The sequence below is a fragment of the Natrinema altunense genome (assembly GCF_000731985.1).
GTDB classification, from domain to species: Archaea; Halobacteriota; Halobacteria; order Halobacteriales; family Natrialbaceae; genus Natrinema; species Natrinema altunense.
Genome location: NZ_JNCS01000001.1, coordinates 551243 through 606400 on the forward strand (window position 1 = coordinate 551243; position 55158 = coordinate 606400).

The window sequence follows — 55158 nt, forward strand, 5'->3', positions numbered from 1 at the left end:
ATTCAGGAGTCGACTCAAACCAGCGACCGTCACTGTACCTCGGCTCTTGACCACCACCTGTAAACTCGGATAACGTAGTCAGATCTAGAACATCCTCGATCGTAAAGTCACCCTCAAAGATCGGGTGGACCTCTAACTCCACATTCGCTTTTGACGGCTCCGGACGTCCATCTCTCCCAGATAAATTTTCCAAGTACGACTGAATAGCCTCAACTACCTTCTCCCAGCTCCGGGAACCCGGAGAACCGCTGAACTGCTTAGTAGTCCCACTCTCACTCAAATACCGGACATCGTACGAGGCGTAGTATTGGTCAAATTTCGGCACATCGATCTCGACCTCGTATCTCATTACCACAGATTCGCCACCTTCTCCTTCATCTTCCCTGCTGCAGATTTCACAGACTCCTTCACGTCACCGACAGCACTCCGAGCCTTGTCGAAGATCGACCGTTCCTCCAGACGTCGGAAGTCTCGTCGAAGCTCACGGACCTCCTTCAGCAACTCCTCCTGGCGCTGTCCCTGCATCCTGTTCTTCTGCCGATTCGACTTCACCTCTTCCAGGACGTACCGGTCATTCGTCTCCAGCTGAGACGCGACATCGTCTAAACGGTCCGCAACCTGCACCAATTTCTCCGACTGCAACCTGTTCACTTTAGAGTTCGACCGGACAGCACTGGCCAACGCCTGATCATCCCTCTGTAGCCGTCCGACCTCGTCTTCCAGCTCACGGCGAGTCGAATCCACACGTTCCACGACATCCCGGATCCGCTCATCCTGCTCATCCAAACGCCGAGAAACCCGCTCCTGGAACTCATCCACCTTTTCATCCAGGCTCTGCCGCTGCTCAGCAGCATCCAACGCTACCGACTCAATCCTCCCTTCCAGCTGCCGGACCTGGTCCTCGAGCTCCTCAGCGTCGAACTCAACCACCTTCTCCAACTCATCCCGGTTCTCCCGAGTCCACATCGCCGCCGAGAAATCCTGAGGCTTCACACCCAAAGTAGCCATCCACTTCACAGCCTGCTTCAAATTAGTGATATGCTCCGCACCAAACTGACTATGCGGAAACTCACCCTCAGCCAAATCATTACCCAGGCCGTCCGTCGGAGACGTATCGATGTGGAAGACCCGTTCACCCCGGTCGTTCTTCACCTCGAACAAGGAGTTCGGACTGTCGTCCTGGAACTCCGGGTTCTCCTGGATCCACTCAGCAAACTCATTCCTGACATCACCCCACTCCTGCGTACTCAACGGCATCGAAACATCAACCGGCTTCGACCGCACCAAGACCGGAAACTCCGACTGAACCCAATCCACAATCTCATTCCGAGTACTCCACCAATCATCCAAGACCCCAAAAATAGAATCAGCCTGAACCGGACGATCATACCGCACCAAAATAGTATCCTCAAACAAGATCACATTCCAGCCATTATACTGAATCAACTCACCTCGCTCCGACTGCTCCCTCCCCGGGACCTCCTTATCATACACCTCGAACGGAATCTCCTTCTCCATCAACACCGTACGACGATCACCCCACGACAAACCATTCCCAGTCTCACCCCCCGGCTTCCGCTTAATCTCCTCACGCCACCAACACTTATGCGGCCGAATCCGGCCATCACCCTCCACCCTTTCCAAACCAAGTTCCTCCAGAGAATCACTCAGACTGTCACCACCACTGGTTAACACTCTAAGATTTGGGACAGTGTCTAAGGATCCGAGAAGAGCTCGACCGTCCTGAGTGACATCGTAATTGATCGAGTTATCGGGATGGTATTCGACTTCCTTCAGGTACCGCTCACTGCAATAGTATTTCTTCGGGACATTCTTTTTCTGGCCGCACAGCCCCTTGATAATGTTTCTAACCGTGTCTTCGCTGTAATCGTCTTCCGCGTATTCGGTGAGAAGACTGGATATTTCCTTGACCGAGATCTGATTCACTACTGCTTGAAGAACCCATACCTGGAGACCGGTCAACGGGTGGTCCTCCTGGTGGGGTGTCGAAGATCGGACTCTAAGATTCGAGACGACGCACCACCCTACCGGTGAAAGCCGTTGACGTTAACGGTATCAGGGTTTTCAAGCCCTCTGGATGGATTTTGTACTGGTTCTGACCACTCGTCTTGAGACATAGAAATTCTATACCTGACATCGTTTTTAAGTTTTGTCTACACCGAACTCGAAGTTCGAGTCAAACCAACAACCCGGTCACAGGAAACAGTACCTCGGCTTCAGTTAGACTCTCTGATGGCGTTCAATGCTTCCACCAGGTCCTCGCGGTCAACCGCACGCCAGAAAGAACCCGATTCGACTTCGTCCCAAGAATAGCTGCTACTGTAACTATCGGATCTCTGTATCAATTCACCTTGTAGATCCTCAACTGCTTCCTCATCCACTTCCAACCCAGATCCTTGGAGTTCATCAGCGATGGAACCAGCCAAGACGACGGGAAAAACTTCATCGAACGCGAACAGGATATCCCGCACAAAACCGCCTTTCCGGGTAACCTGGTACCGGTTCCCGTCCTTAGAAATCAATCCAGATTCCTTGAAATCGTCCACATAGTTCTGAAGAGTGGATCGAGATACCTCCATCTCTTCCGAGATCTCCTTCGCCGACCAACCCCCACACAGGAATACATAGCACTCGATACGCTGCCCGCTATTCAACTTAGAGAAGATCTCTGCCAAACCCTCAGAAAAAGTAATGCCCTGGCCAGAAGAGGCCGAAGCGTCTCCATCAGACTCGTCCATTACGCGGCAGAACGCCCGCTGCTCTTAACACATTTACGCCAGACCATCTCCCGGAGAGACACCAAGGACAAGGCTGCTTAGACCCGCCAGAGCTCATCAGAAGCATAGTCTTCCTCAAGAATATCAATCTCCTTCACTTGGTCACCCTGAATCATATAGTCTCCATCATCCATCCGGATCACATCACCATCCCACATCGGCCGCTCAGGCTCACTCACCAACTCATCGATGTGGAACTGAGTCTTGTCCTGAACCTCAAACACATACTCAGGATCCGAAGCATTCCCCACCGCAATCTTCTCGTAAAGCGTTTCGAACCCGGACTCAGTCAAGTACTCGACCTCATCTTCAGCTGCAAGGAAAAACAAGTCCTCAGCCTCATCCTGGAACTCGAAATCCGGTTCATCGTAGTACCTCAGAAAATACAGTTCAAACTGCAACCCTAATCACCTGTTCTCCACCTTCTCCCAGTCACGGGACTCTATCCGGTTTTCCTGATCAGCAGCGAACTCCAGCAAAGCCTCGTAACTCTCATCCAGCAATTCAATCACCTTATCTCGATGCCAGGGAGCCAAGTACGGCTCCTCAATCTTGTACTGCGGACCACCACGCTCATACGTCACCTGGAAACCGAACGGAAGATCCTCCTCACTATCCAGGTACTCATCATCAGAGACATACTCCCCGTGAATATGGTGAGCGTCTCGATCAATCCAGTAGTTCCAGACTATATCATCTTGCAGTTGTTCCTCAAAGCTTCGACCGAACTCATCTACAAGCTCTCCGTGAGCGATCCCGTATCACCCGTATCCACACTTCTCTCGATTTTCTCAGCATCCCGAACCGGAGCCTCGTTGATAATATCCTCGTAGCTGCGGATCGCCTCCCGATACAAGTGCTCAGGAAAATACGGCCGCTCATCCCACAACGAAATCACGCCGTCCTCCAAACCTACGTACAGCTCTTCCGTGTTGTAGGCTTCCTCCCGGCGTTCCTCGTAGTCCTGAAGCAATTCCCGGTACTCACTCCGGTAATCATCCCCGTCCAGGACAAGACATCACCAGGAAACTTCTTCAGCTGCTTCCGCAAGCTGCTCCAGATTTTCATCGTAACCCGGAGGTAAACTGTAACCTCCATCAGTCTCAAACTGGCCGAGCCCAGCCTGTTCCGTGAAGGCTTCGACACCCTGCATCTCCTTATCCATCTTCTTAAACATATACAGAGTCGACTTCTCGTACCTGTCCTGCTGCTCCGGATTAGTGTCAGCAAGACGTTTGATCGCTGATTCCGCTTCCTCAACCGAAGTATAGAGACCGTCTGCGGCATCACCGTTAACACCGGCATCGTAGAGCAGGTTCCCGTTCTCAGTCATCCACGCGAAGAAGTACTTCCGGCCACCATCAGGCACCGGATCACCCTCACTGTATTCCTCTGGATCCTCTTCAGGCAGCAACTCACGGACCTCGATCTCCAGTTCATCAGCCACCTGCTCAATCCGCCTGTCGTAGAAGAAAACCAGGTGCTGCGCAGGATCCTCCAACTGCATCTTCATCTCGCCGTCGTACGGATTTCGAAGGTTCATCACGTAAGGCTCCATCTGAGCCCATTCAGCTACCTCATCACGCTCATTCCGCAGCTCAAACAGTTCCTCAAATCTTGATTCTGCTGCATCTTCGATTACCGCACCACCTCGACAAAACTCACAGAACAATATTCTCTAACAGAATTTAAAAGAGAGAAGGGTGGGATGAGTGTGAATCAAGCTTGGATCTCGTGGGCTTCCATAAGGTCGCGGAGATCCTCGCGTTCTCCCTCCCAGTACTCGTCGACGTCGTCACCGCCCTCAATCAATTCTCTGGACCGTCTCTTGACAGCATTCTCACCAAGGATATCAGGATGCGGAATGCCTTCACCGTACTCCAGAATCTGGGCAGCTTGCTCGTAGCCGTCGTCCAACTGGTACTGCGGCATATCCTTCGACAAGTGGGTCAAAGCGTATGTGGCGGCGTTGAACGTCTCATACAGCGACGGATTCTCCGGATCCTCCACCTCCTCGTGAAGCGCATTCAATGCGTCGGCTGTCGGATTCTCCAAATACTGGTCTATCCCGATATCGTGGAGAACCAACGCTGCTTCATCCATATTCCTCAATTCACGGTTCTGAGCCTCTTCCAACCGCTGTTCGACCTGGTCAACTCCTTCGACAGCTGAGTCAACTGCGTGGTAGGCAAACTGCTTCTGGAACGGCTCACTGTGTGTCTGCTCGTAGCTCTGGTCAGCGATGAACGCCATCATACCGTTACTACAGACCTGGCGGAGAGCTCCGATGTCGAACTTCAATCCGTGGTACCCTGAGTGTCCCGACCTGACCCGTAGATCAACGTCGATCTCGTCACCCGGGGCTGGCTCCACAGTCTGATCCAATCCGACCCGAGCCGTCATCTTGTGAGCAGAGGGAGAAACCTCGACATGGCCCTCCGGACTGATACTCTCGTCACGGGCTTCGATCGCCTGCCCAACTGATTCCAGGATATCACTGTACTGGATCACGTTGTACCAGTCATCACTTGCGGAGACCTCACCAGCCATCCGGGGATCTTCCTCATCAGTCCAGAGACTGTCACGCCACGGAACCTCCTGCCACTCATCCAAAGCCTCGTTATGAGCATAGACTTCGTGGCGCTCGACATCAGGAACTTCGTCTTCAGCGATTTGATAGAGACCGTCTAGATCCGAGAAATCGTATCGATCAGCATTTGCGATAACAAATCCACCTGTAGAACCACTCAACCAACCAATTTTAAAAGAATACGGGTAGGCAAGGGATAGAATATTGCGCAAAAAACCGAAGCTATCGTTCCTTCTCTCCCTCGGCCAGAACACAGAAATATCACTCCTCACCGCACCGCTTCTTGTAGAACAAATACTAATAAACGCAAAGCGACTATCGAAAGGCAGTACATGTCTCCCTTTAGCACACTATCTGATGTAATCTTAGGAGCAAAAACAGCAGTCTATCGTAGTGAGGGAGAGCTGAATGAAGCAGTGCGGACCCGGATTCCCGACAGCAGTGAACTCCGAACTATAGCAGAGATCGAAGCAACGGTCCGGACAAATGCGAAATACTCGCTCCTAAACGAATTTTTCAGCCGAGAAACGCTCATCACACTCGAAATAGAAACAGTTGATGACTCACCACCATACAGTCCGATTGATTTACAAAAACGGCTTCGGAGAACCGATATTCCTGTGATTCAAGTCTTCTCAAAACCCAGCCGTGACCCCAGCAACCTCCCTATAGACGAACATCTCATACTCACTCGACGCGATGAATCCAATTTTGTTGTCTTAATTAAAATCGAGAACAACTTCGGACAGATCGAGCAGTGGATTAGGGATCTCGATATTGCTCTGCTAAACCATCTGCGGAAGAGAAAATCAGAGGATGCTGGATCAACAGATGCAGAATACGATCCTGGAGAGAGGATTAAAACATCCATCACGGCTTACTTGAACCGCGCTTCGAAAGGAATGGGTTTCCGAGAGTCTCTGCTACAAGTTGAACAAGAAGTCGACAACATAGAACTGTACCGTCATCGTGCGCCAGAGTGGTATATGAAAAGGATTGGCAGTTCAGCAAAGGCAGGGGACGAAGTAATGAAAGTAAAACATTCAATCCGAATAGGAAAGGGAAAGAGCGGGACTCGGTGGGAGCGAAAGAGTTTCACCAAGACGGAAAACGCGATACAGTGGTTACGGGACTTCAACAAGGCCCCCGACCAATTCCCACACTGAACTCAAAGTCCGGGTTTCTCTTCTGGCTTGGAGAAGCTGATCCACGCTGGCTCAAACGGAGGCTCGAAATCGTTCATCTCCATCTCATCATAGTCCTCCACGATATCCTCGATAACCTCCTTGTCATCCGGCATAGTCCTTTCAACTTCCTTGACGTCGAAGCCGTGAGTCTGGTCAGGTAGCTCTACTGACTCCTGGTCCACGCCCTGTACCATGATCAGGTCGTGTTCTCGGCCACCGTAAATCAAGGTCTCAATCGCCTCCGCATCAGGATTAGCGTCTCCGATTTCCTCCAGCAGGTTTTCCAAGTCCTCATCATCACGTAATGGTTCTGCGATTCTCTGTGTAGACATCGTTCTATACACCTCTGAAATTCGGGGTGGCTGGATTCGAACCAGCGACACTCCGCTTACCGAGCCCCAAGAAGAGTCAGGGAGGGAAGAAAATGGTCTGCCACACAGAAACCAGTTAGACCTCTGCGTGTCGACTCAATTTCCTATGAACTCGTCTTGGAACTCTACAGGCGGATGCTCTACCGCTGAGCTACATCCCGTCCGAATATAGGAGTGACCGGATTCGAACCGGCGAACCCGCTAAGGGAGGAGATCTTGAGTCTCCTGCCTTTGACCACTTGGCTACACTCCTGAGTGAATTGGAGGCGGCAGGATTCGAACCTGCGACTTGGCGTTCACCCTGTTTTTCCGGTTCCCTGATGGTGACAGGATCTATCATTCCAGAGGTCATTCTTGGATTTCTGGTTAATCAAACCGGCAGGGTTTTTCGCCACCGTCTCAGGAAGCGTTGTCTCCTTGGCTTCCCTGATTGTGGCTAGCCCGCTCTGACCAAGCTGAGCTACGCCTCCATCGTGTTTTTCCCGCTATTCGGATTTGAGGGACGATTCGCCACGAGGATTCTATGTTGGTATTAGCCTTCCCAGTCGATTTTGCTGGGCGGGCTCTCGTGGTTACTTGCCCTCTCACCTTCCGCGGGGTCGGAGACGACCGGACTCGAACCGGTACAAATCGCCCAATTATGGGCGAATCCGCTACTCAGAAGTTCACAGCGCTCTACCAGATTGAGCTACGTCTCCAAAGTGCCCCAGAAGGACTCGATGATTAGTCCTGCTACCGCATCCGAAAGGGGATCCAGACCGCGGTAACAAAAAGGGGGCTGCCTATCGAAACCCTCTGGGACACAAGGTGGTTAACCTTTCTCAGGACAGATCTAGCCCTCCGGAGTCGAGAAACCCAAGCGGAAGGCACCACTCGAAAGAGACAGAGATCACTGAGGTACGACCCCTCCCCTCTGAACTTCTATCTCTTTCAAGCACTAATTGTCAAATGCCTTTTTTATGTGTTTGGTGAACGCCGAACCATTCGTCAGTTGAAATCAGAAAGACCGGACTGTTCACCCAGATCCTCAACGTCTTCTTCCTCATCAACCTGCGGAACCTTGACTTCGCCAAAATACCGCTCCTGCTCTGCCTCACCCAATTCATCAGCCCGTCTCTCCGGAAAATGCAGAACACCTGACTCAGCACTATTCTCATTTCGGTATACATCAGCCTCTCCGAATTCCCGGAACAAGTCCTCAGCACTGTACCCCGTTTGCTGTTCAACGAACCCGGTATCACTCGTCAACGCCCACGACGCAGTCCGCAGATTACCATACTCCTCAACGAACCATTCAGCATCGCTCCGATCCAAGGACTCTACCTCTTCAAGACGGTCAACGAAGTATTCCTCCGCCAATTCATCCACCTGGAACCGGCTGTACACCTCCTCACTACCCCGGTCAAGCACCAGGACTTCATCAACAATCCGTGTACCCGTCACCTCGTTACTCCCTCTCAGCTTCGGAGACAGCTGATACTTCTCCAAGGCATTCTCCGGAGCCAACTCAAGGAACTGCGGCCGGTAATCCACGAACACATCACCTTCCCCAGCCTGATCCTCGAGAACCTCAGCAGCCGTAGAAAACTGAGACCTGAACGGCAACACATACTCTCCACCGTCCAGCAACAGGCTTCCACCCAGACCAGAATTCAGCTCCGAAGCGAACTCTGGATCCGGAACTGACCGGTACTCGTGACTGACTATCTCTCCCTGTTCCTCCCAGGGCTGCTGATACTGGTACTCCTCCAGGACGTGCTTCGGATCCCCGTGATCCAGCCGCCACCGATCATCGACGTGAAGATCTCCGTCATCTCCTTCGCTGACTAAGACGACTTCAGCATATTCCGGTTCATAACGGTAGAAATGGTGGTGCCCGGCTTCCGTATCCGTACCCAGGAAACGGTACTCCTCCTCGTGGATCTCCAGAGTCTCAGGAACATCAGTTGCCAGCGGTAGACTTCCACCTCCTCTACAACGTGTTGCGTCGATCATTCTGAAAAAACCGAGTCCCGGAAACAGTCCTATGCCGCCCTCCGTCTCCGAACTCAAACGCCGCCTGGAACAACACGGACTCGAAGATAACAGGAAAGCACAGAAACTGCTGACCCAGGCCACCAACCCCTACCTTGATCGAGAACAACGATGGAGAGCCCGAATCGCCCTCAAGCAGCTCATCGAAGAAAGAAGGAGATATCCCTTCGATTCAGTTGTTCCCAAAAATTCGTACCTGGATGATCCCGTTCTCCTCGGCACTACCCAGAAACAGGGCAAATTGTACACCCTGAAAGAAGACGACCTCAATCAGCACACGCTCTTCATCGGACAAACCGGATCCGGGAAATCCACCGCCTTCCGAAACATAATGACCCAGATCTCCACACCCTACTGGGCCTTCGACCGAAAACAGGACTACCGCCACCTCATCCAAGAACACGACGACCTCCTCGTACTACCCTGGTCAGAACTCAAATTCAACCCGCTAAAACCGCCAGAAGGAGTCGCCCCGATGAAATGGGTACAAGTCTTCACTGAGATATTCAGCCACGCCACCTCCCTACTCTCCGGCTCGAAAAACTACCTACTATCCGCAGTCATCGAACTCTACAAAGAATACAACCTGTTCAAAGACAACACACACCCGTATCCTGCCCTCCAAGACCTACACCAATTGATCACCGGACAGGGCGTCAACTACACCCGGAAAAAGTCGAACTACCTGGATACCGTCGCCAACCGCCTCGAACCGCTCACACTCGTCACCGGCCACATCTTCAACTGCAGCAAAGGCTACCCCATCGAGGACCTGATGCAGCGAAAAGTCGTATTCGAATTCGACGGACTGAACCGTGACATCCAACGCTTCCTGCAGGAAATCCTGTTCGCCTACGTCTACGAATACCAATTCGCACAAGGCAACCGGAGCGGCGACCTCGAACTCCTGATCTTCGTCGACGAAGCCAAGCAAACATTCTCCGTCTACCTGGAACGCCAAGACGCCTCAGGCATACCAGAAATCGACGACCTGACCGCCAGGGCACGACAGTTCGGCATCGGTCTCGTCGCCGCCGACCAGGAAGCCACCAAGTTGACCGACTCACTGAAAGCCAACACGAAAACCAAAGTCCTGCTCCCCGTCGGCGACCAGAAACAGTTCAACGAAATCACCGAATCAATCGACCTCACCTCGCTTCAGGAGAAGTACGCACAGGACCTGGATACAGGAGAGGCCATCATCAAGCACGGCAACAAGGATCCGGTACCTGTCGACCTCCAGAACCACGAAACAGGAACCGTCACCGAAGAAGAGCTCATCGAACACCAACGCCAGAAATGGCAAAACCTCCCTTTCAAACACCGAAAAGACCCTTCTTTCAGCTCATCCGAAACAATAGATACGGACTCCCAAGTAGGCTCAGACCAGTTAGAAACCGGCGAATCAGCCGAATCAGTTCAAATAGAGATTTCAGACGAAGCCGAGTCGCTACTGGAGGATATAGCCGAAAACCCCCTGCGGTTCGTCACCGAACGCTACGAAGATCTCTCACTCAGCTACTACAAAGGGAATGAAGCCAAGAAAGAACTGGTCGACAAGGAACTGATCTCCGAGGAAACAGTCGGGTCCGGTCAGTCCCAAGGCACAATGTTCGATCTGACGGAGAAAGCCCGCCGCTACCTGGAAGAACAGGATGTGAATGTCCAGTGGAAAGGAAGGGGGTCAGTACGGCACCTGTACTGGCAAGATCAGATCAAGGAACTACTCGAGGAAACCGGATGGGACGCCTACATCGAGAAACTCAACGCCGATGTCTACGGAATCCAGGATGGAAACGAGATAGCGGTCGAAGTAGCACTCGGAGTCAACGACCGAGAAATCGACCACATCGAAGACCACCTGGAGACAGGATGGCGGACAGTCGTCGCCGCACGCAACCACTCAGTGAAGAAAGGACTGAAACGGAAACTCGGAGAGTCAAATGTCGATGAGTCCAAAATCCGCCTCACCACAGTACAGGACCTCGATCAAGAACATCTACGACCAGAATAGGAGCCGAACCTCTTCACATCTGACGTCTAAATCTGTGGCTCTGAGAGCGGATACGGAAGCTGTTCCAAGAACTCCTCATCAGATACGACGATACCTCCATAATCCCGGAGCCTACACTCCGCGTTATACCAGCCCCAAGCCTTGACCTGATAGATTTCCGGCTGTCCTGTGGTCTCCCCGTGACTTACAAACTCAACCTCCGCTGCCTCAATCTCCTCGGTCAGAGGCGTAAGCTCAGAAGTGATTTCCTGCGAGTTCGGTAAAGTCTCTGCATAAGGCATCACAGTCCATAGAGCATCTTCGTGATGATCGATTACAGGAACCAGCAGATGCTCTAACGGGTCAAAGTGCGATAAGATGACTTCATGCCAATTCGACATCCAGCCTTCAGTATACTCCACAGGATACAACGCGTCCTCAGCCCCGGAATTCCCTATTTCAGGAAGAGCAAACTTGACCACAAGAGAATCGTCTACTCCTGCGACACTGGACGGAACCTGGTATACAGCTCGGCTCTGCCCGTTCTCAAGATGATTGAAGTGCTCATCTAAGGTCTCGTGCGCCTTCTCAAAATCCTCCTCATCGTGGATAATCCGCGCCGCTTTATCGAAGAGCCGTCGAAAAGAATCATCAACTGACTCTGAAGGTTCCATATTAGAACACAGACAGACTTCTACTAAATATCCCAGCTCTCAGGTAGACTTTCTTTTTCCGCTACTCGTAGAAGAAACACGATAGCCTCCTGAGTATAGATATAGGCCAATTCAGCACGCTTAGCCGTTGCTTCCGGGGCCTCACTACCACCGTGAGAACCGACGTTTGAGCAGTAATTGTAAGGGAATTTCAGCGCCTGCCAGTCAATCGGCTCATCCCAGTCATTACCTTCAATAATTCCTGCTTGATCAAGATCAGCGAGAGCGCTACCGTAGTTCGTGTCGACAGTTAGATTCTCCAAAGCACGTCGACAATCGTGAATCGCGTTATCATAGTCACCTTCAGCCAGGAGATGGCTTGCCCGCTTTAATCTGGCCTGCGTCAAGAGCGGTGCAGCCTCCTCAATTAACGAACTGTGCTCGTCCTTGAGCTCTGAAACATCCTCGGGTGTCCTGGTTGCAAGCTCGTACCTTTCTCCATTATGTTGTAGAGTATACGGTGAACCGATCAAGATATCATCTATCTCGCCCGCAAGCGAGTCATTCCTTCCCAAATCCAGCTTTTCAATAAGTATGCTGAGAACTTCTCCTACTTCCCCCGAACGGTTAACATTCGCCAAGTAGCTGGCTAATCGGTCCTCTTTGCTCCAGCCTGCCTTATCATCGAGATCTTTTGTATTGGTTCGCTCAGCTGCACGGCATATCTGAGCACCTGTAATCGGAGACGCAATCTCTCTGGCAAGCTGATCGACTTGTTCGCCATGGAGGTCACCAATATCCATAATCGATCTATCCCTACAGTTAACAGCTACCCGTAATCAGAGTCCCGGACACTCGATAAAACACAAGCCGACGAGAACTCCCGTTCACCGGGCCGACAAGGGCTTTAAATACGGAAGTTTACAGTCCAAGTGAGGAAATGCCGGAGCGGAAAAATCAGCACTACGTACCTCAACACTACCTGCGTGCCTGGGCCAACAACGGCCAACTCGACATATTCCACCTTGGCTCTAAAGGAACATTCTCTGAGGGACAGGATTCCGTCTGCTCTCGCAACTACTTCTACGGCAACCCACCGGTAGTCGAGGAAGAACTCGCGGAGTTAGAAGGATACCACGCCCGCCCACTCAACGCTTTACGCGGCGGCGACGATCTCACCAATCTCTCCGACCAGTACATACAGCTGCTTCTCTCATTCGTCACCACACAGCGAACGAGAACCAAGGCGACAAAAGACGACATCAGGGATGGCGACGACTTCATCCGAGAGGCTGTCAGGGACGACATGGAGGCCGACAGGTACGAAGACCGGATAATGTGGACATCCGACCTAACCGAAGAAGAGAAAGAAGATACGCTGGTCGACGCCTCACTACTCGGCACCCATCACTATATGATGACCCTGGGGATCTTTGGGCACATCGGCATCGGCGATCTCGAAGGAGTGATGCTACGCAACACCACCGACCGAGAGTTCATCATCTCCGATGTACCCGTAGTCCACGACATCCCCCCATACAAACGCAAACACGGATTAGTACCCGCAGGACTGGCAAACCGAGGACTCCAAATCTTCTGTCCTATCGACCGCAACCGAATCCTCCTCCTGTACGACCCGGCAGTCTACCACTTCGACCACAACTCCAGAAAACAGGTCCTGATCAAATCATCTGACGTCGTTAACCAGCTGAATCTGCTACAGTTCCACAACGCCGAAAACATCGTGATGTACGACTCCAGCGACGAAGACTATATCACCACTCTCTACAGCCGAATCGACGAAGCAAGGAGAAGAGAAGAAATAACGGTTCCTCTGGAAACCGAATCCGGACTCACAGAACACATCGACAAGACTCCAGCTTACCAAGTACCGAAACTGTCTCCGGATCTTCCCGACTGTAAGACGATGACCCATCTACCATACGTCAAGCAGCGGCCATCCAGCCAGTCAGAGAGAGTCCAAAACATCGTACGGCGAATATTCAACGAATCCAGAGGACCCGACATCGGACTAATCCGCTCCATCCGAGTCTTCGAAAATATGATGGAACAAAACTGACTGCTCAGCCACCCAACCTCGTAACGCCTCTATAAGAGGACTATAGTGCGGGGCACTCCGGACACTCCCATCGAAATCCTTTGCCATACCTCTCATCAAGAACCGGATTCTTCTGAGAGCCGCAGCTCCGACACTCCTCGAAGTAACTATCAGGAAACGCTTCCTCGAACTCTTCGATACACTCCTCAAGCTGAAGCCTGGTAATATGCGACCGGAACCACTCGTTCGAATCCAAGATCCTCTTATCCAACTCATCGGCTTCCTTACGCCAATCAGCCAACGACTCCAGGAACTCCTCCGGTTCCGAACTTTCCTCCAAGTCCTCAACACAGCCCTGTATCGCCTTCCGCTTCAGCTCCGGCTCAGCACGCTCACGGGCCGCATCCCAACTCCCCTTGTAGAAACTGTCCTGCTCCTCCCTGATCTCCTCAGGACGCCCCTCCAATTCATCAACCCGTCCACGCCACCTCTCAAGAAGAGACTCTACCGCGTCAAACTCACTCATAACCGTAGATGTGTCCTCAGCTGAAATAAGAAGCAGGGGTACCCTCTCCGACTACATTCGTATCGAAGGACGGCGACTACAGGCTATCAGGTATCCTCTGTTCCCCGCCCACCGCCTGTTCGGACACAAGAATTAACTGCTTTTCACCTGTATACCGTATTGAGGTAAAATAAGCTATGGGCCGGGTGAACAAGGCCAACTTCGACGAGATCCTCGACCAGGTCAAGCCCGTAGACACGACTCAAGAAATCGAAGAGAAGAAACAGGCTCCGAAACAGGAACAGATCCGCTGGAACACCACCACCGGAGACGCCAAACAGAGTCCAGAACCGGCACCGACGCTGGACATCGCCCCCTTGCTCGTTGCAGTAGCCAGGACAGAAGGCGTCGACCCCGAAACCATCACCAGAGACTACTCCGCATACGACCTAGGCCGATTCCTTCCAGCAATATACGAAACAGTCGGCACCGACATCCTCATAGAAGCAGTGAAAGAACACCGGCCAGATCTCTACCACGTCTTCGAACCAGTCGACAAGCAAGGAATCCGTGGAGACCAACTACGGGAGATCTACAAAGCTGTTCTTGACAGCTACCACATACCCTACCGAGTTCTCACAGTCAAACAAGTAGGTGAAGAAGACGGCTGGGAGATCCCGGTCACCTTCCTCGAGGCCGGTTTCCACGAAGACAGAGGATTCCCTGAAGAATTTGAAAAAGGCTTGATCGACAGCTACAAAGAAGAACACAAGATCGACTGGATCCGCCACGCCCACCACAACGGCCAGCACAACAACGACACCTACTTCTACAGATTACACTGCGGATCCGGACTGCCGCCAGGCGTAATGGATTCTAAAAGACTCGTCTCCACCAACTCCCACATCGTCGACTACACACTCGAAGAAGTAGTTGAGGTTCAAGATTACAGATGAGGGACTACACCCAGTTTATGGAGCCCGGCAGCTTCAGCTTCATCACCCAGAGGATTGACGACGAGTTCCCCCGGTTTCAACCACGGAAAATCAAGTACCTCTGCGTCATCTTCGAGATTCTCAGACAAGGAGTAGACTATCACAAGTCCGGTCGAAAAGTACCGCCCGCCTCTCAAATGATGGACCGGTTGAGCGGTGACTGCGAAGACCAAAGCGTGCTCATCAACTCAATGTTCGAAGCAGCAGGACTCAATTCCGGGTTTCTAGAGGTGAAGATTCCTGGCCATTCCACAGGCCACCTTGTCTCCCTCGTCGAAGAACCACTCGGCGATATCAACGAGACCTGCCGACAGATCCGAAGATTCTACCTGGAAAACTACAACATCACAGCCGGAGATATCTACTACGACCAGTTCAACGGCAAAAACTGGATCATCGCCGACAACTTCAGCGACTACCCTGGTCACTCAAAAGCACTGGTAAACGAGGACTACATCAAAGAAAACGGCTCCACCTGGCGCTGGAACGAATTCAAAGAATTCCTGGAATCTCCTTGACGCAGCTGGTATTCGTGTCCGGATTAGGTATAAAAAAGTCACTTAGTAAGTGGGTGATATGAAGAACCTGTACGAGACCTTCGAAGACGACGAGTTCGAGGAACTATTAGAAGTAAAAGGCGACCGAAACTGGCGAGAAGCCATTTTGGAAGAATTCGGGGTGGCCGAGTAGTGGCTGGTCCGATACGTGACTTGGACGCAGGCAGTATCGAGTGCGATGTATGCGGTGATGAAATCCCTGACAGAGAGTTCTGCACAATCTTAGCCAACGCGTACAACAACAACGGAAACGCCGAACCAAGACGTCCAAGCAGGGAAAAAATTCTCTGCGGACACTGTGGCACTATGGCCCTCGACAATCCCAGAACAGGTGAGAATCAGTAGTGGGTAGGTCAGACGAAATGCACAGCATGGAGGATTTGAAGTATGCTGTAGAGCGGAGTGAAGCAGAAACGCCTGAAGAACTAATCGAGTATGCTAACGGCCTATACCTTACAGGAGATGTTCACGATGCCTTCGTGGAGGGTGCAGGTTCTGCTGGCGAAGTAGTTGATCGAGAGATGAAGCGGTGGTCGGAGAAGTTTATCGACCAGATGAAGGATGCAGAGGACCGTGAGGAAAGTCAGCGATTTGCCTCGATGGCGGTCGCAATTCAGAGGGTGCGGGAAGACTTGTTTGAAAATCCAGAACCTATCTCTGTAGACCTCAGCGACAAAACCGAGGACGGTGGTACGGGGTGAAGATTTCCAAAGAGGGCGAGAAGGTCTGGACAGAATTAGAGTACGCATATGCCCAAGCAATGGGTGAAGAAATCCCAGAGAAGGTTAAAGAAAAATTCGGAGACTCCAGCACCGAAACTACAGAAGAAGGTGGTGCTTCATCGGAGTAAAGAAGGAGATCGATTTCTGTTCTGAATGTGGTGAGGCAGCTGTAGAAGAAGTTCAAGAATGCTACGAACCAGGGTACGCGGTTCAGTACTACTGCTCACGCTGCGGCGACTGGATTAGAGGAAGTCCACAGACATCAACAGTTCAGATAGCGAAGCTGAAATACGAGAATGAAACCGGTTGTGCTGACTGCGGTAAAGATCCTGCCCGATACACCACCAAAAACGACTACGGTGAGAAAGAGCAGATTTGCAAAGACTGCTTGAAAGAAAGAGCCAGAGAGAGTGGTAGAACATGAGCTATGCGTTAGAGGATAAATGCCAGCGATGCGGTAACGAGGATGCACCTGTGGATCTCGTAAGCTCTGATCCTGAACTGATCGTCAATCTCTGTGTGACCTGTAGAAAGAAGCTGGATAACTGGCTTCAGGGAAAACTCGAAATGAAGAAATCTCCAACAGATTCCAGCGACAAAACTGGGAAAGAGGAAGGTGAATAGATGCTATGGTAGATAAGATTAGAAAGGTCACTAAGCACGAAGACTACGACATCAACTACAAAATCCAAATGGCTGAAATCGATTTATATGAGGAAGAGCTGTGGGAGAGAAGTACTTACTGCGAATGCGGTGCTGACAGTGTTGATGAATGTAGTTGTGACCCTGAGAAGCAGCGAAGATTTAGGAAGAGACGTAAGAGAAAGGTGAACGAAAAGTTTGCAAAGGAGCTAGACAGGCTTATGAAGGGTCAGCTGCCTAAAGACGGTTCTCAAAACAAAGGAGAAACTGGCAAAGGTGAGAATCGGTAGTAGGATTTGCTCTTGGATTGATCGCAGCGTCAACCGCTGTAATAGCAGCGACCCTATTCGTGTTAGCGATTCTCCTCACATCCATCGATAACACGCTTCAGGATATCCACCAGACTCTCAAGAATCTCGACGAAGGTGATACGGAGTGAGTGTAGAGGATACCGTCAAGCACTGCATAGAGAAATCGCTGCAGGAAAAATGCCGATACAGCATAGAAGAAGCCGAAGACAACGAAAACACGGTGATCCTCCACGCTCCCTTAACATTCCTGACCTCTGATCTAACCGAGGAACTCAGAAAACACCTGATCTTCGTCGACGCCACATCCGGTTCCTACAAAGAAGGCTATTCTATGATGTACTTCCTCCACTACCTGGAACCAGAGGAAGACACATTCATGGACGCACTGGCAGAACCAGTTTCGACTAAGGACAAATACGAGATTGAGAATAAACTCGAAAAGGCGATTACAGAATCTGCCAAGGATGTTCCGTACACTGGCGACCCGTACAGAGTCATCAATCACGTCGTTACGAACATTGAGGAAGAACTTGGTGTAGAAATCCAAGGTGAAGACGACAAACCACTTAGAGAACATTCCCGCGTTGGTATTGGAGAGCAAATGAGTAGATACACGCGGTCAAATCTAATCTCCGATGATGAACTCGAAGAAGTAGAAGACCGAGTCCTCGAAGAAAAGACTGAGACGGGTGATAGGGGTGAATAGATGGGAGAAAGCCAAGTTCCTGATACGACAATTCCTGTTTGAAATCCACATAGGTTGGTGGAGGACCTCCCCGCTCTATCGAAAGCTGGTCTCATACCTCGTATCCAAGTCTAACATTGGTGAGGAAGCAGGATGACCTTCAAAAACCTCGAAACGAAAACAGACATAGAAGGTGACTGTATCTGAATTTTCGACAACTCAAAGAGCATCTACGGTATCTAACTGTAGGAGTGGCCATTTCCTTGACCCACCTCTTGATGTACGGGCTTGGAACGGCTCTTGTCCTGGCCCCGTATCTGGATAGTGCAGGACCAACGGGCGACCTCAGACTACTTGGAATCCTTCTACTCCTAGCAGCGGTGATAATAGACATTGGTGGTGGCTACGACCAGGAGAAGACGTACAAAGAGAACGGGAACATCTTCCTCGAAGTCATCGAGGAAAGGATCAGCGAAGAGGAAGGCGAATGCAAACGACTACTCAAAGAGGTCAAGAGAGAAGCTCTGAAGAAAGCGGTAGGTGATTACTCTGTCTGAAGTCTCCAGAAACAAAATTACGGAGCGTGATAGCGAATGAAACTGAGGACCCGGAGAGCCACGAAAGATCCTGGCCTGGGTTCCAAGGAAAAACTGTACTGCGTGGACTGTGAAACCCGGCACCGTGTCCGTAGAGACGAGTTCAAGGAATCCTGTGATGAGTGCGGCAGTATGCTCCACGAATCCAAACACATCGTCCAGCTGTTCCAACGCCTCCTCGACAGACCTGATATCGAATTTGAGGTAGCAGACGCCGTCCTCGCACGCTACGAACGATTCCACTCCCTCATCCTCGACCTACAATACCAGTCAGTCACACAGGTCGACCTCAAAAATCAGCTGAAGATCCGAGAAGAAGCCAAGGAAATGATCGAGGAGGAGATGAACGCGTGGCTGGAACAATACTGATCCTGATGTAGATGATGCCTGTTCTAAGACATATTGTCGAGGAAGATGCCGCCAGATGTGATCCGTTCTTCAATAGAGTCTGAACGGTTGCCGTCCATCTCTTCAGCTGTTATCCTGGCTCGCTGACCGAACATAAAATTGGAGAAGATAGCGTAGTTAGATTCCGTCTTCTTAGTCTTCTCATATCCAGTCTCCAAACCTTCAACAGTAATCGAGACACCATCAACAGTATAAGCACCACTGGCGTTCTCAGCCGTTTCATACGCATAGACGGTCAAGTCACCCAATCCATCTCCGAGGGCTTCACCCAGCGGGAACCCTGCTGCAACCGAAGGAAGACGTATATCAACATCAACATTCCCCGCATCTAAGCGAAGTTGGTAATCCTCCATCTGGTACACTTTGATCGCAGGATCCTCGCCACGCTCCACAACCACCGTGACTCTATCGCCTTTCTCCAACCCGTAAAACGGGTTCGCCATATTATGTTCGTACCATTCAGGAGGTATCCGGACCAGGTACTTCGCCTCGCGTGTCGGGCGTGTACGGATCTTATACGAATACCTGGAATTCTCCTCGGTCGGCTTCATCAAAATGAACCTTGCTTCCTCCCCGCCGTACCACTCAGACTCGATCGAGAGCTCTACTCTACCCTCCCAACCATCCTCACCTTCCTGTAAGAAGCCAGTCTCCTCTAAGTCATCAGACAGCGGAACACCCAGGTAATCTCCAGAAGCCTGAACACCGACCTTGTTAGAACCGTACTCCAATTCGGTAGGATACACCCAGTCCGACTCCTCCGTCATGTTGTTTTCTCTATCTTTTTCCTATGAATCCTTTAGAGCTTCAATATAACGTCTCCCTCGGCACCTTAGCCTGTGCTGTCAAACCCAGTACAGGCCCTGAAGGCCAAACCCAATGGAGCACCGCTTAGACAAGCACTCGTCCTCGGAATAGCGACAGTCCTCTTCTCAACACCCGTAGCTGCACAGCCCACCGAGGACTGTACTGTTCCACCCGACCTGCAACCACTGATCGACCTGTTGAACACAGTCGGAGAACTCGCGTTCATCGCCGGAATCGCATTAGCCACAGTCGGATTCTCAATCGCCGGACTCCTGTTCATGATGCCCGGCCCAGAGTACACCCGACGCGGCAAGCAAGTGGCGAAAAACGTCCTCATCGGCACCATCATCCTGCTCTCCGCCAACATGGTCGTCTCATTCCTCACCAGCCAGCTCGGAACTAGCCTCTGCACCTAAAAAACGATGAAACGGAGAAACATCACCATCCTGTTCGCCGCACTGGTACTACTATCCGGGATACCAGGAGCCGTAGCATCCGACCACACAGACAACACCACAGCCACTCCCGCACCAGGAGACGGAGACGGTAACGACGACGGCAACTCTGGAATCGTCGAAGTTCTCAACGAACTCCTCGAAGAATTCGAATCCATCTCAGGCAGCTGGGACGCCACACTAGAAGAAATCCTAATCGCAGTATTCTTCCACCCCTTCAAATTCCTCGCCCAGCGCCTCATCCAGACCGTCTCCATACTGCTCACCAACACACCCACAGTCCACCCCAACCCAGCAGTCGAAGAAATCCACCAACAAACCCTGTTCATATCCTACCTGCTCTCAGGACTCGTCTTCACAGCCGCCGGACTCCTCCACATGATCGGCCCCATACTCGGAGTCTCCTACCAACAAGTCCGAAAAATCCTGCCCCGAGTCATCGTAGCACTGGTATTCGGAACCGTGTCCCTCCCCCTACTACAGTACGCAGTAGACTTCTCCGACGCCCTCACCCTGGCCTTCGTACCGGACGGACTAACCGCCTCAATCCAGCAAATGACCGGCCTCGGAGTAGGACTGGCACTGATCTATGTTATCAACGCTATCCTACTACTCGCAATAGCCGCATTATTCGTCATCCGAGCAGTCTACATCATGCTCGGAGCCGCCATCAGCCCCTTACTCGCCCTGATGTGGAGCACACCCGGAGCCAAAAAATACGCCGATACGTTCATCAGCGGATGGTTCGCCGCCCTCCTAATCGCACCTCTCGACATGCTCGCACTCCGATTCTCCCTCGCACTGATGCAAGGACAGGGCGCAAACTGGATCCAACCAGTCTCCAACTGGGTAATCGGAGTAGCCAGCCTCCTACTCCTCCTCATCATCCCCTACCAGGTCTGGTCCGCCTCACAAACCGCACTCGGATTCGCCTACGGCATCGGAAACACCATCAAAAAACAGGTCGTCTCCAACCGAAACCCCACATATCCTATTGGCTTCCTACCACCAGAAGAGCGAATACGGCTGATTAAACACCGATTACGCCACGGAAAGGAGCCACTCACAGGGAACACGATCAACGAAGACAACGAGAGAGGAGGTGGCCGGTAGATGATTGATGTCCGTATCCCGAAACCGTTCACCGCCTCCTCACGGTTCTTCGGCCTGTTCTCAGGCAAGGACCTGGCCCGTATCACCACACCCACAGCACTGGTCGCCGGGCTACACTACCCCTTCACCGGCACCACTCAGGAGATCGCCTCAATAACCCTCGTCCTCATAGCCGGCGTAATATGGGCGAAGTGGACACCGTACGGCTATAAAATCGACCAACTGCTGTACCATGCCCTGCGTTGGCTGACCCAGAAAAACAAGGCCGAAGGCCGTACCATCAAGGAAGAAAACGAGGACCACATCGTCCTCGAAGGCAGCAGCATCGCCGGTGTCATCGAAATCAAACCGGTCAACCTGGAAAGCCAGACCGAAGCCGAACAGGCAGCAGTCCACACCGTCTACCAGGAACTCCTCGAATCCCTCAACTACCCCATCCAGGTCACTTCCCAGCAGAAACCCCTCGACCTATCCACCCACACGCAACAGGTCGAAAATACAGACTCCCTGGGAGAATACCTGGAACAGGATTACCTTGACCACTGTCAAGAACTCGCCAGCTCCGACGTCACCACCACCCGCCACTTCCTTATCATCTACGTCGATGCCGACAGCCGCAGCACCGAGATCCTTGAAGACGAACTCAACGCCCGAGTCAACGAAGTACTCGAACGCCTGAATACCGGAGACCTCTCTGGCAAACGACTAACCGGCATCGAACTCCACCAGTTGGCAGTAAACCTGGACACCATCCGGCCTAAGCCAACGCCGAAGTACACGGAAACCACGGAGGACGAGATAGGCCGGTACCGACGCACCGTATATCTCACCGAGTACCCGTCAACCCTGCCACTGGCCTGGCCGGTACGGATCCTACAGGCCGACGCCCAAGTCGAAGTCACGCAAGTCATCGAACCAGTCAACGCCAGCAAGACAGTCAGGAAACTACAACGCCTCCAGGAAAAGCTCGAAGCCGAAATCAACTCACTGCTCAGCCACGGCCACCGCAGAACCGAGAAACTCGAAAGCACCCTCGAAGACACCCAATGGTTCCTCAACAGGCTAACCGACAGAAAATGCCAGGCCGTCAAGCACGGCGTCTACATCACCGTCACCGGAGAAACCCGGGAAGAATGCAACCAGGGCTTCGAGAAAGTCTGCAACAGACTCGACACCAACCGAGTCAAGTACCGGGAACCATTCCTCCGCACCGACCAGGCATACCACTCCACATCTCTACACCCCCTCGACACCTTAGACGAGAACCAAGTTACGCCGACTAGCAGCGCCGCCGCCAGCATCTCCTTCGCCACCAAAACCTCAGGCAGCGAAACCGGAACCCTGTACGGAACCGATACAACCGACAGCTCACCGATCCTCCTCGACCGATACTCCTGGAACGCACCACACACAGTTAGAATCGGAGCCACAGGCAGCGGTAAAAGCTACGCAGAAAAACTGGAGCTCCTGAGAACGCGGCTTACCAACCCCAGAATCAACATCTACATCCTCGACCCGAAAAACGAGTACAGCCACCTCACAGAAGCCCTCAACGGCGACACCATCCAGGCCGGAGACAAACTCGAAGAACACGACACGGTAGCGATACAGGTCCCGGAACGCGGCCAACAAAGCAATCTCGATCTACTGATCAAGACAGTCGAAGAACTCTACCGCGTCACCTCCCAGTCCAAAGAGCGGTCGCTGGTCGTCATCGACGAAGCCCACAACCTGATGCGGCGGCAGAAAGGCCGCGAAATCCTCAGCCAATTCATCCGCGAAGCACGCGACACCGACACCGCCGTCACCCTGATCAGCCAGAACGCCGCCGACTTCACCGAACACCAGGAAGGCCGCGCAATCCTCGACAACACACCCGCGAAGATCTTCACACGGCACGAACGCGTCCCCGACTCAGTCACTCAGTACTTCCAGCTCTCCCAGCGAGAGAAGCAGGATCTGCTCCGGTTGAAGACCGGGACCGACGCCGAATACAGCGAAGCCATCCTCAAGGTCTCCAACCGGATCGACACCAAAATCTCCGTCAACTCTACCCCCAGCGAACACGCCATCATCGAAAACGGAGAGACACCCAAACCAACAAAAACAGAAGAAGAAGAAGAGGAGCAGGTTACTGAGGCAGATCTCCCAGTTGCAGCAGAAAGTAACGAAGCTGAATCACAGGGTGAGGACTGGCTGGACAAGACTCTCCAGGTCCACGACCTGTACTACGTAGCTGCCAGCCTCCCGATTCAAATCCTCGCCGTCTACATCTCACCGATCAAAATATTCTCTCAAGGAACCCTCTTCCTCGGCTATGCAGTCGCCACGCTCCTCCTCGTATCCTTCCTCTCCGGAATGGGAGCCAGCTACGTCCACTACCAGTTCAACGGAGGTGAAACACCGGTATGAACCTGGTACCACGCAGATTCCAGAACATCACTAAGGAACTGAGTGAAGAACAGGCAGAACAGCTCCGTCACCCCATAGAACCAGGATACACAGTCGAAGTCAAGCCACCGAAAGACAAGGACATACCCACCACCCTGACACGGTTCGTCCGCGGTATCACCGAGATACAGACCAAGTGGCTCAAGACACGGAACGTCTCCCCCATCACCGCATTCGAGATCCGGCGATCCACACCCAGCCAGATACGATTCCAGTACACCGTACCCACGAAACGACTGGAAAGAAAACTGCGGACACACCTCACTACCGAAATCCCCGGCGTCAAATTCGACACCGGTACCAAGGGACTCCCAGTCACGGCTGAGGACGCAGTCGGCGGCGGATACCTCTCCGCAGGGAGGATGGACTGCTACCCCTTCCGCACAAGTTTCGACGACCCGCCGATGAACTCCGTCGCCACGAGCTTGCACCGCCACGCAATGCAGGACACCAAGGTCGTCATCCAGCTCCTGTTCCAACCAGTCGCCGGCAAACCGCTGCGGCGCTGGTACTGGAAACGCCGCGCCTACCAACGCCGCAACTACCTGAAAAAAGAGAAGGAGAAGCTGTGGGGAAGCCGCTCCCCGACAAAACGAGAGAAGACCCAGGCACAGCAAGTCGAAGCAAAGGCCGGCAGCAAAAGATTCCACACCAGCATCCGATTCGCAGTAATCGGAGCCCAGGAATACACACCCAGCCGGATCAAGGAACTCGCCGGCGGATTCAACATCTACGAAAACCGCGACAGCGGCCAATACCTCGACATCACCACCTTATCACCGGTGCTCGAGAACCGGCTCATCCAATTCTGCCAGGCCATCGCCAACCGGAGATTCCAGGGCTGGAGCCGCAGCTTCCACACCTCCACCAAGGAACTCTCCGCCCTCGTATCGCTCCCCAACCAACCGATGAAGAACATCGAAAACGCTCAACCATGAACCCCGAAGACGTCCAGAACCTGATCGAGAACAGCGACGAATTCACAACCACCTTCCTCGGCAGCCACACCTCCACCCTCGGAGTCGAGGAAAACGTCGGTATCGACGACGACAAAAGAGACATCCACGTCCTGAACACCGGCCCGACCGGGTACGGCAAGACCCAGTTGATGATCCACGCCGCCCTACAGGACGCCCACAAAGGCCGGGGCTTCTGCCTCGTCAACCCGAAAGGCGGCGCAATCAACCAGGTACTCGCCAAACTCCCGGAAGACAGACTCGACGACGTCGTCTACATCAACCCGGGTGGGGAAAACATTCCATCGATCAACGTCCTCGAACCCCACATCACCGAGGAAATGTCCCGGGAACACAAGGAAAACCAGAAAGAGATCATCGTCTCAGATCTCATCGACCTGTTCAAACGCCAGAGCGAAAGCTGGGGCGACCGCTTCGGACGAGTCCTCGAAACCCTACTACGGGCACACCTCGACCTCAACATCTACCACGACGAACAGAACTCCCTGATGGATGTCTTCCGCTGCGTCATCAACCAAGACCAACTGGTCGACCTAATCGACCGCACCGAAGACCAGGTCATCAGAGAGCAACTGGTCCGCGTCCAGGAAGACATGACCAGTTACGAACTCGAACCCTTACAGCGCCGGCTCAACGACTTCGTGATGAACTCCACCATCCGCGAAGTCGTCGCCTCCGAAGAAAGCGGAGTCAACTTCAGAGAAGCACTCAACCAGGAAAAGATAATCCTGGTCGACATCCAGAAAGGCGAAGTCGGATCCACCGTCTCCGAGCTCGTCGGCAGCATCGTCATCACCAAAGTCTGGGCCGCAGCACAGAGCCGTATCACCCAGAAACCAGAAGAACGAGTCCCCTTCTACCTGTACATCGACGAACTCCAGAACTTCGGCAGTGAAGGATCCGCACTCACCACGATGCTAAGCGAAGCACGCGAATACCGCCTCGGCTGCTGGCTCGCCACCCAGTATCTCTCCAAGCTCGACGCCGAGATGCGGAGAGCAGTCGTCAACAACTGCCGGTCAAAAATCGTCTTCAACCCCGACAGCAGCGAAAACGAGAACCAGATCGCCGGAATGCTGAACGGCGTCACAAAGAACGAGTTAGAACAACTGGGGAAGTACAGGGCAGTCCTACAGACACCAGCAGAACGCTCACAGAACGACGCCGTCATCTTCGACACCTATCCTCCCTGGGAAGGCGACCAGGAACGCATCCCCGACATCAAGGAAGAACAAGCCATCACCAGCGACCCCGGCGGAGCCACGGCCCAAGTCTCCCAGAGCCTCGGCAAAGGCAACAACGCCGGAGGAGACGCCCACAAAGAACTCCTCGCACACGCAAAGAAACAACTGGAGGAAAGACAGGGTATCCAGGTCAACCTACTCTACCAGGACACCGGCGAAGACAAGCCCGACGGGAAAGTCATCCTGCCCGACGGATCCATCGCCCACCTCGAAGCCGAACACAGCACCCTGTCGAAACCCGCCAAAGTCCTCACCAACTACCACAGAGCCACCCAAGAAGACAGGGAAACCATCTTCGTCGTCGAAAAAGGCCGAGCGAAAAAACTGGAGAACATCATCACCGACCCCGTCAACCGCCGCGGAGACACCTACGAAGACGAAAACGGCAGCTTCGACTACTACCAAGCCGACGACACCGAATTCACCGAGACCAGCGACCTGGAAGACGCAGAGTACCGTATCATCGAAGTCTCCGACAACGACCTCGAAATCCACAACGAAACAATCGACGCCGAATGCCCCGAACTCGACGACAACACCCAAGAAGATCTAGAAAACTTCTGCCTGCACCGTGAAGAAGATGGATACTGCACCGCCCTCGGACAGCCCTGCGTCCTGCAAGAATGACCAACGACCTCCCAGATAACATCCGGGACAAAGACGCAGCCGTCCTCGAATCCATCAGAACCGGGGAAGACGATATCCAGAAGATCACTGCGTCAACCACGCTCAGCAACTCCGAAGTCAACTACAGCTTCCAAAAACTCGAAGACCAGGACCTCATCGAAGTAGAGAAACCGGACGGAATGGTGGAACGCGTAATCAACGGCACCAAACAAGTCTTCGAAGCCCCGAAGAAAGCAGAGCTCACCGACCAGGGAGAACAGTACCTGAACCAGTCAGAGAAAGATCTCGACGACTTCGAAGATCTCAACCACGACGAGGTCGTGGAGAAAATCAGGGAACTTGAACAAGAAGTAGAGAGTTTGAAGAGCAGCTTCCGCGTCTTCAAGAAACAGGTTCAGGAACGACTCTAACTGAAATCTGAGTCTGGTCTCAGCTGGGAACTGTACTTCTCTGCAGATAAGTAGGAGATGAGGAAAGCGCGTTCACTCTCCCTCATCTCCCCAAACTTCTCCTTGTATCTCTGAATCGTCATCCGCGAAACATCGACTTCATCTGCTGCTTCACTCTGGTTCATCCGGACAATCGCATCCACATACTCCATCGCCATTTCACGATCCAATCCATACCTGGACAAGATCTCCTCAACGTCACTGACCACTTCAGAGATCACCCAGGCGGGCTTGCTTGCTCTCCAAGGTTTCCGGCGCATCAATCTCCTCAGTCAACCACTTCCAAGTCTTCACGATATTCTCAGGGCTATGGCTGGTAGTATTAAGATCGCCGCTCGAAACAGCGGTAACGAATACCTGGTCAAGGTCAAACTCATAGAAGTGCTTCCAGAAGACCAACTCCGCCTCAATTATCTCCCGAAGCAGGAAGTCGAAATGCTGCTTATCCATCGCCTGCTTCCTCTGCTCCTTCCAGTCCGACACCTTCTGAACAGAGATACCGACATTCTCTCTGTGCCAACCCTGCTCCAAGAGCGCCTCCTGATACTCTCGCGAGCCACGGAGCTCATTCACAATCTCCTGATGGCTCTCCAACTCCTCCTCAACACGGCGAGCCTCCTCAGCAAAGCCATACTCCGTCAAGACTCATCACCCTCGTCGAGATACTCGGCGTTCCCTCGATTTACCATAATATCCGCGTTGTCTTCTGGAACTCGTGGCTTGTCTCCCTCCTCATACGGACCGTAGATTTCCAAATCAGTACCTGTGAATTCTGGAAAATCGTTCTTCATTCGGACACGGAGATAAGAATGATCAGAGGAGGTCACTCCTGACCACCTCCGACTTCTATTTCATCGAAACCTATCGCCTTCGCCAGATAATAGTCTCCATCCAACTCCACGACATCACCGACCGACATAGATCTAACCTCGGCATCGTAGAACTCCTGACTCTCCTCGCGGCTTCCACGGTTCCACTCTCTCCAAAGCTGCTCCGGATGCTCGTAATCACCTTCAACCGTAGCAACCTCACGGTAGAACTCTTCAAACTCCTCCTCGGAGAACTCGGACGGCGGCATCTCATCCTCATCAAGCACGGACTCCACACCGTACTTGTGGAAGAGCTCAGAGGCTGGGCCGTGATCCTCAGCCTCCTCATCCCAATTCAGATAATAAATCGTCGCCTCTCCCACTACTGGTTCTCACCTACGGACATCTCGTCGTGGATCTCCTCGTTGGACAGATTTTCAAGTTCGTCGTAGAACGCCCTTGCTTCCTCCTCAGCGTCGTACTCACTACTGGTGTAGCCGACCGAACCGCCGAACAGTTCCCACTCCTCGGCGATATCTCCACTCTTCAAGATCGGGCTATACTCGACACGGTAGCTCTCCCGTTCCTCGTTGTAGGTGAGACGGGCGGCAAGGCCCTTATCCTCGTAACGGACAGGGCCTTCCAGAACCTCGTCGTCAAATTCCACTACTGATTCTCACCTCTGTCTACTACTTCGTCAATCTCTGAGGCAGTCCTCAGGTGTTCAATGCCTTCGCTCTGAGCATTTACCCCGTTCCACTTTTTCCCGCAGGAACACTCAACCCTGTTTCCCGCTACGTGTTCAGGCCGGTGGCTTTCCCCTGTAATCTCTTGCTCAACTTCACCATCCTCGTCCAGCCTGAACTCCTTCAAAACCTCGGTAGGGAAAGAACCGGAGAGAACGTGCTCACTCACCTGAATCACCTCCAGCGACTTCTTCCGCAGGGAACTGCTGTTTGAGGTTCTTGTTCCATGTTCTGAGGAATCCATCCAGATCTAGACCATCCTCATCTCGCGTGCGGACGGGAGGATGTGCCTGACTGTATTCTATCGGCGTCCAGTCCTCTGGGTCGGAGATATCAAACCGGACTTCTGGGTCGCTGTATCTCTCCATCCGTTTAGTGTAGTGCTGCTCTACACTGAGGACATCCTCGTAGACCTTCTCAATCGTCAGGTCGTTATAGATATCCCCTCCGTCGTAGCTGTAAGACTCGTTGAGGTCCATATCCTCAACAGAAGTGCCTTCAGCTGCCAGAATTTCCTTGACAGCTTTCACTGAGAGATTTCACCCTCTAATCCATATTCCGGTCTTTCCATCTCTTCGACCGTCTTCTCGGCTATCTTCTGGATGTTCTCCTCAGTTTCTTCTATGTCTTCTCTTGCCGTTATTTCGTGGAAATCTCCAGCAGATTCTTTCAGCCACTCGGCTTGTTTCTCTGCGTATTCCGAGTTCTTGATTTCCCGGATACGGTCTACGATTTTCTGTTCAAAATCTGTGAGTTGATTTGAAGCGGTGCGGTCGCTACCCTTTGTCTGTGTGGTCTGTCCTGTAATCTGAACCACCTTACATTACATAGTGTAAACTAACTTTTTTATATTAGGTGGTAGGTAGGGTGTTGCCAGAGGCTTCCAACAGGCCCCGCCCCGTAAACGACGCAACCAGCAGGCTCATCCAACAGGCTTCTATCAGGGCTTCACAGAGAAATCAGGGTTAGAAAACAGGGATACACCAGGCCCCAGAACCCCCAGCGACTATATTATACTACCCGATAAGAAGAGAAGAGAGGAGATACAGCACAGAGTCAGAGATCTCCGTGCTGTTTCATACTGTAGACCGGTTCGGCGATAATTAAGTGGTCCAGCAGGTCAATACCCAATAACTGTAAAACCTCTTCAACCTCCTTTGTGACCTCTACATCCGCCTCTGTTGCTCCAGACTTCAGGCTTGGATGATTATGGACCAGAATCACCGCTTGGGCGTTCGTCACGGATGCCGTCCTAACGATATCGCCGATATCTGTTGCGACATTCGACGGGTCGCCCGCACCAATCAGTTTATCACCGATAACAGAATTATCGGCCCGAAGGAACACCGCGTAAAAATACTCCTTCGGCTTCTCCTTCAAGTGGTTGTAACGACTTTTCACATCGGACGGAGAGGTTAACTTCTCATCAATCTCTGAATAAGAGAGATTCACCGAAATACTTCCAAACTCGACTTTTTCGCAGTTTTCGTGGTTCTGTTCGTCTTGTCCTGTCAAAAGGATACCACCCTATGCAATACCGGACATCTAACTTTTTTATATCTATGTAGGACACCGTGGAGGCCGCAAAACAACCGAAACCACCGACTCCAGAAAGAACCTGATGCCAGCCAAAGTGTCCACCGCTTACTCGTCCTTTAGCTCATTCAGCTCCTGTTTTAACTCCATCAAGTGCTCCTCTGACCTGCGAACCTCTTCCTCAAGGAAATCTATCTGGTCCTGCTTCACCGCCTCAGTCGCCTCCGCCAACTCACCATCCCGACCAGAAGACTCGTCCCGCAGTTCGCTTTCTTCAGCGATGAAATATTTCGGCTTGAGACCGGCCGCCAACAGGCCGATATCATCCCGAAACAGTTCGTCCTCTTCCTCAGTCAAACCGTCTTGTCTGCCCTCACGAAGCTGCTCGTTAATCCAGTTGACGATGTAATCAGCGCCCTGCTCCAAGTTATCCCAATACTTGTTCGACTCGCTCACATTCCTGGCACAGTGCTTGACCGTCCGCAACTCCTCCTTCGCATCAACAAACCGCCCCTCCTTGAGAAACAACTGAACCTCCGCCAACTGCTTCATCAAACTCCTCGGTGGCCGAGTCATACCAATCCCTAATTTAGGGAAATCCCTAAATCTTGCGGCTACACCGGCCTCCAACCCTCCCGATACTCGGTAAACTTCTTCTCAACTTCAGACTGGAACGCAACCTTACCCCGTTCCTCATACTCCCCGATATACGCCTCCTCCAACTCCTCCTGCGTACTAATCGGGTCACCACCCCTATCCATCCAGATGAACTCATCCGGCTCCTCCACAGGCTCACCATACAACTCGACAGGCTCAATCTCCGGCCACACACCCTTCTCCTTCAGAAAATCCTTGATCTCCTCGTAAGATCTCCGGGCGGTTTCCCTCGGAGTCATCTCTGCGTTATCCTTCCACCCGTCCGGAGTCCAGTACTCCCAGTACGCCATCCTCAAAGGCCCGTTCCAGTCGTATCCGACCACATTAGCTGGCTCTCGATCATCCAGAGTCGGCTGAGTCAAATCCTGAATAGCGTCATAAGCATCCCTCGGGTTTCCACCCAGTATGTGGACATCCCATCCACGGAACTTCACCGGTCCCAGGTCCTCTGCCTGAACCTCACTCTTCCCATTAGCATAACCCAGAGTCGTAGTATCGGGATTCAGAGCCTCGAAAGCCTCCCCACACTTCGGCGCAACGACGAAACGCCGGTACGGGTACTCCTCAGCGAGGTCGTCAATCGTTTCCTGGTACTTCTCCGCCTCTTCCCTGGTGTAGGCGTCACCGATCACCGCCACCTGCGGCTCTCTTTCCTGGAACTCCTGAAGAAATCTATCCAGGTCCGGGTTCTCGTAATCGTTGTCGATGAAGCCCTCCGGGATATCTACATTCGTGTGTTCCTCAGTCAACTGGTAGCTGCTGTCCTCACGATTCCCTGGAAGAAAACCAGCCTCAAACGCCTCTATAGCAAAAGGGATACGACCGGTGCTGGCGCAGTACTGAAGCTGCTGAGCATCCTGTAAATCGTACCTCTCTACCCGGAATCACCCTACACAACAGCTTCTCAGCAAGCTTGAAAAACAGAACTCGCCAACTTCACGACTCCTCCTCTCTGGAAAAGTCACGGACTGCATTCTGTAAGTGCTGGAACTTGATCGGCTGCAAACGATCGTCCTCAATCGACTCGATGTGAGCCTGTTGAGCCGCGCTCTCAACACAGGACTCCAAGTCACTGCCCGAAAACCCGTCCGTCGTCTCAGCCACCTCCTGCAATTCCTCTCCTCGAACACGGTGCTCCCTATCCCGGAGATGCACTTTCAATATCTTCCGCCGAGCATCTTCATCAGGAAGCCCCACTTGGATCTCCTCGTCAAAACGCCCGGATCTACGGATCGCAGAATCAACCTCCTCCAACAGATTCGTCGCCGCAACCACCAAGATATCCTCCCCCTGAACCCGGTCCAAGGACTGAAGCAACTGATTCACCCGCTGCCGCTCCGAATCCGTCTTCACACCCTGCCCACGGTGACCGGCCACCGCATCAATCTCATCCAAGAACACCACGCACGGCTGTATTTCCAACGCCTCCTGGAACAATCGCTGGGCCTGCTCCGCCGACTCACCGACATACTTCGACACCAAGTCAGCCGTATCCACCTCCGCCCACGGATACCCAAGCTCACCACACACCGCCTTCGAGACAAGCGTCTTCCCCGTACCAGGCGGACCATAAAGCAAAATCCCGTTCGTAGGAGAGACACCCAAGGCACCCCGATACTCCGTCTCCTGAAACTGAGTGACCACCTGATCCCGCAGCTGACTCTTCAAATCCTCCATCCCACCGACATCCGAGAAATCCACATCCGGCGGACTCGAGAAATACGAAGAACCGGTCTCCTGTACAGGAACAGATTCCGTCTGTAATGCCTTGTCAGCTTCCCGCTCCAACTGTTCTGCCAACTGGTTCAACGCAGAAGCCTTCTCCCTGTTACCCGTCTTCTCCGCAGCCTTACGGTACAGGGAACTACTCCGCTTGAACAGGCGCGAAGCCTCCTCCTGGTCCTCTACCTCACTGGCTCGGTCACGGAGATCTTTCGCCCGTGACTCATACTCAGATTCAAGCAAAAACAACCACCCTGAGGATTACAGGTCTTCCAGGTCCTGCCGGATCTGTTCATCCAACTCATCATCCCGATTACCTTGGTCACCGCCGGCGAGCTCATCGACTTCCTGCTGAATCTGCTCCGCCTCCATCGTATCCCCTTCATCCATCAGCTCCTGGTACGGCGGTTCGGTATCGCCTGCCACCTGCTGACTCCGCTGCAACTGATCCCTGACCTTCTCCCGCTCCCTGTTCTCGAAGCTGTTGTCCTCGATGGAAGAGGAGACGTCGTCGACAGGCATCTCGGTCACATCGATATCGAACCCGAGATCCTCAACCCGTTTAGCCAGTTTCTCCTTGACCGCCTCCACATCCATCACAGCCAAGGTTTCCTGACCGTTCGCAACCTGCTCCGAGATCTCCTGGAACTGGTCACGGTACGTCTTGTAGCCGTTAGCCTTCCGATAGTGCCTACGCTTCTCAGCACCCTCCGACTGCAAAGCCTCACGGAAATGCAACTTCGCCTTCCGCTCCGCCTTCTCAATCTCCTTGTCCAAATGACTCAGGAACTCCTCCCGCTCCTCAACATCGCCACGGATCTCCTCGTGACTGTATCCTGAATCAAGGACCTCGGAATCTTCTTCCTGTTCATCTTGCTGTTCCTGATTCTTCTCCAGGCCCACCAGTCTACGGACATCGGGACGTAGCTGAAACAGTGTCATAGCCCTTTTTTCTTACAGTTGCGGCGTAGTGATCTCACGATACTCCTCACCAGTCTCCTCCTCTTCGTCCTCACCGTCTCTGCTCTGGGTTGCTTGACTGGTGCTGTCCGGAACAGGCTCGAACAGGACGACACCCGCAGTGAAAACTGCGAACGCCGAACCCATCAAGAGCAACAGCAACTCTCCACGGATCCCTGACTCGATCACCATCGCTGCTACCCCTGCGAAACCGATCCCGGTCACCGCGGTAACAGCAACCCGGCCTGTCGCCGTTCCATACACCGCGACCAGGAACAGGACTCCTGCGAGCCCTCCCAGGACAGCCGATCCGATTGCCATTTGAACCATACCTGTGTCTCAACCTCTCCACCTCAACCTACGGACATCCAAGAAGTTAAGGCTTATCCAAATTTAGGTATAAACCAAAAAAGAGAGATAACCGTCACAGGCTTCTTCGCAAATGTATTAAGGCGCGTCGGACGGACGATACGGCTAATGGGGTTTGAATCGCGTTCAGAAGACGAACTCGAAGACCTGGCAGGAATATACAAAGGACTCTCCCACGAAGCCCGTCTCGCCATACTCTACGGCCTAAGCGAAGACGCATCCCTCAACCAGATCAGCGACTTCCTCAGCATCACACGCGGAGCTCTCCAAGACCACATCGAAATGCTGCTCGACGCCGAACTCATCTACCGCCCCACCGACTCCGGCAAGACATACGACCTGACACCCCTGGGAGAACACCTCATCAAACAACTCGAAGACAACGAAGACGATGTACTGGAAGCGCTCGAAGAACTCGAAGAAGCAGAAACCAGACTGGAGGAAGACTACCAAGCCCAGCTAAGCGGTGTAGAAGACGAAGACCTCGTCGACGACAAGAAACTCGAGAGAAAAATCCACACCGAGAAATGGGAAGAAGTCGCTGAAAAAATCCGCAACCTCCTCAACAGATGACCAGCGACGAAAACCTGGAACACCGGAGAATCAGTAAAGAAGAATGGAACCAATTCTCTGAACAAAGAAAGGTCAGCTTCGTTCAGTCCCAGGACGCCGTCATCAGAGTCAAAGAAACCGGGGAGAACATCACTCCCTGCCACCTGAAAGACGACACCATCTGCACACAGGAAGTCCTGGAAACCCACGACGACGGATCCCCGAAAGTAATCGGCTGCACAGAACCACGATACTCCAAAACCGAAGCACCCGAAGACTGTAGCAACTGCCCTCTATACCCGACACAAGAGTACTGACCCGAACCCCTCACATACTGTCCTCGACAATCTCATCGATCTTCTGAAAATCCACGACCTCACCAACGTCGACATCGTACTCAGCAACAGCCTTCACACCCTCCTCTGGCCGAGTATACAGCAGGTCATACCTCAGGTCACCACCAGTCTCTATCGAAAAGTACGGATCCGTGCTGTCCCTGACCGTGTGGCCGTAATCCTCAGCCTGGTCAACAACGATCTTCTGCATCGTATCTATGTCGAACTCTTCCGGCCACTGATACTGCTGGTCAAGGATTATCGTACCACCAGCCGGCGCATTCCGGTCAGGATCATATTCCAGTTCTATCGTGAATCACCCTTCTACTCGGGTCGGTACCCAGTACGGCTCATCGTTGCTGAACTTCACCGTTCTCTCCAGTTCGACGTCCTCCAGGTACTCGTCGACAGCTTCCTCAGCTGCATCAACCGTGATCGCACCCGCTCTGGTACTGTTGTACCGGACATCCATCACGGGACCATACCCGCGTTTGTTAAACACTCCTGCACGGCTGCTCCATGGACCCTTCAACGTCACATCCTCACCGTCAACCGTCGTGATATCGAAGTGACGGCCACTGTACCCGTCCTGCTGACCACCATCCCAGGCAAAGTAGGAGACAAAACCGTCGTCGCTTTCCGCGTACCAAAGACCCTCTTCTACTGAGCCTTCATACTGGAGCTCATCGATAGTAGGGATATCCTCAGCAGTCAAATGAAGCCGAGGATCATTCGCAACATCCTCCTTCCAATCAACTTCAGCGTCGTAGATTTCGATTCAGGCACCACCCTCGTCGAGCATTTCTGAAACCGGTTCGAGATCTGCTTCCTCCCGGGCACGGTCCACGGTCTCCAAACTGGCAGAAGGACCCTTACTCAGAAACACCGCCTTCTTCGCATCAAAGTACAAATCCTCCGGGATACTGTAATCGTCGAGAACCTCCTCAATCAACTCTTCCTGCCTATCAGCATCCAGATAATGCCTAAGGTAAGTTGGAGGACTATCTGTGACTGCGTCACCTGGATCCAACTCACTGTGAACTACCCGCCACCATCTCTCCGCTATGCTTCGAGGTGGAAGGGGGCTTCCTGTTTCGACCACGGTACTTGCAGACACATCACAGAAAGATTCTGAGTTCTTTGTGTCCGCAGCGGTACCAGTGTCCGCAGGCGTAACTTCGGCCTGTCCCTTGCCTACAATCTCTGACTCTTCAATCCCTTTTCTAAGGATGTTCCTTGCGGCATTGAAGTCCCTATCTGTTTCATAACCGCACGATGGGCAACTATGCTTCCTTTGCCACAGTTTTTTATCTGTCTTGACTGCGCACTTGGAGCACTCTTTAGTGGTGTCTTTGGGGTCTACCAGGATGACTTCTGTACCGGCGCTCTCAGCCTTGTACAGAAGCATCTGGATAAACGTCCTCCACGCAGAGTCCATCGTATTCTTACTGTTCTTCTGTCCCTGCACCATGTCGCTGACGTTTAAATCCTCTACAGCTATTATATCGTACTTGTTGACGTATGCAGTAGAGAGCTTATGCAGGAAATCGGTACGACGGTTCTTCACCCGCTTATGAACTCTAGCCAGTTCCTTTCGTTGCTTCTCGTAGTTGTTACTGCCTTTCTCTTTCCTGCTCAGGTTTCTCTGCTCTTTCTGCAATCGCTCCTCTGCTTTCTCTACGTTCTTCGGGTGTTCAATACGGTTGCCGTCACTGTCAACTGCAAAGTGAGTTATACCAAGATCAATTCCAACAACCGATTTCTCCGAATCACTATCAGTTACAGAAATATTTGGCTCATCGTGCTCTGTTTGAAAAATAGCAAACCAGTCACCAGCACTGTCTTTCTTGACGATGATGCCTTTGACCTCTCCCCTGATTTCCCGGTGTAGTCGGATTGGGATTTTCCCGATCTTGGAGAGCTGGAGAAGATCTAACCTGGTATCTGTTTCTTTGACCTGGAAACCGGACTGGTTGTATTCAATGGTTTTGAACCATCCCTTGCCCTTGTATCGTAGTTTACCAACTTTGTACCCGTTCTTTTTCTGCTCGGAAAGAGATTTTAGGTTGTCATAGAGCTGTGTGACTACTCGTTGTAAGACCTTGCTGTGGACTTGCTTGAGTTCCTGCCACTCGTCTTTGAGTTCTGGTAGCCGATTGTGCATCTCGTATTTTGATGGGATTTCGCTGGCTTCGTTGAGTTGTTCGAGGAAGTGGTTGTAGGTTTGGCGGCACAGTTCCAGGTGCTTCTCCAGTTCCTCTTCGTCCTCTTCTGAGGGGTAGAGCCGGTATTTTCTGCTTCGGTTAATTCAGTATTCACCTGTGCTGCATTTTCTGGATTTCATCCCGTGTGATTTCCCGGACCCGTTCTTCTGTCATCGGTTCTTCTGTGAGTCCGAGTAGTCGGTCGAGTGCTTCCATCCAGGTTTCGTGTTTTTTCTTGTTGTCACTGACATACTCTTCTGCCTCATCAGTGACTCTCTTGGTCACACTCATAACGAAACAATAAGTTACAACTTTTTTATATGCGGTGGTGATTCATCCCACTACCTAATCAAAGATTAGAAAGGGGCCTTCTCACCTGTCTGGCAATCCAGACCCGGCGTAGCCTCCTCATAGAGAGTATCAAGGATTTCAAAATACGCGTCCTCCCACTCCTCCTGAACATCCTCAAGCAACACTACCGGTTCTCACCTCCATCTGACTCGAACCAATTTGATGCAGCATACATGAGCAAAGGAGGTACAACTACAACAACCAGAACCATCGTGGAGAACCGGGGGAAGTCAGTAAATACTGTGTAAAGATATAGCGGGACAATTGCTACGAAAAGAGAAGCCGCAAATACACCAAACCAGTACATGAAGGCTTCATCCAGATCCACTACCGGCTTTCACCCCTGTTTTCTTCTCGGAGTTCCTGTATTCTCTTCTCCAGCCTCTCATCAGCTACTCTGTGCAAAAACACGCCCAGATATACAAATAGGAGTCCGGCGATGAAAACGATAAGCATCTGCCCATCACTCAGGGCCGGGATAGTGCTCCAGTCAAAGAACTGGAGGATTACCAGAAGCCCCAGCTGAATGCCTGTGAGAACCAGACCAATTCCTACACCGCCGATTCCAATCGTCTTCCACTTAAACCAGTCAACCACTACCGACTCTCACCTCCAGTTGATGTATTAGCATACGGCGTTTCAGGTTCTACATATTGACTGTAAAATACGGTCACACCATCCGGTCTCTCACAGGTTACTTGGAGGTACCCGTCAGTCCCATAGGAGAAAGTAGAGTATTTCCAAGACTCGTTCTGGTACTTGCAGAACTCCTCCATAGCCTGCGTTTCCCAAGCTAACTCATCTCCAGTTAACACACCTAAGGCGAAGGCCATTCCAGCAACAACCACTAACCGATAAATTAGCTCTGTATCAATTTTCACTTTCTCTCACCCTCTAATAAGGAAGCCAGAGAGGAACTCCGGCCACACTTAGATAACATTCTGTATCTGATTTTGAACACAGATCTCTGAACTGGACGTGATATCCGGATTCAGTTATGCCACCTGTCTCACCCAGCTTAGTTACTGCGCCCAGTGTAGAAACTCCGGACCATTCCATCATAGCCCCAGAACCTTCCTCAGCTCGTACCTGCGCTATAGGCGCTAACAATATCAATAGAATCGCTACTAAAGCGAGTACAGATTTCACTACTTGATCACTTTCCGAAGTAGATGTCCTGGTTATCTGCTTCACCAGCTTGTCGCTTGTACCGGTTGACAGCTCTCTCCTCAGGACCAAGACTTGACTCCTCTCGGTTTTCTCCCGATTCGGCGGGTTCAGATGCTTCTACCAGTACTTTCTGCGTATCCATTATGACAAGTACACCTCTTCAACCACGAATTGTGTAAGACATTTTAAATAAGTTCGGTGTACGGTGAACACCCTCCGTGTGCGAAAAGAAAAATGGAGGATGGAATCACCCCTGGTCAAGAGTGATTTCCACCGAACCAGACTCCAGTAACTCCTCCACTTCATCCGGAGAAAGCCAGACAGCAGCACCAATCGAATCCCCTGTCTGATCCTTCACCGGCTTCACATCGTGTCCAGCGATTAGCGATTCTCACCTCCATCCGCCCTGCCGTACAGATTCAAGGGTTTGATTATCTCAATATACTCCTCTCTCACCTGATCCCGAGGAATCTTCGTATACAAGTCCATCACTTCGCGGTCACCGTCACCCCGCAGGTACCGGGTGAAGTGGTCCGGCATCCCGTTATTCCGCATCAAACTGGTGAAGATCGTCCTGTAGTAGTGCGGCGTGAATTTGTGGTGCCACCGGTCCTCATCCTCCGTTTCCATCACACCTGCCTTCACAGCTGCTCGACGAATTTCCCGGCGAATCCGCTCACGCTTCACCCGGCCACCGTGAATACCTGTAAACAGGTACTCCGACTCATCCGAGGAAATCGCCTGCAACCGGCGAATCGCCTGAATGCTTTCATCATCCAACGGATTCACCGTCTCGTGACCACCCTTCCTGTCCGTAAACCGGATAAAACCATCTTCCAGCATCAAGTCACTCTCCTTCACCGTCAAGACCTCACGGACCCGGGCACCCGTCTTCGCCATCAAGATAGCCGCCGCCTTATCCCGTGGATCCGGGATATTCCGGATGATTTCCCTGCCGTTCTCCCAGGTCGCGGTCTCCGGACGAGGACGCTTCTTCTTCGGGATCTCCTCCAACACTACAGCCGCAGGATTACCAGTGATATCCTCGAACCGTGGCCGCTTCATCGCCCAAGTATAGAACGCGGACAACGACTCGATGTACCGCCGCTTCGTATTCTGCGCCACATCCCTATCATTCAGATCCAGGACGTACTCCTCGACGTCACCGACCGTTACATCAGAGGGATGCACCTCAGGGAAGAACTCGTGGAAGAACCTGGCCGCAGTCCTACTATACGAATTCAAGGTTCGACGCGAACTGGACTTGTTCGTAGAATCCTTGCTGCGAAGCCAATCGTTGATGCACTTGTGCTTGTTCTCGAAGACTCTCCGCTCCCACTCATCAGCATCCAGCAAGACATCATACTTCTTCGACGCCATTCTAAGCAACACCCCCGGACTCTTCCTCAGCGAGTTTCCAACCCCAGCCACGCTCGTACTGCACCTTATCCTGAGCCGCCAGGAAGTACAACTGGTTCTCCACCGGACCCAACAGGACATCGTTCAAAATCCCAGACTCCACGATCCTCTGGATAATCTCCTCCAGGGACTGGTACTGATCTGTCAATACCTCCTGCTTCAAAGTCTCTGGATCAAAGCTGACAGCCTCCGTCGACTCTGACTCCTTCTCCTCCAATCGACGCTGAAGCTGTTCGACTTCTTCCTCAAGTTCCTGAACCCGTGACTGACTGCCGTCAGGCTGCACCAATCCATATTCCCTGTAGGACCGTGCTTCGTTGATTAGGTTCTGGAGGTAGCGGGACAGGGAGATATCCTGGTCATCTGCTTCTTCTCTCCACTGCTCCGCGACCTCGTTTTCGGGGTAGATTTTCACCGCGCACCGGTCTTCAGAAAGTTTCACGTACTCGTCATTGTCCGTCATAATTCATCGCCTCCACACCGCCGTATCTCTATAACCGGCTCAAAACCTTTTATTCGTTTGGTGATACTTCGGCACTGTATGAGTGCCGAGGCCGATTTTCGACCGATAAAAAAAACGCGAGGAACCCTCGAGCCCGTTGGAAGGCTACGAGGGAACTCAATTGGTGAGTTCCGCCCACTTCTCCAAGACCGAGTTCAGTAACTCGAGATATGCCTCACAAACATCCGGAATAGGCATCTCAGTATATTCATCGGGGACTTCGTGTAGGTTCCCACCTGTATCTTCGAAATCGACGAAATAGTATCGGGTCATTTCATCCGTCGGCTTCTCCACAGCTGAGTGGGTCTCTCCCTCCTCGGGAAGGGCCGATTCGCCGCTGATCGCACCCTCGGCCGGTTCTTGTACGCGGTTGGTCGAAACCTGAGGCCCGGAGGTAATCGATGACCGGTTCGGAGACGTTCGAACGATAATGCCAGCCTCGTCCTCGTTTAGATTCACGACTTCTCGTTTCACCAATGACGGGCGGTCGTGAATCACGAAATTCCGCTTGTGTCGCATGAATCTGGCCAGTTCGTGGTTCCAATGTGTCTCGTCGGACGTTTCGGAAGCCCGTTTGTCGATATCCAATTCCAGTGTCTCGGTGACGGCCCGAGCAGCCGCCAAGAAGGCATCTAAATTATATCGGACGTGATCCTCGTTGTCCGCCTGACGGAGACGGTTCAAGAAGTATTCTGCTTCCTGATATTTATATCTCGCAAGTTCGGTCATACTCGTACATCAGTGGTTGCATCGGTATTACTGTCCGCTTCTTACTGTTCTGTCTTTCCGAACGCTCGTTTGTGTACGATAACGCACCACGTGCTCGACGGACGATTTCAGAGCGTTTCGTCCGTGTCGTCGCTGTGGCTGAGAACTGAATAGATATCTGATCTCTTCGAGTCGGCCTAACTACGGTACCACTGACCGTCACGACACACTTGATCATAGCTGTCCGAGCAGTGTCAAGGTCGTTTCGGTTGTTACTAGAGACACTGTCTCTCGTCTAAGAGCATCAGTTCCAGTAACGAAGCCCAAACGAACGACCGTGCTTTCAACCCGTGCATTCGAGCCAGCGGGCGCTGTAGTCGAAACTGTTGCTGGCGCGGATGAGTTAACTTCGATCAGTGAGACCGGCCGGTTCGACGGCGCGCAGTCCGTACCACCACTTGCGGTCGGCGTCGGTCTCGGGGGTTCCGACCCGGACTCTTGTCGGCGGCCGAGCACCCGATCCGATGAAAGCCCGGCGTCACCGGTGGCGGTGATCGTCACTCCGAGTGGCAGTCGGCGAGCGCGGACTCGAGTAGACGGGTATTTTCCGATGGGTCCCTTCTAGGCGGTCATGCACTCGGAAACGGAGGATGCTAGTTTGCTCGAGAGGCCCGCCCGATGAACCCGACTCGCGTCGACTTTGCGGTCGACCTCGCCTACGGGATCATGATCTTCGCTGCGGTCGCGCTTATCGTTGCAGCGGGGACCGGAATCGGCATCGCGTTCGGACTCGGCGTGTTGGCCTCCTACGTCATCCACGTCGCGTGGAAGATGGCCCGGTTCGATCCCGATTGGATGACCACCGAAGTCGCCGAACGCGTCGAAGAGACGGTTAGCGACACGGTTAGCAAGGAAGTCGAAGAAACCGTCAGCGATACAGTGGGCAAAGAAGTCGAGGAAACGGTTAGCGATACAGTGAGTAAAGAGGTCGAAGAAACCGTCAGCGGTACGGTTAGCAAAGAAGTCGAGGAAACGGTTAGCGATACAGTGAGTAAAGAGGTCGAAGAAACCGTCAGCGACACGGTCAGCAAAGAGGTCGAGGAGACGGTTAGCGATACAGTGAGCAAAGAAGTCGAAGAAACCGTCAGCGATACGGTCAGCAAAGAGGTCGACGACGTAGCCGAACGAGTCGGGGAGACGGTCAGCGAGGACGTGACCAAGACGGTCGAAGAAACCGTTACTGACACGGTCAGCAAGGAGGTCGAGGAAACCGTCAGCGATACCGTCAGTGAGGAAGTCGAGAAGACCGTCAGCGAGGCAGTCGACGGCTCGACCGACGGCGAATCGGCCGAGACGGATGCTGATTCGGACCGCGACGGACGAGCGGAATCGCGTCCCTCGAGTTCGGAAGCAGAGTAATCAGTTCGGGTCGGACTCGGGCCAACGGCGGCCGCGAGACGCACAGCGGACGGCCTAGTCCCGTGACCGCCGGAACGCGCGGACGGTATCCCGTGTCCCCGACTCGGCGTCGACCTCGCGGAGCCCTAACTCGGTAAACACGCGGTTCCAATTGCGGTGGTACAGCGGGAAGTCGTCGTTGACGTAGCTCACGTCCGGCTCGGCCGACTGCGACTGATCGCTCTCGCCTTCGTTCTCGACGGTAACGAGAAGGTCGGCGGTGATCCGAGTCAGTTCTTCGAGGACCCACTCGGCGTCGGGGTGGAGGTGCTGGAGCGTTTCCACGGAGTAGACGGCGTCGAAGCGGTCGTCCGCGAAATCGCCGACGACGGCTTCGATCGTGTCGTGATAAAACGTCCCATCGGCAGCGAGGTCGGGGTAGGTCTCCGCCATCACGTCGAACGCGTCGTCGTTGACGTCGATTCCGTGCAGGTCTTCGAAGCCGTGATCGTGGAGGTGTGCGAGGTGACGGCCCGAACTACAGCCGAGTTCGAGGACGGCCGCGTCTCGGCCGACGAACCGCTCGAGTCGACTGCGGACCGCCTCGCTGCGCTTGTCGGGGCCGTAGTGGGCGTAATATTCCGGTGAGTACGCACCGGTCCGCTCTGCCCATTGGCGACGGACCTCGTTAGAATTCACGTGCGGTATTCACGGTGCGCACCTAAAGGCTAGTCGACTCCACCCGCAGTGTCTCGGCCCATTATACAACTCTAATAGCGTTTATATCTGTTTCAGCGGGATCCCACCGAGAGATCACAGTTTCCAAAGGGGTTTTCGCTCTCCGACTCGAGCCGAATGCGCTTCCCAGTACGTCGAATGTCGAAATCGATCGCCCGGTGACGAGGCAGGAATCGGGGCGTGAGACGGATCCGAGAGCGGAAACGACGAGGTGGTGACGAGTCCCAAAGGAGCAATACAAGTACGAACAGCCGTGATGTCGGCAGCGAATCGCTTGTCGATGAAGGTCACCCACTCGCGAGCCTGCAGTCGTCGATAGGGTATTCGTCGAACGTCGACAGATCGATCGAAAAAATATGAGTTATAGGTCTGGAGTCGAGCGGTTGATATACCGGCCCACACGATCCAATAATGTCTGGTAAATACGACTTAGTAATCGTCGGCGGCGGTATCAGTGGTGCGTCGCTTCTGTACACGACCGCAAAGTTCACTGATATCGATTCGATCGCCCTGATCGAGAAGGAATCCGAGATCGCAGCGATCAACTCCCACCACACGAACAACTCTCAGACCCTCCACTTCGGGGACATCGAGACCAACTACACGCTCGAGAAGGCCGAAGAGGTCAAAGAGGGAGCGGAACTCCTCGCCGGATATCTGGAGAACCACGACCCCGACCGGGAGATGCACGCCAAGCGCAGCAAGATGGTGCTGGGGGTCGGTGAGGAGGAAGTCGCGGAACTCGAGGAACGCTACGAGGACGAGGGCTTCGGCGACCTCTTCCCGAAACTCCGGCCGATCGACCGCGAGGAGATCGGCGAACTCGAACCGAAAGTCGTCGAGGGCCGCGATCCCTCGAAGGAGATGCTCGCACTCCAGACGCCGGACGGCTACGTCGTCGACTACGGCGAGACGACGAAATCGTTCGTCGAGGAGGCGAACGCCGAGGCGAACGTCGACGTCTTCACCGGAACGGCAGTCGAGGACATCACGCCGACGCTCGACGGCTACACGATCGCAACGACCGACGGCCGCTTCGATTGTGACGCGACCGTCGTCGCCGCTGGCTCCCACAGCCTCCAGATGGCCAAGGAACTCGGCTACGGCCAGGACAAGGTCTTGCTCCCCATCGCAGGGAGTTTCTTCCTCGCGGACGACCTCCTGAACGGCAAGGTCTACACCCTCCAGATGAAGAAACTGCCCTTCGCGGCCGTCCACGGCGACGCGGACGTCCACGACGGCAGTATTACGCGATTCGGACCGACCGCGAAACTCGTTCCGACGCTCGAGCGCGGCCGCATCTCGACCGTAAAGGACTTCCTCGACGTCTTCGGACTGAACGCGGCGGCGTTCCTCAGTTACGCCAACATCCTCTCCGATCGCATCCTCCTGCCGTACGTGCTTCGGAACCTCGTCTACGATCTCCCGAACGTCGGCCGGAAGCAGTTCCTGCCCCACGTCCAGAAGGTCGTCCCGAGCGTCGAACTCGAGGACATCGAACGCGCGAAGGGGTACGGCGGCGTCCGACCGCAGATCGTCGACACCAAGAACAAGTCCCTGGACATGGGCGAGGCCAAGATCGTCGGCGACGACGTCATCTTCAACATCACGCCGTCGCCGGGTGCCTCGACGTGTCTCAAGAACGCCATGCGCGACACGCACACGCTGCTCGAGTTCCTCGACGGCGAGTACGAGTTCGACGAGGAGGCGTTCCGATCGGCGACGATCGACAACTTCCCGCGTGCCGGCGATTCCGACGGGCCGAAAGCGGTCAAACCCAGCGCGGACGACTGAGCGGTCGGACGACGACAGTGCCGTTCGGCCGTCCGTCTCGTGTCGGGACAGGACGCGACGTTGGAACGAGATCCGGTCAGTGTCTTACTGTCCCGTCGTGACGCCGCGTCCGGCAATTATCTCCTGAATGAGGGTATGCCGTTCCACGTACGATAGTATAGTTCTATCCGAACAATATTGGTGGCGTCCAAAAGCTAATTATTGTGCGTCTCTATGGCTAACTATTCCCGTATTATGTTCATTATCGGCTCTCTGAAAGACGTTTTGAAGAAACAATACGAATTTATTCTGAATGTTGTTTTGTGTTCTCCCTCCTACGAGATCCTACTAACGACCTCCATACGGGGTTGATATCGACACTCCTCGAGAGTCAAGTCGAACCAGAATTTACACAATTGCACTATATATGGAGTAGTGTCTGAACTGCTAACTTCTCCATAGTAGGACACGGAGAGACGGTGACCGCTCCGCCAGTGGCCGTTGCCCTGTGCTCTCACTGCGATCCGGGATGGGAGTTCGACGTCGTTCGCTTCGTGATCTCGCCCGTTTCGCTGGTCGGTCTCGCACGGTTCTCGAGGTCGGCCCCCGTTTTCTTACGGATCACTGTCCGCCGTCACGTATCCGTAGCTGTCGCGCTGCCCGGACCCGAACAGGGCTCGCACGTCGTCGATGTCACCGCGTGCCGACAGTGCCACGAGGAGTTTGATTCGGGCTTTGTGAGCGGGGAGGTCCGATCCGAACACGACCCCGGCCTCCTCGAGGGCCTTGGCTCCGCCGTCGGAGCCGTACACGGGGGACACGACCCCATCACGACACCGGGTCGTGACGACGACGACGACATCGTCGTCGATCGCGGACTCGATAGCGGACGCCACGTCGGTAGGAACGTTTCCGAGCCCGAGCGCGTCGACGACGAGCCCGTCGACGCCGCGGTCGACGGCGTGCCGGATCGCGCTTCCATCGGTGTCCGTCGATGTCGTCACTACCTCCACGGTAGCGGTTATCGTCCGGGCCGGGATCGTTGCCGAGAGGCTCTCCGGCCGACGGTAGAACCAGAACCCCTCGGGTGTCCGTTCGGCGACGAGTCCGTAGTCCCCCGAATCGTAGGCATCGAGATTGCTACTGTGTCGTTTCGTCACGGCTCGCGCGGCGTGCAGCTGCTCGTTGAACAAGACGTAGACGCCGTCTTGAACGTGGTCGTGGGCCGCCGCATCCAGCGCCCCACGTACGTTCGCCGGGCCGTCGGGACTGATCTCGTCGTGGGTTCGTTGTGCCCCGGTCAGAACCACGGGTACGTCCACGTCGAGCACGAGATCGAGATAGTAGGCCGTTTCTTCGATCGTGTCCGTCCCGTGAAACACAACGACGCCGTCCACGTCGGCTGCGGCGGCTCGAATCCGATCTCCGATCGCCTCGAGGTCGTCGGTGGTGAGCTCGGAACTCGGAAGCTGCGTGAGCTGTTCCAATCGCACGTCGACACGATCGAAAACGCCGGAATAGGCAGCGGCCAATTCCTGTACCGATTCGGTCGGAACGGCACCCGCTCCGGTCGAGGTACTCGCGATCGTCCCTCCAGTCGCGACGACGTGTACGGATCGCATACCCGGTACTGATAGACAGGATACGTATACCGATTATGATTAGCCATCCCTCGCCACGAAGAGAGAGCGGCCGAGACGCGCCGCCTTCCGATGGCCCGAAACCGGATACGACGACCGGTTAGAGCCCGAAAGTAACGAACGCGAAGACGAAGCAGAGATAGATGATAACGATCCCGACCGCCGCGAGGGGGATCGACGTGAGGAGGTCGTACTGACCGTTTACGCGCGCCCCGTCGGATCTGGTTCCGTTCTCGAGCGCGTCGGTGTCGATCTCCCCGTTGTCGATGGCGTCGGCTGTCGGCATGACCTCCGGCAGGTTCTTGCGCCGAGCATCGAACTTGTTCAAGACGACGACGGCGGCCGCGGTGAGTACGACCGATAACGGGAGCAGGACCATCGCCGAGGTGATGCCGACCGCGTACAGGAGCAACACCAGAACGGTGACGCCGGCCGCGGTCATCGCGAACGGGATCTGCGTCCGCACGTGATCGATGTGGTCCGACCCGGCGAAGATCGAGGACATGACCGTGGTGTCGCTGATCGGCGAGACGTGGTCGCCCCAGATCGCACCGCCGAACAGGACGCCCATGAGAACCGGCAGGATCGAGAGGCCGACGAGTTCGTACCCGAGTGGAATCGCAAGCGGCGTCAGGATCGCCATCGTCCCCCAGGAGGTGCCCGTCGTGAACGCGATGAACATCGCGGCGAGGAAGATGAGAAGCGGCAGGAACGACCCGGGAATACCGCTGCCGACCATCACGTCGACGATGTATTCGGCGGTCCCGACCTGTTCGGCGGCGTGTCCGATACTCCAGGCGAGAACGATGATCGCAGTCGCGATCATCATCGTTTTGAATCCGTTGATTACGGTGTCACTCGCTTCCTCGATATCCATCGTGCCGAAGCCGAGGGCACCGAGCATTCCGACGGCCATGAACGCGAACGAACCGTACAGGAGTGCGAGCGCAACGTCGGTTTCCTGAAACGCGGTCGCAACGTCGACGCCCGGCTGATGACCGCCGCCGAGCCACCACAGGGAGACGATACCGACGACCAGCAACGTCAGAATCGGGGCGAAGAAATTGAACAGCGACGGGTTCCGTTCGCTTGGCTCGCCGATGTCCGTCGAGATATCGGACAGTGGCGTCGCGTCGTCCCGAAGGGTTTTCTTCTCCTTTCGCGACCGCCATTCGGCGTCGAGCATCGGTCCGTAGAACCGCTGCGTGATCGAGATGAACCCGACCATGAAGAAGGCCAGAAAACAGTAGATGTTCCACGGGATACTCTGCAGGAAAAGCCCGAACGCGGTAATACCGACTTCCTCGGCCGTGAACCGCGCGGCTTCGAACCCGACGATGATCATCGATACCTGATATCCGATCCAGTTCGACACCGGTCCGAACGTCGTGACAGGCGACGTCGTCGAGTCCAGGACGTACGCGTGCATCTCCCGAGACGTATGGTTATTCTCGGACAGTTCACGGGTCGCGTTCCCCGTCACGATGGTACTCGTGTAGGAATCGAAAAAGATGAAGATCCCGATGAGCCACGTCAGGATCTGTGAATCGCGGGCCGTATTGACCCGGCCCCCGATCCAGTTCTGTAGCGCCAGGATGCCGCCGGATTTGTAGATGAACGCGGCACCTGCGCCCATGAACATGATCAGCACGAGGAACTTCGTATCGAACGGGGACCGAACGACTTCGACGATCCAATCCATCGAGAGCGCCGTTGCCGCGATCGGGTTCCAGTCGGCGATCATCAGTGCCCCGATCCAGACGCCGGCGAACAGCGACACGAGCACCTGTCGCGTATACATCGCGAGCGCGATCGCGAGTACTGGCGGTGCTAATGACAGCGCTGCGAACGGTAACGCTTGGTATGACATACACTTGCTAACGTGATGTAGGTCCTATTTTAACCTTTTGGATGATGGGTGCAAAAGCGTCCGTATGGATATGTGACCGAGGCTTTTCTGCGTGATGTTCAACTAGATGGACGCAGCGCACGGAAGTGTGGTGTATTCTTCCGTCATCGGAACGAAATTGTTCGCTCGCTCGGATCCCGATCAGACGAGGCCCTGTGACTCGAGTGCCGCCTCGAACTCGGGAACGACCCGGTGGAGGATGTCGGGGAACTCCTGGTGGAGATCGGTGTCTTCGATCCTGTAGGCAGGACCGGAGACGGTGAATCCGCCGATGACGGTTCCGGACGGGGCCTCGGCGAGGCAGCCGGCAACGCGTTTCCCGCGGATCGATTCCTGGTCGTTGACCGCGTAGCCGCGCTCTCGAACCCGGGCCAGTTCGTCGTCGAGGTCGCCTCGAGACGTAATGCTTTGCTCGGTGATCTGCGGAAGCCCCCACCGATCGACGATTCGGTCGATGCGGGACGCGGGCAAGCGGGCGAGTATCGACTTGCCGATCGCCGTGGTGTGCATGTACTCGTAGTTGTTCAGTCGCGAACTCGGGTTCGCCGAACTCCCGACGGAGTCGAACAACGTCACGATGCGACCGTTTTCCTCGATCCCGAAGTCGGATTCTTCGTTCGACCGGTCCGCGAGTTCGATGACGTACTGCCCGGCCAGTTCGTAGACCTTGCTGCGGTTCCGGACGTACATTCCGAGATGGTAGAGCCGAGCCCCGAGTTGATACTCGTCGCCGCTGGAAACGACGTAGCCGTGCTTCGAGAGCGTAAACAGGTGTTTGTAGACGGCGCTTTCGGACAGGTCGAGCGACGCCGCAAGCGCCGCCGGTGTCGCACCGTCCAATTCGCGGATGGTTTCGATAACCGCTAACGACGTGTCGGTCGTCGTCAGCAACTGACTCTCGTCGGGCATTGGCAAGCCGTTGTCACCGATGTACATAAATCCACGTATGATGGAATCAAGGGCAGTCGGGACCAACTCGAGTCAGTGGTCAGTCGCTGGTGAGGGTCCGTTCCGACGTGACAGTATCTGCCCACCAGTTGCGACGGGCACGGCCGATTCTACTGGATATAGAATTCATAGTTGCTACCTCGAACGATACGGAGAGAGGGACCCGGCATCCTACTCGACCGCTTCGAGACGGGGCAGCCACGGCTCCTAACCGCGATTCCGGGATTCGGTACCCGCCATTAGTTACAATACTATGGATGTAACGCTCCCGGGAGCCGACGGCGGTTTCACGACCGACTGCACTGTCGAAAGAGACGTTCCACAGTGCGTAGAACGTCTCTTCCGTGCTCCGACGATCGTTCGCTCACCGGCACCTCCGTGACCAGCAACGCCGTGAGCTGGTGTTCTGAAACACCGTGCAGATGTTCCATAACAAATCTGACTATCACTGTAGTCGTATATGTTGTACAAAACTGATGGCAATGATCGAACGAAACGCCATCGGCCCCCCTCGGACGATGGATAGATCCCGATTCGTGGCATGTTGGTCGCCGACGCTGGCTGCGGATCGACTCCCGCTCTCCGTTCCGGCTCGAGATCGTAGATCGTCGCCGAATCGCGTTGAAAACACATATTGCAGGAAAGATCGCTCGCCCGAAGACGCGTCCCCGCGACCACGGTACCGGCGTCGTGTCCGGTGTCCCGGTCCCGATCCGGCGAGTTGCATCCGACCCTCCGTGACCGTCGACCCGCAGGTCCGAACCGCTAGTAATAATGTGTAAAATACGGTATGATCGGTGACCCATATTCTTTCTTACCTTCAATACAGTGGGTACGATCGCGTCCGTACAGCGGTACGGAGACGTCGCTCGTCGGATCAGGTCAGGGCGATCGGTATCTACCACCGGGAACGAGAGCCTGCCGCAGCCGAATCGAGCGCAGTCGGTCGGTTCTAGCTTCCGCTCGAGTCGTCGACCGGACCGATCCTGTCGGACGGTGGGGCGGCAGTCCGAGCGGCCTCACTCGGTCGTCGCGTCCGTGTCGTCGCCCATCCGGTCGCTGTAGTCCCAACTGTAGATCTCTCGCGGCTCGATCCGGATCGTGACCTCCTCGCGGTCCTCGGCGAGCAACCACTCGGCCAGCGAGGAGTCCGTTCCCCCGAGGTAGCGCTCGACAAGGTCCCGCAGGACCGGCTTCCCGTCGGACTCGATTTCGGCGGTCCCGGTCCCCCTGATCCCGCGGTAGGGGATGTCGTTCGTCGAGACGTCGAACCCGATTTCCGGGTCGTTCCGGAGGAATCGCACCACGTCCGCGTTCGCCTGCGTCGCACATTCGAGTGCGCCGTCGCGATAGCGAACCCACAGGGTGACGAGCCACAGCGATCCGTCCGGCCGCCGAGTGCCGAGCCGAATCGGGACCGTCGTCTCCCGGAGAAAGGTCTCGACGTCGGCTTCGGTCCAGGCGCCGCGGAAGTCGGTCATATCGGGGACGTTCGGAACGCAGTCTGAAAAAGCTCGACCCAACAACTGCCCCGTCGCTGGATCAACGCTCGCTGTCCCTCCTCCGGAAACGACCGGCCAGCTGACGACGAGCTCGGGAACTCGAAACACGTCTACGGAAAATCGAATATGAGTAACTATTTTCCGTTCCCGTCCGACGAGGTCGGTAGAGCATCCGCTCGAGCTACCATGCACATCGACGACTTCGTCAGTACCAACGAGCCGACGGACGACGGTGAACAGTTCCAACTCGAGAACGACAAGCTACTGGATGTCGCGCTCGACGGATCGGTGATGGCGAAGGCCGGTTCGATGATCGCCTCCGACGGCGACATCTCCTTCGAGGGGAAGTCCTCCGCCGAAGGCGGCATCACCGGCTTCCTCAAGGAGGCGGCGACGGGGGAGGGAACGCCCGTCATGGAAGCCACCGGGACCGGTCACCTCTATCTCGCTGATCAGGAAAAGAAGATCCAACTCCTCGAACTCGAGGCCGGCCAGTCGGTTTCGGTCAACGGGAACGACGTGCTCGCGTTCGAGTCGAGCGTGACCTACGAGATCCGGACCGTCGAGAGCATCGCTGGTTTCTCGGCCGGCGGCATGACCAACGTCTTCCTCGAGGGGCCGGGAACCATCGCGATTACGACCCACGGCGAGCCGCTGGTCCTGCGCCCACCGGTCAGAACCGACCCCAGTGCGACCGTCGCCTGGAGCGGGACGACACCCGGCAGCCACGTCGACAGCGCGCTCTCGAACCTGATCGGACAGTCGTCCGACGAGACCTACCAACTCGAGTTTACGGGGTCGGACGGGTTCGTCGTCGTTCAGCCGTACGAGGAGGGCACGCCACAGCAGTAGCAGGCAGCATCGACATCGTACCGTCCCACGTATGCCCGTTCGACCAGTACGCGTTCCTAGACGATTTCCATGAGACGAGCACTCGGCGCGATATCGGCCGCAGTCGCACTGACGGTCCCCTGGCTCGCCATCGTGGGAGCGACCGACGGTCTCCCCTGGCTCGCGGCGGCCGCGGGACTCGAGTATCAAGCACCGGCTGCGCTCCGGACGATATCGACGCTCTGGACGGTTCTCCTGACCGGGCTCACAGTCCTCGGCGCTTCGTTTCTGCTCGCGTGGGGTGCCGAGACCGCCGAGAAGGACGTCCCGCAAGCGTTCGCGATCGCGGTCCTTGCCGTGTTAGCGGTCGCACCCGAGTACGCGGTCGACGCGCTCTACGCCTGGAACGCGGGCGTGTTCGCGGGCACCGAACGCGGGATCGAAGCCGGCAACCTGGCCGTCGCTAACATGACCGGGGCGAACCGGATTCTCATCGGCATCGGCTGGGCCGGCGTCGCGCTCTTTACCGTCTTCCGTCGCGGGTCGTCGACCGATCCCTCCGTCGAGAACCGACCGGGCTTCCTCTCGGACGTCGTGATCCTGGACCGGGAGATCGGTCTCGAGATCGTGTTCCTGCTGCTCGCGACGCTCTGGGCGTTTCTCGTCCCGCTCAACGGCGGGATCGACGTCCTCGACATGCTGTTTCTGGTCGGGCTCTACGTCTGCTACATCGCGGTGATCCTCCGGGGCGAGGTCGAACCGGAGACGGACCACGTCGGCGTTCCGGCGTACCTCCAGCGCTTTTCGAAGCCGGGCCGGATTGCCACCGTCCTCGTGCTCTTTGCCTACTCCGGTGCGATGATCTTCACCGCCGTCGAACCCTTCGCTCACGGGCTCGAGCACCTCGGCGAGAGCGCCGGCATTCCCTCCTTTTTCATGATCCAGTGGATCGCGCCGCTGGCCTCCGAAGCGCCGGAACTCATCGTCGTCGTCTACCTGGTGAACAAGGCGCGCTCGACCGCCGGCTTCAACGCCCTGATCTCCTCGAAGCTCAACCAGTGGACGCTGCTGATCGGGACGTTGGTCGTCGTCCACTCGCTCGCGCTGGGAGAGTACGGCGTGCTCGCGTTCGATTTCAAGCAGTCGGCGGAGATCTGGCTGACCGCCGCCCAGTCGTTTTTCGCCATCGCCCTCCTGATCAGGTTCGAAATCTCCGTCGGGGAGGCGGTGACGCTGCTCGGCCTGTTCCTCTCGCAGGTCCTCCTCGAGTTCGCCATCATCCGTGACATCGTCGTATTGCCGGTCTCGAGCACCGACCTCCTGCTCGTCTACACCGGGATTTACGTCGTCCTCGGGACGGCGCTGTTCGTCAGCCGCCGCCGGTCGTTCGGACGACTCCTCCGGCGAACCGCGGGGACGATCGGCGACGCGATGCCGCTGGTCGGTGCCGATCGAACCTACAGCGCCGACGACTGATTCGGTCGGACACCAACCTAGATACGCGCCAGTGGTGTAGGGGGCGTCGATGCTCCCGAACGGCCCACCGGTCTCCGACGCGGTGGCTGCTCCCGCGTTTGCGATCGCACTGGCGCTGGTCCACCTCGTCGCCGGGCGGCTGGGTGTCAGCGGCCGGATCCCCCGAAGTCGGTGGCTGTCGCTCGCCGGTGGCGTCTCGGTCGCGTACGTGTTCGTCCATCTCCTCCCCGAGGTCGGGGCGGCCGCGGCGACGCTTGCGGAACGCGGGACGCCGATGGCGTTCGCCGAGCAGTACGGCTACCTGATCGCGCTGCTGGGGTTCGTCACCTTCTACGGACTTGACCGCCACGCCCACCGAGCGAGCGCCGCTCCGGGACGCGACGATGACCGCACCGGGAGCGGAGCGTTCTGGCTCCACATCAGTTCGTTTGCGGCCTACAACGCGATCGTCGGCTATCTCCTGTGGGACCGCGAACTCGGTAGTCCCGTCCTCTTTACCGTGGCGATGGGGCTCCATTTCCTCGTCACCGACGATGGCCTCCGGGCCCATCACGGCACGGCGTACCATCGTCACGGTCGGTGGGTGCTATCGGCGGCGGTGATCGCCGGGTTCGGTAGCGGGTACGTTCTCGAGGACACCGAACTCCTCATCGCGGTGTTCGTGCCGTTCCTCTCCGGGGGGATCATCCTCAACGTGATCAAGGAGGAACTGCCGTCCGACCGCGAGAGCCGGTTCTGGGCGTTCGCCGTCGGCGCGGCGGGATATGCCGTGCTGTTGCTCCTCGTGTGACCCATCCCGTGCAGTCGTCACCCGATCGATCGAACGGGAGCGTTTTATCGCTCCGCTATGATCGTCCGCTATGAAACTTCGACGGCCCCGTCGGCCGCGTGATTTCCGGCTCGCGGACTCCGCCCAGCAGATCGTCGGCGGGTTCCTGCTCGCCGGCCCTTTCGTGGTCACCGAGGAGGTCTGGCTCCTCGCAGGAAATATGCACATCCTGCAGGCGCTGTCGATCGTCGCCATCGTCTTCGCGATCGGCTACGCGGCGCTGTACAAGGCGGACACGACCAGGGATATCGACGACGAACAGGAGGTCGCCGGCGTTCCGGTCCGCTTTATCTCGCTCATGTGCGTCACCTTCGGCTCGGTGACCGCGCTCGCGCTCCTGTTCGGTGCGCCCGAGACGTTCCTCGAGGACGCCACGACAGCTTGCAATCCCGTCTCCTTGGCTCGCGCTCCCGGACCGTTCCTCGAGAACGCCGCGGCCTCGTGTGGACTCGTGTTGACCACGTTCAAGGCAGTGACCGTCGGTTCGGTCTTCAGCGTCGTCGGCGCGGCGACGGCCGACAGCATCTTCGCGAAGTGACGGCCGTTCGGATCGGGCCGGGGACACCGCCTCGAGCGGATCGATACGACTGGACCACGATCGAGCATGGAAACGGCGAGACTAGAGGTACGAGTCGTCGTACGATTGCTCGGAGCGCTCCGCGTGAGCGTTCCCGCACTCGGCGCACTCGAGCCGTTCCATGTCGCCCATCGAGACGTCGAGCGAACCGCAGTTCGAACAGTAGAAGCCGTACTGGTCCGCGTGGTCAGCGTCCTCGTAGGTGACGAAAAACGACGCCGCGGTCCCCGACTCCGCCTCGTCGCGGGCGACGTACACCGTTTCGCCG

70 protein-coding genes and 3 tRNA genes (2 of these 73 only partly in view) are annotated in these 55158 nt (G+C 54.7%); 26 read left to right on the plus strand and 47 right to left on the minus strand.

The annotated features are described in order from the left end of the window. From ALTAJ2_RS02835 to ALTAJ2_RS02865, 8 genes are all read right to left on the minus strand, one after another. A protein-coding gene (locus ALTAJ2_RS02835) for a hypothetical protein (protein WP_007110782.1) crosses the window boundary here: on the minus strand, nt 1-349 show its beginning. It extends 398 nt beyond the left edge of the window; the window shows 349 of its 747 coding nt (coding positions 1-349); its start codon is at nt 347-349; the stop codon falls past the left edge of the window. Continuing rightward, complete coding sequence (locus ALTAJ2_RS02840) at nt 349-1983, minus strand: hypothetical protein (protein ID WP_144240192.1); 1635 nt, start codon at nt 1981-1983, stop codon at nt 349-351. The genes ALTAJ2_RS02835 and ALTAJ2_RS02840 overlap by 1 nt, the downstream gene beginning before the upstream one ends. A 254-nt stretch (nt 1984-2237) precedes the next feature. Next, nucleotides 2238-2759, minus strand: a complete 522-nt coding sequence (locus ALTAJ2_RS02845; protein ID WP_007110780.1) for a helix-turn-helix domain-containing protein — start codon at nt 2757-2759, stop codon at nt 2238-2240. Nucleotides 2760-2836: 77 nt separating this feature from the next. Then, nucleotides 2837-3199, minus strand: a complete 363-nt coding sequence (locus tag ALTAJ2_RS02850; protein ID WP_007110779.1) for a hypothetical protein — start codon at nt 3197-3199, stop codon at nt 2837-2839. 6 nt (nt 3200-3205) lie between these two features. Next, nucleotides 3206-3382 (minus strand): hypothetical protein, encoded by a 177-nt coding sequence (locus ALTAJ2_RS19390; RefSeq protein WP_160163706.1) that lies wholly within the window; start codon nt 3380-3382, stop codon nt 3206-3208. 149 nt (nt 3383-3531) lie between these two features. Then, nucleotides 3532-3771, minus strand: a complete 240-nt coding sequence (locus ALTAJ2_RS02855) for a hypothetical protein (RefSeq protein WP_007110778.1) — start codon at nt 3769-3771, stop codon at nt 3532-3534. 45 nt (nt 3772-3816) lie between these two features. Then, nucleotides 3817-4470 carry a hypothetical protein gene (locus ALTAJ2_RS02860; protein ID WP_144240193.1) on the minus strand — a complete coding sequence of 218 codons (654 nt, stop codon included), beginning with the start codon at nt 4468-4470 and terminating at the stop codon, nt 3817-3819. Between the two features lie 47 nt (nt 4471-4517). Next, nucleotides 4518-5660, minus strand: a complete 1143-nt coding sequence (locus ALTAJ2_RS02865; RefSeq protein WP_204367378.1) for a DUF932 domain-containing protein — start codon at nt 5658-5660, stop codon at nt 4518-4520. Nucleotides 5661-5720: 60 nt separating this feature from the next. Here ALTAJ2_RS02865 and ALTAJ2_RS19050 point away from each other — a divergent pair, with 60 nt between their 5' ends. After that, a complete protein-coding gene (locus ALTAJ2_RS19050) occupies nt 5721-6554 on the plus strand; it encodes a hypothetical protein (RefSeq protein WP_144240194.1) in 834 nt (277 codons plus the stop codon). A gap of 2 nt (nt 6555-6556) precedes the next feature. On the opposite strand, the gene ALTAJ2_RS02870 is transcribed toward ALTAJ2_RS19050, so the two are convergent. The 5 genes from ALTAJ2_RS02870 to ALTAJ2_RS02885 all read right to left on the minus strand — a co-directional run bounded on the left by ALTAJ2_RS02870 (nt 6557) and on the right by ALTAJ2_RS02885 (nt 8941). Further along, nucleotides 6557-6907, minus strand: coding sequence for a hypothetical protein (locus ALTAJ2_RS02870; protein ID WP_007110775.1), 351 nt, complete (start codon nt 6905-6907; stop codon nt 6557-6559). A 21-nt stretch (nt 6908-6928) separates the two neighbouring features. After that, nucleotides 6929-7107: transfer RNA gene (locus tag ALTAJ2_RS19330), tRNA-Tyr, on the minus strand. Nucleotides 7108-7115: 8 nt separating this feature from the next. After that, a tRNA-Leu gene (locus ALTAJ2_RS02875) sits at nt 7116-7199 on the minus strand. 347 nt (nt 7200-7546) lie between these two features. After that, nucleotides 7547-7644, minus strand: a tRNA-OTHER gene (locus ALTAJ2_RS02880). A 289-nt stretch (nt 7645-7933) separates the two neighbouring features. Continuing rightward, nucleotides 7934-8941: a hypothetical protein gene (locus ALTAJ2_RS02885; RefSeq protein ID WP_007110774.1), complete on the minus strand. Its 1008-nt coding sequence runs from the start codon at nt 8939-8941 to the stop codon at nt 7934-7936. Nucleotides 8942-8972: 31 nt separating this feature from the next. On the opposite strand from ALTAJ2_RS02885, the gene ALTAJ2_RS02890 reads away from it, so the two are divergent. Then, nucleotides 8973-10994, plus strand: coding sequence for a serine-rich family protein (locus tag ALTAJ2_RS02890; protein WP_007110773.1), 2022 nt, complete (start codon nt 8973-8975; stop codon nt 10992-10994). 26 nt (nt 10995-11020) lie between these two features. Here the strand turns inward: ALTAJ2_RS02890 and ALTAJ2_RS02895 are convergent, their stop codons facing one another. Beyond that, entirely contained in the window at nt 11021-11647 is a 627-nt protein-coding gene (locus tag ALTAJ2_RS02895) for a hypothetical protein (protein WP_007110772.1), read from the minus strand. A gap of 23 nt (nt 11648-11670) precedes the next feature. Further along, nucleotides 11671-12429 carry a hypothetical protein gene (locus ALTAJ2_RS02900; protein WP_049900971.1) on the minus strand — a complete coding sequence of 253 codons (759 nt, stop codon included), beginning with the start codon at nt 12427-12429 and terminating at the stop codon, nt 11671-11673. 137 nt (nt 12430-12566) lie between these two features. On the opposite strand from ALTAJ2_RS02900, the gene ALTAJ2_RS02905 reads away from it, so the two are divergent. Further along, the gene (locus ALTAJ2_RS02905) at nt 12567-13706 is read left to right on the plus strand and encodes a DUF4238 domain-containing protein (RefSeq protein WP_007110771.1); all 1140 of its coding nucleotides are present in this window, start codon (nt 12567-12569) and stop codon (nt 13704-13706) included. 40 nt (nt 13707-13746) lie between these two features. Here ALTAJ2_RS02905 and ALTAJ2_RS02910 read toward each other — a convergent pair whose 3' ends face one another. Further along, on the minus strand, nt 13747-14211 hold the full coding sequence (locus ALTAJ2_RS02910; protein WP_007110770.1) for a hypothetical protein: 465 nt from the start codon (nt 14209-14211) through the stop codon (nt 13747-13749). Between the two features lie 185 nt (nt 14212-14396). Between ALTAJ2_RS02910 and ALTAJ2_RS02915 the strand changes: the two genes are divergently transcribed. From ALTAJ2_RS02915 to ALTAJ2_RS02940, 9 genes are all read left to right on the plus strand, one after another. Then, nucleotides 14397-15146, plus strand: coding sequence for a hypothetical protein (locus tag ALTAJ2_RS02915; protein ID WP_152421250.1), 750 nt, complete (start codon nt 14397-14399; stop codon nt 15144-15146). Next, complete coding sequence (locus tag ALTAJ2_RS02920) at nt 15143-15703, plus strand: hypothetical protein (RefSeq protein WP_007110768.1); 561 nt, start codon at nt 15143-15145, stop codon at nt 15701-15703. Before ALTAJ2_RS02915 ends, ALTAJ2_RS02920 begins: the two co-directional genes overlap by 4 nt. Before the next feature lie 383 nt (nt 15704-16086). Then, entirely contained in the window at nt 16087-16443 is a 357-nt protein-coding gene (locus ALTAJ2_RS02925) for a hypothetical protein (protein WP_160171039.1), read from the plus strand. Next, entirely contained in the window at nt 16440-16592 is a 153-nt protein-coding gene (locus ALTAJ2_RS19395) for a hypothetical protein (protein WP_160163705.1), read from the plus strand. The genes ALTAJ2_RS02925 and ALTAJ2_RS19395 overlap by 4 nt, the downstream gene beginning before the upstream one ends. Nucleotides 16593-16884: 292 nt before the next feature. Then, nucleotides 16885-17088, plus strand: coding sequence for a hypothetical protein (locus tag ALTAJ2_RS19055; protein WP_144240195.1), 204 nt, complete (start codon nt 16885-16887; stop codon nt 17086-17088). Nucleotides 17089-17093: 5 nt separating this feature from the next. Then, the gene (locus ALTAJ2_RS19060; protein WP_144240196.1) at nt 17094-17396 is read left to right on the plus strand and encodes a hypothetical protein; all 303 of its coding nucleotides are present in this window, start codon (nt 17094-17096) and stop codon (nt 17394-17396) included. Between the two features lie 145 nt (nt 17397-17541). After that, nucleotides 17542-18123, plus strand: coding sequence for a hypothetical protein (locus tag ALTAJ2_RS02930; protein WP_007110767.1), 582 nt, complete (start codon nt 17542-17544; stop codon nt 18121-18123). A gap of 257 nt (nt 18124-18380) precedes the next feature. Continuing rightward, nucleotides 18381-18659, plus strand: coding sequence for a hypothetical protein (locus ALTAJ2_RS02935; RefSeq protein ID WP_144240197.1), 279 nt, complete (start codon nt 18381-18383; stop codon nt 18657-18659). 36 nt (nt 18660-18695) lie between these two features. Next, nucleotides 18696-19067, plus strand: a complete 372-nt coding sequence (locus tag ALTAJ2_RS02940; RefSeq protein WP_007110765.1) for a hypothetical protein — start codon at nt 18696-18698, stop codon at nt 19065-19067. 23 nt (nt 19068-19090) lie between these two features. Here ALTAJ2_RS02940 and ALTAJ2_RS02945 read toward each other — a convergent pair whose 3' ends face one another. Beyond that, a complete protein-coding gene (locus ALTAJ2_RS02945; protein ID WP_007110764.1) occupies nt 19091-19873 on the minus strand; it encodes a hypothetical protein in 783 nt (260 codons plus the stop codon). A gap of 72 nt (nt 19874-19945) precedes the next feature. Here ALTAJ2_RS02945 and ALTAJ2_RS19910 point away from each other — a divergent pair, with 72 nt between their 5' ends. From ALTAJ2_RS19910 to ALTAJ2_RS02975, 6 genes are read left to right on the plus strand one after another with little or no spacing between them, the layout of a single operon-like run. Continuing rightward, nucleotides 19946-20329, plus strand: a complete 384-nt coding sequence (locus tag ALTAJ2_RS19910) for a pilin (protein WP_204367379.1) — start codon at nt 19946-19948, stop codon at nt 20327-20329. Nucleotides 20330-20335: 6 nt separating this feature from the next. Continuing rightward, complete coding sequence (locus tag ALTAJ2_RS02955; RefSeq protein WP_007110762.1) at nt 20336-21481, plus strand: hypothetical protein; 1146 nt, start codon at nt 20336-20338, stop codon at nt 21479-21481. Next, on the plus strand, nt 21482-23893 hold the full coding sequence (locus tag ALTAJ2_RS02960; RefSeq protein WP_007110761.1) for a type IV secretory system conjugative DNA transfer family protein: 2412 nt from the start codon (nt 21482-21484) through the stop codon (nt 23891-23893). Then, nucleotides 23890-24870 (plus strand): hypothetical protein, encoded by a 981-nt coding sequence (locus ALTAJ2_RS02965; protein WP_007110760.1) that lies wholly within the window; start codon nt 23890-23892, stop codon nt 24868-24870. The genes ALTAJ2_RS02960 and ALTAJ2_RS02965 overlap by 4 nt, the downstream gene beginning before the upstream one ends. Next, complete coding sequence (locus ALTAJ2_RS02970) at nt 24867-26780, plus strand: type IV secretory system conjugative DNA transfer family protein (RefSeq protein ID WP_007110759.1); 1914 nt, start codon at nt 24867-24869, stop codon at nt 26778-26780. The genes ALTAJ2_RS02965 and ALTAJ2_RS02970 overlap by 4 nt, the downstream gene beginning before the upstream one ends. Beyond that, nucleotides 26777-27190 carry a hypothetical protein gene (locus ALTAJ2_RS02975; RefSeq protein ID WP_007110758.1) on the plus strand — a complete coding sequence of 138 codons (414 nt, stop codon included), beginning with the start codon at nt 26777-26779 and terminating at the stop codon, nt 27188-27190. Before ALTAJ2_RS02970 ends, ALTAJ2_RS02975 begins: the two co-directional genes overlap by 4 nt. Here the strand turns inward: ALTAJ2_RS02975 and ALTAJ2_RS02980 are convergent. From ALTAJ2_RS02980 to ALTAJ2_RS03035, 14 genes are all read right to left on the minus strand, one after another. Beyond that, nucleotides 27187-27438: a hypothetical protein gene (locus tag ALTAJ2_RS02980; protein ID WP_144240198.1), complete on the minus strand. Its 252-nt coding sequence runs from the start codon at nt 27436-27438 to the stop codon at nt 27187-27189. The two genes, ALTAJ2_RS02975 and ALTAJ2_RS02980, sit on opposite strands and share 4 nt — an antisense overlap. Nucleotide 27439: 1 nt before the next feature. Continuing rightward, a complete protein-coding gene (locus ALTAJ2_RS02985) occupies nt 27440-27871 on the minus strand; it encodes a hypothetical protein (protein ID WP_007110756.1) in 432 nt (143 codons plus the stop codon). Continuing rightward, complete coding sequence (locus ALTAJ2_RS19065) at nt 27868-28056, minus strand: DNA replication complex subunit Gins51 (RefSeq protein ID WP_144240199.1); 189 nt, start codon at nt 28054-28056, stop codon at nt 27868-27870. Before ALTAJ2_RS19065 ends, ALTAJ2_RS02985 begins: the two co-directional genes overlap by 4 nt. Beyond that, entirely contained in the window at nt 28053-28421 is a 369-nt protein-coding gene (locus ALTAJ2_RS02990; protein WP_007110755.1) for a hypothetical protein, read from the minus strand. The genes ALTAJ2_RS19065 and ALTAJ2_RS02990 overlap by 4 nt, the downstream gene beginning before the upstream one ends. Continuing rightward, a complete protein-coding gene (locus ALTAJ2_RS02995; protein WP_007110754.1) occupies nt 28421-28705 on the minus strand; it encodes a hypothetical protein in 285 nt (94 codons plus the stop codon). The genes ALTAJ2_RS02990 and ALTAJ2_RS02995 overlap by 1 nt, the downstream gene beginning before the upstream one ends. Beyond that, nucleotides 28705-28953 (minus strand): hypothetical protein, encoded by a 249-nt coding sequence (locus ALTAJ2_RS19070; protein ID WP_144240200.1) that lies wholly within the window; start codon nt 28951-28953, stop codon nt 28705-28707. Before ALTAJ2_RS19070 ends, ALTAJ2_RS02995 begins: the two co-directional genes overlap by 1 nt. Next, nucleotides 28946-29314, minus strand: coding sequence for a DUF6908 domain-containing protein (locus tag ALTAJ2_RS03000; protein WP_007110753.1), 369 nt, complete (start codon nt 29312-29314; stop codon nt 28946-28948). Before ALTAJ2_RS03000 ends, ALTAJ2_RS19070 begins: the two co-directional genes overlap by 8 nt. Beyond that, the gene (locus ALTAJ2_RS03005) at nt 29311-29601 is read right to left on the minus strand and encodes a hypothetical protein (RefSeq protein WP_007110752.1); all 291 of its coding nucleotides are present in this window, start codon (nt 29599-29601) and stop codon (nt 29311-29313) included. Before ALTAJ2_RS03005 ends, ALTAJ2_RS03000 begins: the two co-directional genes overlap by 4 nt. A gap of 239 nt (nt 29602-29840) precedes the next feature. Then, on the minus strand, nt 29841-30299 hold the full coding sequence (locus ALTAJ2_RS03010; protein WP_160163704.1) for a JAB domain-containing protein: 459 nt from the start codon (nt 30297-30299) through the stop codon (nt 29841-29843). 129 nt (nt 30300-30428) lie between these two features. Then, the gene (locus tag ALTAJ2_RS03015) at nt 30429-30872 is read right to left on the minus strand and encodes a hypothetical protein (RefSeq protein WP_007110750.1); all 444 of its coding nucleotides are present in this window, start codon (nt 30870-30872) and stop codon (nt 30429-30431) included. A gap of 62 nt (nt 30873-30934) precedes the next feature. After that, on the minus strand, nt 30935-31795 hold the full coding sequence (locus tag ALTAJ2_RS03020; protein WP_338041735.1) for a DUF6610 family protein: 861 nt from the start codon (nt 31793-31795) through the stop codon (nt 30935-30937). A gap of 118 nt (nt 31796-31913) precedes the next feature. Further along, complete coding sequence (locus tag ALTAJ2_RS03025; protein WP_144240201.1) at nt 31914-32942, minus strand: ATP-binding protein; 1029 nt, start codon at nt 32940-32942, stop codon at nt 31914-31916. Nucleotides 32943-32960: 18 nt separating this feature from the next. Then, a complete protein-coding gene (locus tag ALTAJ2_RS03030) occupies nt 32961-33602 on the minus strand; it encodes a hypothetical protein (protein ID WP_049900957.1) in 642 nt (213 codons plus the stop codon). Nucleotides 33603-33653: 51 nt separating this feature from the next. Further along, nucleotides 33654-33989: a hypothetical protein gene (locus tag ALTAJ2_RS03035; protein WP_007110746.1), complete on the minus strand. Its 336-nt coding sequence runs from the start codon at nt 33987-33989 to the stop codon at nt 33654-33656. A gap of 147 nt (nt 33990-34136) precedes the next feature. Between ALTAJ2_RS03035 and ALTAJ2_RS03040 the strand changes: the two genes are divergently transcribed. Beyond that, nucleotides 34137-34601: a winged helix-turn-helix domain-containing protein gene (locus tag ALTAJ2_RS03040; RefSeq protein WP_007110745.1), complete on the plus strand. Its 465-nt coding sequence runs from the start codon at nt 34137-34139 to the stop codon at nt 34599-34601. Beyond that, on the plus strand, nt 34598-34897 hold the full coding sequence (locus ALTAJ2_RS19075; RefSeq protein WP_144240202.1) for a hypothetical protein: 300 nt from the start codon (nt 34598-34600) through the stop codon (nt 34895-34897). Before ALTAJ2_RS03040 ends, ALTAJ2_RS19075 begins: the two co-directional genes overlap by 4 nt. 10 nt (nt 34898-34907) lie before the next feature. Here the strand turns inward: ALTAJ2_RS19075 and ALTAJ2_RS03045 are convergent, their stop codons facing one another. The 10 genes from ALTAJ2_RS03045 to ALTAJ2_RS03080 form a co-directional block, all read right to left on the minus strand. Further along, complete coding sequence (locus tag ALTAJ2_RS03045) at nt 34908-35126, minus strand: hypothetical protein (RefSeq protein WP_007110744.1); 219 nt, start codon at nt 35124-35126, stop codon at nt 34908-34910. A 105-nt stretch (nt 35127-35231) separates the two neighbouring features. Then, complete coding sequence (locus tag ALTAJ2_RS03050) at nt 35232-35630, minus strand: hypothetical protein (RefSeq protein WP_007110743.1); 399 nt, start codon at nt 35628-35630, stop codon at nt 35232-35234. Between the two features lie 63 nt (nt 35631-35693). Then, the gene (locus ALTAJ2_RS03055) at nt 35694-37223 is read right to left on the minus strand and encodes an RNA-guided endonuclease TnpB family protein (protein ID WP_275039518.1); all 1530 of its coding nucleotides are present in this window, start codon (nt 37221-37223) and stop codon (nt 35694-35696) included. Between the two features lie 7 nt (nt 37224-37230). Further along, entirely contained in the window at nt 37231-37410 is a 180-nt protein-coding gene (locus tag ALTAJ2_RS03060; RefSeq protein ID WP_049900954.1) for a hypothetical protein, read from the minus strand. A gap of 184 nt (nt 37411-37594) precedes the next feature. Beyond that, entirely contained in the window at nt 37595-37798 is a 204-nt protein-coding gene (locus ALTAJ2_RS19080; protein WP_144240203.1) for a hypothetical protein, read from the minus strand. After that, a complete protein-coding gene (locus tag ALTAJ2_RS03065) occupies nt 37798-38067 on the minus strand; it encodes a hypothetical protein (RefSeq protein ID WP_007110741.1) in 270 nt (89 codons plus the stop codon). Before ALTAJ2_RS03065 ends, ALTAJ2_RS19080 begins: the two co-directional genes overlap by 1 nt. A gap of 559 nt (nt 38068-38626) precedes the next feature. Then, nucleotides 38627-38782, minus strand: coding sequence for a hypothetical protein (locus ALTAJ2_RS19400; protein ID WP_160163703.1), 156 nt, complete (start codon nt 38780-38782; stop codon nt 38627-38629). 239 nt (nt 38783-39021) lie between these two features. Then, the gene (locus ALTAJ2_RS03070; RefSeq protein WP_007110740.1) at nt 39022-40020 is read right to left on the minus strand and encodes a tyrosine-type recombinase/integrase; all 999 of its coding nucleotides are present in this window, start codon (nt 40018-40020) and stop codon (nt 39022-39024) included. Between the two features lies 1 nt (nt 40021). Beyond that, complete coding sequence (locus ALTAJ2_RS03075; RefSeq protein ID WP_007110739.1) at nt 40022-40522, minus strand: hypothetical protein; 501 nt, start codon at nt 40520-40522, stop codon at nt 40022-40024. Nucleotides 40523-40678: 156 nt separating this feature from the next. Then, nucleotides 40679-41290: a hypothetical protein gene (locus ALTAJ2_RS03080; RefSeq protein ID WP_007110738.1), complete on the minus strand. Its 612-nt coding sequence runs from the start codon at nt 41288-41290 to the stop codon at nt 40679-40681. 657 nt (nt 41291-41947) lie between these two features. On the opposite strand from ALTAJ2_RS03080, the gene ALTAJ2_RS03085 reads away from it, so the two are divergent. Continuing rightward, nucleotides 41948-42688: a glutamate/valine-rich protein gene (locus tag ALTAJ2_RS03085; RefSeq protein WP_007110737.1), complete on the plus strand. Its 741-nt coding sequence runs from the start codon at nt 41948-41950 to the stop codon at nt 42686-42688. Nucleotides 42689-42742: 54 nt separating this feature from the next. On the opposite strand, the gene ALTAJ2_RS03090 is transcribed toward ALTAJ2_RS03085, so the two are convergent. Then, nucleotides 42743-43366: a class I SAM-dependent methyltransferase gene (locus tag ALTAJ2_RS03090; protein WP_007110736.1), complete on the minus strand. Its 624-nt coding sequence runs from the start codon at nt 43364-43366 to the stop codon at nt 42743-42745. Between the two features lie 450 nt (nt 43367-43816). Between ALTAJ2_RS03090 and ALTAJ2_RS03095 the strand changes: the two genes are divergently transcribed. Next, nucleotides 43817-45199 carry an FAD-dependent oxidoreductase gene (locus ALTAJ2_RS03095; RefSeq protein ID WP_007110735.1) on the plus strand — a complete coding sequence of 461 codons (1383 nt, stop codon included), beginning with the start codon at nt 43817-43819 and terminating at the stop codon, nt 45197-45199. Between the two features lie 593 nt (nt 45200-45792). On the opposite strand, the gene ALTAJ2_RS03100 is transcribed toward ALTAJ2_RS03095, so the two are convergent. The 4 genes from ALTAJ2_RS03100 to ALTAJ2_RS03115 all read right to left on the minus strand — a co-directional run bounded on the left by ALTAJ2_RS03100 (nt 45793) and on the right by ALTAJ2_RS03115 (nt 51156). Continuing rightward, the gene (locus ALTAJ2_RS03100) at nt 45793-46800 is read right to left on the minus strand and encodes an asparaginase (RefSeq protein ID WP_007110734.1); all 1008 of its coding nucleotides are present in this window, start codon (nt 46798-46800) and stop codon (nt 45793-45795) included. A gap of 118 nt (nt 46801-46918) precedes the next feature. Then, on the minus strand, nt 46919-48688 hold the full coding sequence (locus tag ALTAJ2_RS03105) for a Na+/H+ antiporter NhaC family protein (protein WP_193365021.1): 1770 nt from the start codon (nt 48686-48688) through the stop codon (nt 46919-46921). Between the two features lie 180 nt (nt 48689-48868). Beyond that, entirely contained in the window at nt 48869-49636 is a 768-nt protein-coding gene (locus ALTAJ2_RS03110; RefSeq protein ID WP_007110732.1) for an IclR family transcriptional regulator, read from the minus strand. A 1058-nt stretch (nt 49637-50694) separates the two neighbouring features. After that, nucleotides 50695-51156 (minus strand): pyridoxamine 5'-phosphate oxidase family protein, encoded by a 462-nt coding sequence (locus ALTAJ2_RS03115; protein ID WP_007110731.1) that lies wholly within the window; start codon nt 51154-51156, stop codon nt 50695-50697. 207 nt (nt 51157-51363) lie between these two features. On the opposite strand from ALTAJ2_RS03115, the gene ALTAJ2_RS03120 reads away from it, so the two are divergent. The 4 genes from ALTAJ2_RS03120 to ALTAJ2_RS03135 all read left to right on the plus strand — a co-directional run bounded on the left by ALTAJ2_RS03120 (nt 51364) and on the right by ALTAJ2_RS03135 (nt 54851). Then, complete coding sequence (locus ALTAJ2_RS03120; RefSeq protein ID WP_007110730.1) at nt 51364-52029, plus strand: AIM24 family protein; 666 nt, start codon at nt 51364-51366, stop codon at nt 52027-52029. A gap of 69 nt (nt 52030-52098) precedes the next feature. Next, nucleotides 52099-53484 (plus strand): sodium/calcium exchanger membrane region, encoded by a 1386-nt coding sequence (locus ALTAJ2_RS03125; protein WP_007110729.1) that lies wholly within the window; start codon nt 52099-52101, stop codon nt 53482-53484. 49 nt (nt 53485-53533) lie between these two features. After that, entirely contained in the window at nt 53534-54274 is a 741-nt protein-coding gene (locus tag ALTAJ2_RS03130) for a hypothetical protein (RefSeq protein WP_007110728.1), read from the plus strand. Between the two features lie 70 nt (nt 54275-54344). Further along, complete coding sequence (locus tag ALTAJ2_RS03135) at nt 54345-54851, plus strand: DUF2391 family protein (protein ID WP_007110727.1); 507 nt, start codon at nt 54345-54347, stop codon at nt 54849-54851. A gap of 81 nt (nt 54852-54932) precedes the next feature. Here the strand turns inward: ALTAJ2_RS03135 and ALTAJ2_RS03140 are convergent, their stop codons facing one another. After that, on the minus strand, nt 54933-55158 hold the 3' end of the coding sequence (locus ALTAJ2_RS03140; protein WP_007110726.1) for a GNAT family N-acetyltransferase. It continues 617 nt past the right edge of the window; only the last 226 of its 843 coding nucleotides appear in the window; the start codon falls outside the window, past its right edge — the gene reads right to left on this strand; its stop codon occupies nt 54933-54935.

What these genes read in the sequence shown, in the direction of transcription:
- ALTAJ2_RS02845 (WP_007110780.1), bottom strand. Translation starts at nt 2,759, where the DNA reads ATGGACGAGTCTGATGGAGACGCTTCGGCCTCTTCTGGCCAGGGCATT.
- ALTAJ2_RS19050 (WP_144240194.1), top strand. Translation starts at nt 5,721, where the DNA reads ATGTCTCCCTTTAGCACACTATCTGATGTAATCTTAGGAGCAAAAACA.
- ALTAJ2_RS02870 (WP_007110775.1), bottom strand. Translation starts at nt 6,907, where the DNA reads ATGTCTACACAGAGAATCGCAGAACCATTACGTGATGATGAGGACTTG.
- ALTAJ2_RS02885 (WP_007110774.1), bottom strand. Translation starts at nt 8,941, where the DNA reads ATGATCGACGCAACACGTTGTAGAGGAGGTGGAAGTCTACCGCTGGCA.
- ALTAJ2_RS02890 (WP_007110773.1), top strand. Translation starts at nt 8,973, where the DNA reads ATGCCGCCCTCCGTCTCCGAACTCAAACGCCGCCTGGAACAACACGGA.
- ALTAJ2_RS02895 (WP_007110772.1), bottom strand. Translation starts at nt 11,647, where the DNA reads ATGGAACCTTCAGAGTCAGTTGATGATTCTTTTCGACGGCTCTTCGAT.
- ALTAJ2_RS02900 (WP_049900971.1), bottom strand. Translation starts at nt 12,429, where the DNA reads ATGGATATTGGTGACCTCCATGGCGAACAAGTCGATCAGCTTGCCAGA.
- ALTAJ2_RS02905 (WP_007110771.1), top strand. Translation starts at nt 12,567, where the DNA reads ATGCCGGAGCGGAAAAATCAGCACTACGTACCTCAACACTACCTGCGT.
- ALTAJ2_RS02910 (WP_007110770.1), bottom strand. Translation starts at nt 14,211, where the DNA reads ATGAGTGAGTTTGACGCGGTAGAGTCTCTTCTTGAGAGGTGGCGTGGA.
- ALTAJ2_RS02920 (WP_007110768.1), top strand. Translation starts at nt 15,143, where the DNA reads ATGAGGGACTACACCCAGTTTATGGAGCCCGGCAGCTTCAGCTTCATC.
- ALTAJ2_RS19055 (WP_144240195.1), top strand. Translation starts at nt 16,885, where the DNA reads ATGAGCTATGCGTTAGAGGATAAATGCCAGCGATGCGGTAACGAGGAT.
- ALTAJ2_RS19060 (WP_144240196.1), top strand. Translation starts at nt 17,094, where the DNA reads ATGGTAGATAAGATTAGAAAGGTCACTAAGCACGAAGACTACGACATC.
- ALTAJ2_RS02935 (WP_144240197.1), top strand. Translation starts at nt 18,381, where the DNA reads ATGTACGGGCTTGGAACGGCTCTTGTCCTGGCCCCGTATCTGGATAGT.
- ALTAJ2_RS02940 (WP_007110765.1), top strand. Translation starts at nt 18,696, where the DNA reads ATGAAACTGAGGACCCGGAGAGCCACGAAAGATCCTGGCCTGGGTTCC.
- ALTAJ2_RS02945 (WP_007110764.1), bottom strand. Translation starts at nt 19,873, where the DNA reads ATGACGGAGGAGTCGGACTGGGTGTATCCTACCGAATTGGAGTACGGT.
- ALTAJ2_RS02955 (WP_007110762.1), top strand. Translation starts at nt 20,336, where the DNA reads ATGAAACGGAGAAACATCACCATCCTGTTCGCCGCACTGGTACTACTA.
- ALTAJ2_RS02960 (WP_007110761.1), top strand. Translation starts at nt 21,482, where the DNA reads ATGATTGATGTCCGTATCCCGAAACCGTTCACCGCCTCCTCACGGTTC.
- ALTAJ2_RS02965 (WP_007110760.1), top strand. Translation starts at nt 23,890, where the DNA reads ATGAACCTGGTACCACGCAGATTCCAGAACATCACTAAGGAACTGAGT.
- ALTAJ2_RS02970 (WP_007110759.1), top strand. Translation starts at nt 24,867, where the DNA reads ATGAACCCCGAAGACGTCCAGAACCTGATCGAGAACAGCGACGAATTC.
- ALTAJ2_RS02975 (WP_007110758.1), top strand. Translation starts at nt 26,777, where the DNA reads ATGACCAACGACCTCCCAGATAACATCCGGGACAAAGACGCAGCCGTC.
- ALTAJ2_RS03015 (WP_007110750.1), bottom strand. Translation starts at nt 30,872, where the DNA reads ATGAAGCAGTTGGCGGAGGTTCAGTTGTTTCTCAAGGAGGGGCGGTTT.
- ALTAJ2_RS03035 (WP_007110746.1), bottom strand. Translation starts at nt 33,989, where the DNA reads ATGGTTCAAATGGCAATCGGATCGGCTGTCCTGGGAGGGCTCGCAGGA.
- ALTAJ2_RS03040 (WP_007110745.1), top strand. Translation starts at nt 34,137, where the DNA reads ATGGGGTTTGAATCGCGTTCAGAAGACGAACTCGAAGACCTGGCAGGA.
- ALTAJ2_RS19075 (WP_144240202.1), top strand. Translation starts at nt 34,598, where the DNA reads ATGACCAGCGACGAAAACCTGGAACACCGGAGAATCAGTAAAGAAGAA.
- ALTAJ2_RS03045 (WP_007110744.1), bottom strand. Translation starts at nt 35,126, where the DNA reads ATGCAGAAGATCGTTGTTGACCAGGCTGAGGATTACGGCCACACGGTC.
- ALTAJ2_RS03060 (WP_049900954.1), bottom strand. Translation starts at nt 37,410, where the DNA reads ATGAGTGTGACCAAGAGAGTCACTGATGAGGCAGAAGAGTATGTCAGT.
- ALTAJ2_RS19400 (WP_160163703.1), bottom strand. Translation starts at nt 38,782, where the DNA reads ATGGATACGCAGAAAGTACTGGTAGAAGCATCTGAACCCGCCGAATCG.
- ALTAJ2_RS03070 (WP_007110740.1), bottom strand. Translation starts at nt 40,020, where the DNA reads ATGGCGTCGAAGAAGTATGATGTCTTGCTGGATGCTGATGAGTGGGAG.
- ALTAJ2_RS03075 (WP_007110739.1), bottom strand. Translation starts at nt 40,522, where the DNA reads ATGACGGACAATGACGAGTACGTGAAACTTTCTGAAGACCGGTGCGCG.
- ALTAJ2_RS03080 (WP_007110738.1), bottom strand. Translation starts at nt 41,290, where the DNA reads ATGACCGAACTTGCGAGATATAAATATCAGGAAGCAGAATACTTCTTG.
- ALTAJ2_RS03085 (WP_007110737.1), top strand. Translation starts at nt 41,948, where the DNA reads ATGAACCCGACTCGCGTCGACTTTGCGGTCGACCTCGCCTACGGGATC.
- ALTAJ2_RS03095 (WP_007110735.1), top strand. Translation starts at nt 43,817, where the DNA reads ATGTCTGGTAAATACGACTTAGTAATCGTCGGCGGCGGTATCAGTGGT.
- ALTAJ2_RS03100 (WP_007110734.1), bottom strand. Translation starts at nt 46,800, where the DNA reads ATGCGATCCGTACACGTCGTCGCGACTGGAGGGACGATCGCGAGTACC.
- ALTAJ2_RS03105 (WP_193365021.1), bottom strand. Translation starts at nt 48,688, where the DNA reads ATGTCATACCAAGCGTTACCGTTCGCAGCGCTGTCATTAGCACCGCCA.
- ALTAJ2_RS03110 (WP_007110732.1), bottom strand. Translation starts at nt 49,636, where the DNA reads ATGCCCGACGAGAGTCAGTTGCTGACGACGACCGACACGTCGTTAGCG.
- ALTAJ2_RS03115 (WP_007110731.1), bottom strand. Translation starts at nt 51,156, where the DNA reads ATGACCGACTTCCGCGGCGCCTGGACCGAAGCCGACGTCGAGACCTTT.
- ALTAJ2_RS03120 (WP_007110730.1), top strand. Translation starts at nt 51,364, where the DNA reads ATGCACATCGACGACTTCGTCAGTACCAACGAGCCGACGGACGACGGT.
- ALTAJ2_RS03125 (WP_007110729.1), top strand. Translation starts at nt 52,099, where the DNA reads ATGAGACGAGCACTCGGCGCGATATCGGCCGCAGTCGCACTGACGGTC.
- ALTAJ2_RS03130 (WP_007110728.1), top strand. Translation starts at nt 53,534, where the DNA reads ATGCTCCCGAACGGCCCACCGGTCTCCGACGCGGTGGCTGCTCCCGCG.
- ALTAJ2_RS03135 (WP_007110727.1), top strand. Translation starts at nt 54,345, where the DNA reads ATGAAACTTCGACGGCCCCGTCGGCCGCGTGATTTCCGGCTCGCGGAC.